Genomic DNA, 57,671 nt, shown 5'->3' with positions numbered 1-57,671 from the left:
TCGGCGACGATCACCGGGCTGAGCGCCAACACCAGCTATGAGGTGCAGGTACGGGCTCTCAACGGGGAGACGCCCAGTGCATGGTCGCCGTCGGGTACGGGCCGCACCAACTCGCCTGCAAACAGTGCGCCGGTGTTCGCGGCTGCTTCGTTGACGCGCAGTGTTGCGGAGAACACCGCCGCGAACACGAATGTGGGGGCGGTGGTTCCCGCGGCGACCGACGCGGACGGTGACACGTTGACGTATTCGATGGAGGGCGGGGACAGCGTCTCGTTCACTTTCGATGCGGCGACGCGGCAGATCAAGACCAGGTCGGGTGTGTCTTATGACTTCGAGAGCAACACGACCATCTTCTCGGTGACGATCAAGGCTTCCGACGGCACCGCCAGCGACACGGTGACGGTCACTATCACCTTGACTGATGTGGCTGAGCAGCCGGCGAGACCGGCGGCGCCGTCGGTGTCGGCTACGTCGGGTTCGACGACGAGTGTGGACGTGGCCTGGGGTGCGCCGGACCGCAACGGAGGCCCCGCGCTGACCGGCTACAGCGTGCAGTATCGGGCTGGTTCGAGCGGTGTGTTCAGGTCGTGGTCGCATTCGGGTACGTCGGTGTCGGCGACGATCACCGGGCTGACCGCGAATACCAGCTATCAAGTGCAGGTACGGGCTCTCAACGGGGAGACGCCCAGTGCATGGTCGCCGTCGGGCACGGGCCGCACCAACACGCCTGCCAACAGTGCGCCGGTGTTCGCGGCTGCTTCGTTGACGCGCAGTGTGGCGGAGAACACCGCCGCTAACACGAATGTGGGGGCGGCGGTTCCCGCGGCGACCGACGCCGACAGCGGCGACACGTTGACGTATTCGATGGAGGGCGCCGACTCCGCCTCGTTCAGCTTCGATGCGGCGACCCGGCGTATCAAGACCAGGTCGGGCGTGGTCTATGACTTTGAGACCAAGACGAGCTATTCGGTGACGATCAAGGCTTCCGACGGCACCGCCAGCGACACGGTGACGGTCACGATCACCTTGACTGATGTGGCCGAGCAGCCCGCGACACCGGCTGCGCCGTCGGTGTCGGCTACGTCGGGTTCGACGACGAGTGTGGACGTGGCCTGGACCGCGCCGGACCGCAACGGGGGCCCCGCGCTGGTCGGCTACGACGTCCAGTATCGGGCTGGTTCCAGCGGTGTGTTCAGGGCCTGGTCGCATTCGGGTACGTCGGTGTCTGCGACGATCACCGGGCTGACCGCCGACACCGGCTATCAGGTGCAGATACGGGCCCTCAACGGGGAGACGCCCAGCGGTTGGTCGCCGTCGGGCACGGGCCGCACCAACTCGCCGACCAACAGTGCGCCGGTGTTCGCGGCTGCTTCGTTGACGCGCAGCCTCGCGGAGAACACCGCCGCGAACACGAATGTGGGCCTAGCGGTTCCCGCGGCGACCGACGCCGACAGCGGCGACACGCTGACTTATTCGATGGAGGGCGCCGACTCCGCCTCGTTCAGCTTCGATGCGGCGACCCGGCGTATCAAGACCAGGTCGGGCGTGGTCTATGACTTTGAGACCAAGACGAGTTATTCGGTGACGATCAAGGCTTCCGACGGCACGGCCAGCGACACGGTGCCGGTCACTATCAACTTGACTGACGTGGCTGAGCAGCCGGCGACACCGGCGGCGCCGGTGGTGTCGGCGACGTCGGGTTCGACGACGAGCGTGGAGGTGGCCTGGGGTGCGCCGGGCCGCGACGGGGGCCCCGCGCTGGTCGGCTACGGCGTGCAGTACCGGGTGGGCTCCGCCGGTGTGTTCAGGTCGTGGTCGCATTCGGGCACGTCGGTGTCGGCGACGATCACGGGGCTGAGCGCCGGCACCGGCTATGAGGTGCAGGTGCGGGCTCTCAACGGGGACACGCCCAGCGGTTGGTCGCCGTCGGGCTCGGGCCGCACCAGCGCGCCCGCCAACAGCGCGCCCGCCAACAGCGCGCCCGCCAACAGCGCGCCCGCCGGCAGGGCGCCTGCCGGGGGCGTGCCGTATTTCCCGCCCGACGTCTATGTCGGCGGCGGCGGGCCCGGCCCGAGCACTGTGGACTATGAGTGGACGGTGAGCCACGACATCGAGGGCCTCGACGGGGGCCATGACGAGCCGACGGGTTCGTGGTCCGACGGGGTCACTTTGTGGATCGTCGACGACGGCTCCGGCGCGGACAACGAGGTGTACGCCTATGGCCTGGCCATGGGCGAGCGGGTCGAGGGGAGCGAGTTCGTGCTCGACGACGCGAACCGCGCCCCTCGCGGCTTGTGGTCCCAGACGGGGATTGCCTGGGTGTCCGACAGCGGCCGGGACCGTGTCTTTGTCTATGACCTCGACAGCGGCGACCGCCTCGCCGAGCGCGAGATCGCGTTGGATCAGGCCAACGGCGATGTGCGCGGCATCTGGTCCGACGGCGGGACCTTGTGGGTGCTCGACCGCGCGCGGGCGCTTTTCGCCTACGACCTGTCGAGCGGGCAGCTGCTCGCGCACCACCTGCTCGACCGCGCCAACAGCGATCCCCGCGACCTGTGGTCCGACGGCGTCACCGTCTGGGTCTCCGACCATGGCGCCGAGCGTCTGTTCGCATACCGGCTGCCCGTCGTGCCCGCGCAGCCGGGCGCGGTCAGCGCCGCGCAGGCCGACAGCGGCGAGCCGCGGCCGCTCGAGCGTGTCCCCCACGAGGAGTTCGGGGAGCTTTCCGGCGCCGGCAACAGCAGTCCTAGCGGGATCTGGTCCGACGGCGACGTCATGTACGTCGTCGACGACAGGGACCGCCGCGTCTACACCTACAACATGCCCGACGCCATCGACGCGCGCCTCGCCGCGCTCTGGCTCAGCGGCGTCGACTTCGGCGGGTTCGACCGCGACCGCACCGGCTATGTCGCCGTCGCCGGGCAGGGCGCGACCGAGACCGTCGTGACCGCCGAAGCGACACAGCGCCGCGCCGATGTCGAGATCAAGCCCGGCGACGCCGACGCCGCCGACGGCCACCAGGTCGCGCTCGGCGGCCTCGCGGCGATCACCGTCACGGTGACCTCCGCCGACGCCAGCCGCACCAAGACCTACCGTGTCGCCTTCTTCGCTGTGCCCGCGGACGCCGACGCGCCCGGGCTGCACCTCGCCGGCGCACACCCGTGGGTGGCATCGGACTGCTCCGGCGACGTGCCGATCATCGTGGCCTCCGACGCCGACGCGCAGTCCGACATCTATTCGGCGGTGACCCTGGCGGGGATCATCGGCACGGACTGTGTGGTGCTCGCCGGCGCCCGCGAAGCGTCCATGCCCCAAAGCCAAGCGACGCGGCTCGCCGCAGCAGCACACGGCGGCTACGTCGTCGGCGGCGAAGCAGCGGTGCCCCCCGCCAAGCTCGCCGACCGCGACATGTCACGAATCTGGGGCGGCAACCGATGGACGACCGCCCAAAAAATCGCCGACCAAGCAACCCGGCCGGCCCCAGGCACTCCCGCGGAGACACCCGCTGCCCAACCCGCGCCCCTGCCCGCGGACGTCGGCGCGCCCGGGCTGCACCTGGCCGGCGCACACCCATGGGTGGCATCGGACTGCTCCGGCGACACGCCCATCGTGGTGGCTTCGGATGCCATGGCACAATCCGACATCTACTCAGCAGTCACCCTCGCACGCATCATCGGCACCGACTGCGTGATACTGGCCGGCGCACGCGAAGCGGCCATGCCCCACAGCCAAGCGACACGGCTGGCCGCAGCAGCACACGGCGGCTACGTCATCGGCGGCCCAACAGCAGTACCCGCCGCCAAAATCGCCGACCGCCACAACATCACCCGCATCGCCGGCCCGAACCGCTGGCAAACCGCCCAAAAAGTCGGACACCAAGCACGCACACTCACCAACAGCACCCAATAAACCGCCGTCACAGCCGCACAGGAACACCCCAGTGCGCTGCGCACCGACGCCACGCCGGCCTGGACCGGGTTTCCCGGCTTGAAGTCTTGTCAGGGAGCGTACGCCAGCATCACGATTCGCTCTGAGGCCGATGCGGCACCGTCGAATCTCGCGGCTTCAGCTCGGACACGGTTCGAGCTGCTGGGCGGCGTGGAACTGTCGTTGTCCCCACGTGAGCCGATGCGCGAAATGTTGCTTTGAGGGCAGCTCAGTCTTCGACATGCAGACCCAACGCCACGGCAAGTTCGGTCACGAAGGCCAAGCCGTTGCCGACGCTGAGGTCTGCGTGAACGATGTCTGTGTTGAACCAGTCGTGGCCTCGTCCGTCGCTGTCGTAGATGATTGCCGTATGCCCAGCTTGTTCGACGATGGCCAGCAGTATCCGCATCGGCTCACGTGCGCGGTCAGCGGCGACTTCAACTTGTCGTGAGTGCCAGATGAATCCGGCGGCCGGTTGCCCGCCGATCGATGCCCGAGTCCGCTGCTGCGCCCATCTGCGTGCGCACCCACAGTGCTGTGGGGGACCGGCAATGAGCTGCTCACGCCCGATCCCGTAGTGGTCGAGTTGGTCGTCGCGTAGGTCTATGACGCGAAGGCCTGTCAGGCATGTGACACGGCGCAGGCATCGACCACGCAGATCTGTGCGCCGAATGGTTGCAGTTGCACCCCCAGACATCGTGCAAGGCGCTCTCCAGCAGCGCACCTACGTGGTTCTGTGCCAGATAGACGTGGGGGATCGGCTGGCCGTCGGTGGCGGGAAGTGGGCTGAATCGGCTGTCGCCGACCCCTGTGCTGTTGAAGACCTCGGCGTGGCGCGACACGTTGAACCACGATGTCCCAGCCGGTCATCCCAGCGTCTTGCAGGACAGAGATCACCGGCTGCCAGTGTGCACGGAACTCAAGTGCCTCATCGAGCAGGACGGCCGGAATGTGAGTCCCGCCGTTCACTGTGCCGGCCAGCACTTCGCCTCGCTTGCCGGACCGCTGGATCTGTTTGTGCACGGTGTTCACAGGCCGCCCATGCGCTGGGCGAGGCGGTGCTCGGTTCGCCGGTCGGTGTTTCGTCGTAGCTGCCCGAAGTTCGACAGCCACGAGTTGGTTCGCTCGACGGTCCAGCGCAGCCCCAGCGGGGCGTGTGCGGGCTCGGTGTGCGAGCCCGGTGTGGGACGGCGTTTGGGCGGGCGCTCGATGTCGGTGATGCCCAGCACGCCGGCGGCCCGGTCGACGCGGGTTCCGATGTAGCCGCGGTCGAGGTGGACGGTGTCGATGTCGTGGTGCAAGCCCCGGCGGGCGACCTCGGCGAGGGTGGGCTCGAACAGCATGATGTCGTTGCGGTTCGCGCCGTGTGCGGTCCACGCGACGGGTACGCCCGCCGCGTCGGTGCCCAGGGACCATTTCCAGCCCAGCTTGCGCCGGTCAACAGGGCTTTTGCCGGTGCCAGAGCCGCCGCAGGGGGCTTTGTGGGTGGACCCGTCGATGCACACATCGCCCAACCGCAGGCCCATGATGCGGTCCCACGCGGCGATCGCCTCGTCCGCGATCTGGTCGAACATTCCTGCTTGGACCCATTCGTCGCGCCGGGCGCGCAGCGTGGTGTCCGACACAGCCCCGTCGAGGATCATCTCCACGGTCTGCCACGAGCAGCCCGTCACCAGCCGGATGATGATCCCCCGCAGGCACAGCCGATCACAGATCCGAGGCCGATGACAGCCCAACGGATGCCGATCAGGCACCCTGGGCACCAACAGGCAGATCACCGCCCAGATGACATCCACCACTGCCTTGCTCAAAGCGCGCATGATGACACAGCACCTCCACCACGTCGTCGGTTGAAATCGCACCCGGCATCACAGCCGGACCAACACGACGACTGGTGGATGGTCACCTATCCGCGCATCCTCTTAGCCGGCGAGGGTGAGGCGGGCGACGAGGTCGGTGCCAAAACCGGTGAGGATGGCCAGGTAGAGCAGCCCGGTAGCAGCCATTACGGCTGCGTATTGGCGTTCTCGCAGCGCGGCCATGGCAACGGCCGCGAGCGCCACCGTCGTGATGGCGCACGCGGCCCAGAACCAGCCCAGCAGTCCGCCATAGCCATCGTCGATGCTGCCGGTGAACACAGCGATCATGCCCGTGGGCAACAACAGCAGCCCCACCTCGACGGGCCAGATCCCGCCGAGATGCCGTACCAATTCCCGCAGCGGTTCCCGGCGCAGTCCGGGCTGCACGAGGTACCAGTGACCCAGCAGCATCGAATCACTTACGGCACCCAAGAACGCGGCACCGACCACAACACGCCCGAGGTGGAGCGCAGGCGCGATGTCGCCGCTCGCACCGAGCCCTGCTGCCACCACACCCACCAAGCCCGCAAGCGGCGCTGCGATATCCCAGCGCGGATCGAAGCCCGCGATCGTGCGGGTCGTCCCGTCGGCGTCGTGTGTGGCTCGGTGGCGTCTGTCGGTGGGAAGTGCGGAGCGCACGAGCGAAGCACCCGCGCAGAGCGCCATGGCAATGCAGGCGAGGTCGCGCACCGCCGTCGGCTGGAACACGAAGCCGGTGACGGCTGCGAGGACCGCTATCGCCCCGTACAGCGAGCGCAGCAACCAGCCGTATCCGAGCCCGACTTCGCGTCGCCGGGTTGTCACCCATAAGTAGGCCAATCCCCCGGTTGCCCATTGGCACAACACCGTGGCCACATCCACGGGCGCACCCTCACCCACTACGGGCCAATCTCAGTCGTACGGACCCAAGAACTTGGATCCGTCGAAGTGAATGAGGTGGTCAGGCGATTCGGCAATCCAGACTTCGGTTTCCCATGCGATGTCTGCGACGTACTGACGAAAGGTTGCGCGATCTGAGAACGCTGTGACGAAGACGAGTTCGAGACGCGGAGATTGCAAGAGCTGGTCCATCTCGGCTCGGCGCTTCGGATCGATGGGTCCGTGAGATGTCACGGCCTCGACAACGACAAGCCACGACTCGTCCACATGCTCGACGATGACATCGGGCATCTTGCCGTGATGGGGAACACTGATACGAGCACGCACGAATGCGTTTTCGTCGTAGACCGCGAACTTCTCATCGGCATCGTCGATGTACCAAACGGCTCCTCCGGGAGTGAATCTTGGACAGAACCCTTGGATGATCTCCTTAATGGGGGGGTTCTGGCCTCCCGGCGACAGATCCACCGAAGTGCCGTCAGGCAAACGCACTGGGATGCGACGCAGTCGGCGCTGGCGCTCAAGCTGGTCGGCGAGCGTCCCTACCCGCTCGAGATAGGTGGCCAGTCGTTCTGACCAAGCGTCGGTGCCGTGCGCCTTGGCCAACGTCCAGGCAATGCCGTTGACCCGGTAGGCCGTCTTGCCGCTGTTGGTGGGGCGGTCGGGATCGTCGGGGTTCTTTGTAGCCAAACCGGCTGCGCAGAACTGGTGAATTGTCTGCCGTCGAACCGTCTCGCGGGTATTGGGCGCATAGTCCTTGCCGTAGTGGACGCGCATGAACTTCATCATCTCGGTGATGCCCCGCAGCGGGGTGTTCGCCGCCGCCCACGGCATGTCGGGCTGCACGTCAAAAAGCGCGAGGAAGGCAAGTGCACAGCGCTCGTTGCTCTGCGCAGGAGGGAATCCGAGTTCCGTGAGAATCCACTGCGCCTCGGAGATGCGCCGGGTGATCTGGTGGTTCACCGGACACCTTCGAGAGCCGGGACGTGGCGTTCCACCAGCAAGTCCGTGGCTGCCTGCTCGAAATTAGCTGAGCGTGCCTCGGCACCCAAGGCCAGGAGGGATTGAACGTCCGGATACCGAAGCGACTCCAAGTCGGCAGCGTTCACTTGAGTGTGCCCGTTGAACTGCCGGAAGAACAGGTCGACAATCGTCGAGTTGAGGTAGGCCGCCAATCCCCATGCGAGATCGCGTTCCATGCCTCGGTTCGAGACGTGCAGCACGTTGACGTGATTCTCCATGGCGACGACATCGCTCGGCAGATCCAAGGATTCCAGCACGGCCGCGACTACCCGTCGGCGTTCCTCTTTCGATGAGAAACGTTTGACCAGCACGTACTCACCCGAAGGCAGGAACATGCCTTTGGTTGTTGGCAACACCGCAATCGCGCACGGCTTGGAGCTGGATTCACCCGGCCAGTTGATCCTGCCTCGCCGCAAGTGTCCGGGGTAGATCAACGGGATCGCGTCGTCGTCGCAGTCTTCACGCAGGTGCTCGCGCGACCGAAAGTCCACCACTCGGCCTGTCGAGGCGGTGACACCCAATCCTGCCAGCGTCTGCGGGAGGCCTCCTAGGTGCTCCGCCAGCACGACGCTCGCGCGGTCCTCGGGTATGCGAATAAAGAGCCGTGGATCCTTCGGATGGACGACGGAGTCGGCGCTGACTTCATGCCGGCGGGGTTCGTCAAGGCCCGAACCCGAACTGACGGCGATCTGCACCGGGGGGCGCTGAGCGGACCGAACGATCCTGAAGATGATGTTCTCTTGAAGCACCGCGCCGTCGCGAAATGCGGTGTCGCGGGATTCGAAGACGTGGATGTCCCGTAGCGCACAGGCATCCAGCAGGGCCTGCCGGAATGGCTTGAAGTACGACCCGTTGCAGAAACTCCGCGGGGTGATCGCGACCAGCTGGCCACCGGGAACGAGCAAGCGGCTAGCGAGCCAGACAAAGGCCGAATACAGGTTGCTCGTGCGAACACCAAGACGCCGAAGCCGCTCATGAGTCGCCGAAGCTGTGCGCAGCTTGCCGTATGGCGGGTTCATGATGACGAGATCGAACGGCAGACGTTCTCGCTGGAACATCTCTGGCGCTGCTTGGGCCGCAGCCCATGTCAAGAAATCCGAATGCTCGACACGACCCTGAACTGAAGGCATTACATCGCAGCAGTCACTGAGGGTCGTTTCGAGACCTTCCACCAGGTGATCATCAACTTCCACGGCCGTCACGTCCAGCGAGCACTGCCAGCCCTCGCTGGCCGCTCGTTCAACTAGCGCAGCCGAGAGTGACCCGACACCGGCACCAGGGTCCAGAACGCGTACGCGTCCCTCCGGCGGTTCGAACATGTCGGCCAGCAGTCTCGCTATCGGAGCGGGCGTGAAGTACTGCCCAAGCTCTGCGCGACTCTCATCGTTCAGCCCCTCGGCCTGCGCGGTGCGGCGCTGCTCGGCACGCGTCAGCGGTCCGGCCGCGAGCAGATCATCGATAACTGCCGCCACACGTCCTCACCAAGCAAGTCGAGTTCGAAACCTGTCGGCAGCATAGGTAAGTCCAGGGTTCGCTACGCGGAACGTTTCGGGGTGTTTGAGACGGGTGCTCTACGCCGGCACGTGATGTCGGCTTGGTCCGAGCTGCACGGCCGACGCGGACTCGCCGGCGTGGTAGCTCGAACGTGTCAGAGGGCTCGATTCCACGTGGGCAATGCCCAACGACTCACCGACGTCGCGCCAACGGTCGAAGGCCTCCGGAGCGACCCAGCGAGCGACTGGAATGTGGTGGCTCGTCGGGCGCAGATACTGGCCGATCGTCACGATCTGCACACCGATCGCGGCAAGGTCGGCCAGCGTGCCGTCCACCTCGTGGTCGTGCTCGCCCATGCCGACGATGATGCCGGACTTGGTGGTGTGACCCGCGGCGGCGCTGCGCGCCAGCACGGCGAGGCTGCGGGCGTACCCAGCCGACGGTCGGACAGCGCGCTGGAGCCGCGGCACCGTCTCGATGTTGTGGTTGAGGATGTCGGGGCCCGCATCGAGGACAACCTGAAGCGATGCAGGGTCGCCGCTGAAGTCTGGTACCAGCACTTCGACCCCAGTCGAAGGCGAACGCAGTTTGATGGCCGTAATGGTCCTTGCGAACGCTGCCGCGCCGCCGTCGGCGAGGTCGTCGCGAGCGACCGCTGTCACCACTGCGTGGGTCAAGCCCATCTGTGCGACCGCGTCGGCGACGCGGCGCGGCTCGTCGATGTCAACCGCGATCGGACGGCGTGTGTCCACCAGGCAGAACCCGCAGGCCCGGGTGCATCGCTCGCCGTTGATCATGAACGTTGCGGTGCCTGCACCCCAGCACTCGAAGATGTTCGGACAGCCCGCCTCCTCGCAGACCGTCACGAGGTCGTGCTCTCGCATCACCTTGCGCAGCCGCAGGTAGCCCGCGTTCGCGTCCATACGAGCTCGCAGCCACGGCGGCTTGCGCTCGGCGAGGCCGATGCCGCCGTATACACCGACTTCGGCCAGCCGCGCCCGGCTGCGAGGGGCTGGCATCGGCACGCTGCCAGGACCCAGACCGCGGCTGAACGCGCTGAGATCGCTCGGCCGATGTCGCCAGGCCACGTCGGCCCGCTCGTATCCGCACTCGCCCCATTTCTTCGCTGCGGCGCCAGTAACAGCGTCGACGACGCGGCGCATCGTGGCGCTGTTCCCCTCAGCGCGCAGCGAGGTGGGTGCGAAATCACGGATGCCGCAGGGAATGATCCGCTCGAACCACTCGAGATCAGGCTCGACGTTGAGGGCAAAGCCGTGCATGGTGCGGCCGCGGCGGAGGCGCACTCCGATCGCCGCGATCTTGCGCGGTGTGCCGTCGAGGTCGACCCACACGCCCGGATAGCCGCGCAACCGACCGCAGCCCGCCAGCCCGATGGCGGCCAGCGCGTCGATGAGCACCTGCTCGAGATCGTTGACGTAGGCAGCCGTCTCGGCCAGACCGCCGCCGCGGCGCCCGCGCAGTGTCAGGATCGGGTAGCCGGTGAGTTGGCCGGGTCCGTGATAGGTGACGTCGCCGCCTCGCTCGATGCGCTCGTAGTCAGCGCCGACCTCGACCGGATCGACCAGCAGGTTGGACTGGTCCGCATTCGGTCCGGCGGTGAAGACGTGATCGTGTTCGAGCAGCAGGAGATGGTCGTGGGTGCCGTGGCTGAAGAGCCGGCGCTGCAGGTCCAGCGCTTCGCGGTAGCGAACCCGCCCGAGCCAGCGGACTCGCAGCATCTATCGCCCTCGTTTCGCAACGCCGGTCGGCGCAGCCGGGGCGCGCCTCACAGCTCGGCACCCCAGTCGTGGTCTTCCAGCATTCGCTTGATGTGACCCAAAAAGCCCGCTGCGTAGCTGCCGTCGAAGGCCCGGTGGTCCCACCCCATCGCGAGGTGCCCGACCGAGTGCACCACGATGCCCTCGTTGCCGAAGCGGTCGCTCACCACGACCGGCCGCCGCGCCACGCCGTCGGTGGACAGCACTGCGACCTGGGGCTGGTTGATGATCGCAGCCGTGGTGTAGGTGCCGAACGAGCCGTTGTTCGAGATTGTGAACGTGCCACCTGAGATGTCGTCAGGTCCGAGTCGGCGCTCGCGGGCACGCTGGGCCAGTTCGTTCATGGAGCGGGCGATGCCGCGCACGCTGAGCGAGTCGGCGTCTCGCAGCACGGGGACGATCAGGCCGTCGTAGTCCAAGTCGACCGCGACGCCGACATTGCGGCGGCGGTGTATCCGCAGCCCGCCGTCGGACACCGATGCATTCAGGCGTGGCCAGTGCCCCAACGCGTCGACCACCGAGGCCACGATGAACGGCAGGTAGGTCAGGCTGTAGCCCTCGGCCGCCCGCCATGGATCACGATGGGCCCGTCGCACCTGCTCGACGTTCTCGTAGTCGACCTCCATGACCGTGAGCGCATGCGGCGAGATCGACACCGACCGCACCATGTGCTCGCCGGTCCGTCTGCGGATGTTGTTGAAGGGCTCGAAACGCGAGTCGCCGTCGGTCCATTCGGCTGCTGACGCAGCGGCAACGGGGGCAGGCACCACTGGCCGCGTCGGCGTCGGTGCGTCCGCGGCAGGCGACGAAACGGGTGCAGATGGGCCGTCCCGCAGACCCGTACGGCCGAGTTCGTCGATGGCATCGAGAACGTCGGCCCGGGTGATGCGCCCGCCGACGCCCGTTCCGACGAGTGTGGCCGCATCCAGATTGTGCTCACGTACCAGTCGTCGCACGACCGGTGACAGCAGTCGTCCGTGGCGGTCGTCCGCGAGGTCGTCGGACGCAAGCTCGGGGGGTGTAACAGCGGGTACAGCGGCTGGCGGCGGCGCTTGTTGTTCGGTTGCCGCCGGTGCGGGTGCGGCCCCGACCGCGTCGGGCACCGGCGCGTCGTGCGACACCTCGACGATCGCGAGCACCGTGCCCACGTCGATCGTTTCGCCCTCGGGCACCAGAATCTCTGTAATCACCCCTGCCATCGGCGAGGGCACCTCGCTGTCCACCTTGTCGGTGGAGACCTCGTACAGCAGCTCGTCGACTGTGATGGCATCGCCCACGCCCTTGAACCAGCGGGTGATCGTGCCCTCGGTGACCGTCTCGCCAAGCTGCGGCAGCACCAAGTCAGCCATCGAACGGCCTCGTTCGCGGGCTGCGGTACGGCCTCATCCGTGCAGCCCCCGCCCGGTCAACGACAGCATCGTCTCGCCGAACAGCTCCGACAGCGTCGGGTGGGGCTGAATCAGCTCTGCCACTTCGCTGACGGTGGCTTCCCAGTTGACCGCCAAGTAGCCCTGACCGAGCTGCTCGGTCACCCATGGCCCCATCATGTGAACGCCCAGGATGCGCCCTGCGGTGCCGTCGGCATTGCGCTCGGCCACGACCTTCACCAAGCCTTCGGTGTCGTTCACGATCATGGCCCGCGAGTTGCCCGTATAACGGTGCTTGGATGTGACCACGTCGAAACCGGCGTCGGTGGCTGCCGCCTCGGACAAACCCGCAAACGCCACCTCGGGATGGCAGTAGATCGCCCACGGCACGTTGCGGTAGTCGACCGGCGCGGGATCCTCGCCCAAGATGTCCTTGACGGCCACGATCGCCTCGGCGAAGCCGACGTGTGCAAGCTGCGGGGTGTTGATCAGATCGCCGACGGCGTACACGCCGGGCATGGACGTGCGGCAGAGCTCGTCAGCGACCACGAATCCGCGGTCGTCCACCGCCACCTCGGTGCCGTCGAGCCCGAGATGGTCCGCAAACGGTCGGCGTCCCACCGAGACCACCACGGCGTCGACCTCAATCTGGGCGTCGGGGGCTTCGTCGGCCGACTTGGCATCCGTGTAGTTCACCGTGGTGCCGCCGCCATCGGTGGGCGTGTGGCCCGTGACGCGACAACCGGTGCGAACGGTGATGCCTCGCTTCGAAAAGGCTCGTCCGAGGGCCTTCGAAATGTCAGCGTCGACGCCGGGGACGATCTGCGGGGCGTACTCGAGCACGGTCACTTCCGCGCCCAGATCGCTCAGCATCGAGGCGAACTCGCAACCGATAGCGCCGCCGCCGATCACCGCAACCCGGCCCGGCACTTCGTCGAGTGCCAACACCTCGTCCGAGGTCATTACCAGCGTCGGGTCGCGATCGAATCCGGGCAACGTGATCGGCACCGAACCCGCCGCCAGCAGGACATGATCTGCCCGCAGCGTGTCGGTGTCGCCCCCATCGGGCCCATTGGCTTCGACGACCACCGTCCTGTCGGGCTCCAGACGGCCTGTTCCTTCGAATACGGCCACCTTGCGTCGTTTGAGCAGGCCCCGCACGCCTGCTTCGAGGCCGTCGACGATCCGCTGCTTGCGGGTCTGCGAGACGCCGAAGTCCAGATCGGGCGGCTCGACGTTGACGCCGAATTCGGCAGCGCTTGCGACCGTGCGCCACACGGCGGCGGTCTCGAGCAGTTCCTTCGCCGGGATGCAACCGCGGTGCAAACAGGTGCCGCCGAGTCGATCCCGCTCGACGAGTGCGGCTCGCAGGCCTGCCGCACCGGCGTACAGCGCCGCCGCATAGCCAGCGGGGCCGCCCCCCACTACCACGAGGTCGAACACCTCGGTCTCAATTGCCGTGTCGGTCATCGCGCGTCGAGAGTAACGCCGCTCGGCCGAATCGTTCGTCCGCCCCGTCGCATCGGTCGACTGCGCGTCGCCGCATTGGTTGCAAGCCTCAGAACGCCACCATCACCTGCACTGCGAACGCGACAAGAATCACGAGTCCCGTGACCAAGGCCGTTGCGATCAACGCCCGGGTGCTCACTCGGCCGAATGTACTCACCCAGTCGACCGGGACCCATGCTGGGACCGCAATAGGATCGGCACGGTGACCGTGCCTGCGCACCGTGCCCGAACGGGTCTTGTTGGCTCCATTGCCGTAGTTGGCCTCCTCGTTGGCGTCCTGAGCGGCTGTGGCGCAAGCGACGACTCGACGGACGCCACACCGAGCGACGAGGCTCCCGCTGCGGCGGCCGCGCCAGCAACAACAGCGGCCGCTGCGGCGAGTGCGGACGCTGGTGACGATTCCGGTGACGGTACAAGCCAGGACGCCGTTGCCGCGCCGACGACGACGGCAGCCAGCGCCGCCCCTGCCGAGACTCGGCCCGAGATCTTGCTGCTCGACACGCAGCAGCTCGACGGGCAGCAGTTCGACGTCGCCGCTGCGGCAGGCAACGACGTGCTGTTGTGGTTCTGGGCGCCGTGGTGACCAGCCTGCCGTCGTGAGGCGCCTGCGGTCGCAGAGCTGAAAGCCGAGCACGGGGACGACTTGCTCATCGTTGGCATCCCTGGAAATGACTCGCTCGATGAACACAACAAGTTTGTGAGCAACCACGGACTCGAGGACATCCCGCAAGTCCCGGATTTGACCGGCGAGCTGTGGTCCCGGCTCGGCGTGACTTCGCAGCCCAGATGGGTGCTGGTGCGTGCCGACGGAAGCGTCGAGCGCGGTGGCGGGGGCATTCCCGGCGACATCGTCGACGACGCCCTCTCACCGGCCCCACAGCAACCAGCCCAATGAGCGAGCGGCAAAGCGTCAGCGTCGAGCGGCTCATCGACGCTCCCGCCGCGCAGATCTTCGCCGTCCTTGCCGATCCCAGCCGCCACTGCGAGATAGACGGTTCGGGGACGCTGGTACGAGTGACCAGCAGCAACACACCGCTGACGCTGGGCAGCACGTTCAGCGTGCGCGTGCGTCTCGGCGTCGCCTACACCGTCAAGAATCGTGTCCTCGAATTCGAGGAGAACCGGTTGATCGCCTGGGCGCACTGGAACGGGCATCGTTGGCGCTACGAGCTTGAGCCTTCCGACGACGACAGCACACTGGTGCGCGAGACCTTTGTCTGGGGAACAGCACGCTGGCCCCGTTTCCTGGAACTCACGGGCTATGACAAGAAGAACGTGCCGTCCATGGAAGCCACGCTGGAGCGGCTGGCTGCCGTTGTCGAGACGACTCCCCCCGCAACACCCGACACGAGCCCCGACACGAGCCCCGACACGAGCCCAAACGAGGCTGCCTGAGCAGTCCGCCCGAACGGCGAGCCGCCCGCGCCCTGTGTGACCGTTGGTCTTCTCAGTCGGGTTCGATCACCCAGACATCGCCGTCGAGCGCAGTCTCGAGCTGGCGATGGACGCTCGCCAAGGTGCGATCGTCGGCGCGACGAACCAGGACGGCCTCGTCGCAGTTGCGTGCCAGCCAGGTGTCGCGACGCCGCATGGCTTTGCCGAACGCCTCGCTGTCGGGCGGCGGTCCGCCGCCGAGCACGAACTGCGCGTCAGCCGCAGCGCGTAGCTCGGCGAAGCGGTGTCGCGACGGGCGGGGCCACCGCTCGTCCATGCCTTCGAACGCCAGCACTGCCACGAACGGCACTCCTGCAGCGAGCGCTGCTTCGGCACCCATCGTCTCTGCGCCCTGTCCCAAGCCGGTGGCGACGACAAGGTCAGGGTGCATTTCGCGCTTGGCAGCCAGCACATCGCTGATCTGTCGCAGCACCTTGCGCGCCGTGGGGTTCTCGGCGTATCCGCCGATCTCAGGCGGGCGGTGGCCCAGCACGGCTACGACGTGACCGGCGACTTCGCGGTCTGGCTTGGTGCCGCGGTCACGTGAGCGCAAGGGCTCAGCGGAATCGCCCGACTCGCCCCCTGCGGTGTCGTCGGATGCCAACTCGAGCACACTGTCTGCGAAGCGGCCCCCGCTGAGGCCCTGACCGGTCGTAGCGGCGTGCACTGCCAGCACGTCGGCCGCTGTGTTGAGACGCTGCCCGGAGTGGCCCTTCACCCATGCGAACTCCACGTCGCCGCGAGCCTGCACCGCTTCGATGAACGGCTCCCACAGGTCCCGGTTGGCCACAGGCTTCTTTGCGGAGTTCAGCCAGTTCCGCCGATGCCAACCCTTCCACCATTCGTCGTTGAAGCACTTCACGACGTAGGTCGAGTCGCTCACCACTCGCAGCGGGCCGTCCAGCGCCTCCACGGCTTGTGCAGCCGCCGTGATCTCCATCCGCTGGTTGGTCGTTCTCGGCTCGTGACCGCAGGCCCACGGTCCGCCGTCGACAACGAACGCCCAGCCCCCAGGCCCGGGATTGCCGAGGCAGGAGCCGTCGGTATAGACGTGGCGAACCTCTGGGTCTGCTGAGGGACGCTCCGGTGGGCTCACTGCTCGGCAGCCTGCTCTGACATCTGGGCGACGACCTCTCCGTGTCGCGGTATCTCGATCGGTGCGGCGCGTGCGCCGAAACCGCGGGCCAAGTGCGACACTAGGCCCCATGCTCTTCGACGGGTTGCACGAGCAGATACCCGACATTGACCCTGACGAGACCGATGAGTGGCTGCAGTCGTTCGCCGCTGTCGTCGACGAACGGGGCAAGAACCGAGCTCGCTTCCTCATCCGGCGTCTGATGACGAAGGCCCGCGAGATGCAGGTGGACTTCCCGGCAACCGTGTCGACGCCGTACATCAACACGATCGCGCCTGAGGACGAGCCGTGGTTCCCAGCGGACGAGGAGATCGAGAAGCGCTTGCGCGCATACATCCGCTGGAACGCCGTCGCCATGGTGACCCACGCCAATTCGTGGGCTGACGGCATCGGCGGCCACCTGTCGACGTTCGCCAGTTCGGCCGCGCTGTACGACGTGGGCTTCAACCATTTCTGGCGCGGCAAGGACGACGGCGAGCCGGGCGACCACATCTACATCCAGGGCCACGCCGCTCCCGGCATCTACGCCCGGGCCTATCTCGAAGGTCGCCTCGACGACACCGACCTCGAGCATTTCCGCCGCGAGATCGGCCGCACCGGACTCTCGTCGTATCCGCATCCGCGTCTGATGCCGGACTTCTGGGAGTTCCCGACCGTGTCGATGGGCCTCGGTCCGATCATGGCGGTCTACCACGCTCGCTTCAATCGCTACCTGCACAACCGCCGGCTCGACGACACGTCGGAGTCCAAGGTGTGGTGCTTCGTCGGCGACGGCGAGACCGACGAGCCCGAGACGCTCGGTGCGCTGCACCTCGCGGCTCGCGAACGACTCGACAACCTGATTTTCGTCGTGAACTGCAATCTGCAACGGCTCGACGGACCGGTGCGCGGCAACGGCAAGATCATCCAGGAGCTCGAGGCCAACTTCCGCGGCTCGGGCTGGAATGTCCTCAAGGTGATCTGGGGCGGACGATGGGATGAGTTGCTCGCTCGCGACAACGACGGCGTGCTGCTCAACAAGATGAACGAGACCGTCGACGGCGAGTACCAGCGCTACTCAGTGGAGAGCGGGGCCTACATCCGCGAGAACTTCTTCGGTCCTGATCCTCGCCTGCGCAAGATGGTCCAGCACCTGTCCGACGAGCACCTTCAGCAGCTGCCGCGCGGCGGGCACGACTACAAGAAGCTGTACGCGGCGTACAAGGCCGCCGTCGAGCATGAGGGCAGCCCCACGGTCATCCTCACCAAGACGGTGAAGGGCTGGACATTGGGGCCTGATCTGGAGGCCCGCAACGCGACGCACCAGATCAAGAAGCTGAGCCGGACCCAGCTCATGACGATCCGAAACCGGCTGCGTCTGCACGACGAGATCGACGCCGAGTTCGACCCCGACGATCCGCCCTACTGCCGCCCCGAGCCGGGCAGCGCCGAGCACGAGTACCTCATCGCCCGGCGCCGAGCGCTGGGGGGCGAGCTGCCGAAGCGCATTCGTGACTGGCGCCGAAAGCCGCTCCCGATGCCGAGTTCTAAGCCCTTCGAGGAGTTCGCGGCCGGGTCGGGCAAGATGACCGTGTCCACCACGATGGCGTTCACTCGGATGCTTCGGGCGATGACACGCGAAGAGGGCTTCGGCGAGCGTGTGGTGCCGATCATTCCCGACGAGGCACGCACCTTCGGCATGGACTCGCTGTTCCGCGAGCTGGGCATCTACGCCAGCCAGGGACAGCTGTACGAGCCGGTCGACCACGACCTGTTGCTGTCATACAGCGAGCACATTGACGGCCAGATCCTCGAGGAGGGAATCACCGAGGCCGGGGCGCTCGCCAGCTTCACCGCAGCAGCCACGTCGTATGCCACCCGTGGGGTGCCGATGGTGCCGTTCTACACCTTCTATTCGATGTTCGGCTTCCAGCGTGTCGGCGACATGATCTGGGCGCTGGCGGACATGCGCGGGCGCGGCTTTTTGATGGGAGCGACCGCGGGCCGCACCACGCTCATGGGCGAGGGTCTGCAGCACCAGGACGGCCACTCGCCGCTGCTGGCGTCGGTCGTGCCGCCGTGCGTGACGTACGACCCGGCGTTCGCTTACGAGCTCGCAACGATCATCCGCGACGGCATCCGGCGCATGTACGGCGAAAACGAGGACGTCTTCTACTACCTGACGATCTACAACGAGAACTATGTGCAGCCGCCCGAACCCCACGATCTGCGGGTCCCCGATCTCCTGGCCGGGCTGTACCGATTCGCCCCCCCGGCACCGGGCCGCGCACACAGCGGGTCGATCATGTTCTCGGGCGCAGCGCAGGGAGCGGCGCGTGGGGCTGCGGAGCTTCTGGCTGCCGAGCACGATGTCGCGGTCGATCTGTGGAGCGCCACGTCGTACAAGTCGCTGCGCGAAGAGGCGCTGTCGTGCGAGCGGTGGAACACGCTGCACCCCGACGAGCCCCAGCAGGTGCCGTTCGTCACACGTCAGCTCGCTGACGGCTTCGGCCCCGTCATCGCGGTCACTGACTACATGCGTGCCGTGCCTGACCAGGTGTCACGGTGGATCGGACGGGACTACACCTCGCTCGGCACCGACGGCTTCGGTCGAAGCGACACTCGCACCCGTCTGCGTGAGCACTTCGAGGTGACCTCCGAGCACATCGTCGTGGCCGTGCTGTGGCGCCTTGCCGAACTCGGCGAGATCGACGCCCGTGTCGCTGCCGAGGCCATCAAGCGGTACGGCCTCGCCGTCGACAGCGCAGATCCTTGGTCGGCATCGGTTCACTGATCACAGCACCGCTCGCGGCCAGCGACCAGACTGACCCGATGCCCAGCGACCTGCCGTGCCCGCAACGGTGGTTTGACGACTACGAGGCCGGCGAACGGTTCACGTTCGGTACTACGACCATCGACGAAGCAGAGATCATCGAATTCGGTCGCAAGTTCGACCCGCAGCCGTTTCACACCGACCCCGAAGCTGCTCGCAACACCTTCTATGGCCGCCTGATCGCCTCGGGATGGCACACGGGCTCGATCATCATGCGCTTGCTGAACGACCACTTCCTGGGCCCGTCCAGCATGGGCTCGCCCGGCTTGGACGAGTTGCGCTGGCTGGCGCCCGTCTACCCGGGCGACCGCCTCACGCTCGTCGCTGAGGTGCTGGAAGCGCGCCCAAGCCGCTCGAAGCCCGACCGCGGCATCCTCAGAATGGCTCACGAACTCGTCAATCAACATGGCGACACAGTCGTCCGCTCGGTCGCCAACATGATGATCGCCCGCCAGCCCGAAGCAGCGAACTAGCCCAACGGCGGGCCCGGGTGCCGCCGCGATTGCTTTGGAGTGGGCTAGGCGTATTGGGCGGCTGCTTGGCGTTCGAGCCAGCCGAGCAGCACGGCGACTGCCCGGGGGTCGTGTCGGATGCGGTGGTCGGCACCGGAGATCAGTCGCAGTTCCGGATCCGGATGGCGCGAGGCGAGGTGACTGGCCTCTTCGTAGGGAACTTGGCGATCATTGATGCCGTGCAGGATCAACAGGGGCCGATCCCCGAGATGCTCCACAGCATCCACCGCGCGGTTCTGCTTGAGCTCCTTGTTCCAAGCGCTCACTGAACGTGGGAATTCTCCGGAGCGAATGACTCCGACATTGCGACAATGGCTGAGGAACGCCTTGGGGTCGCCGGCCCAGTCGTCAAAGTCGGCGCGGGGAGCCATGGCCGCTACGCCCCTCACGCGGGCATCGCGTGCCGCAGCCAGGATCGCCAGCGACCCGCCGGTCGTCGAGCCGACCAGCCACACGCCCCGGCAACCCTGCGACAGCACATGCTCGATCGCGCGGCCGACGTCGTCGATCCAGCCCAGCAGCGAGAAGTCTCCGTCGGAATCGCCGCACCCACGCAAGCTCACCGCCAGCACCGTCCAGCCCTGCGCCTCGGCAATGCGTTCCGCGAACAGCTGGTAGGTGAGGTTGGGCACGCCTGGACGCTGCATCGAGGGGAACCCGTGGCACAGCACCACCGCCGGTCCGCTGCCGACCGATCGCTTGGGCCGCACCAACAGAGCAGCCAGATTCGGGCCGCCTTCGATCGTGGTCTGTGTGACCGTCGTGCTCACAGCGCAGCGCCCTGGCGAAGGTGCGGCAGCGGCCGCACCGCGATCGAGCGCATCCGCAGGTCCTACCGGCAGAGCCGCGACAGGCGATAGCCGCGATTTCGCGCCTCAGACAACTCGTCGGGTCCGAATGCGGCGTAGGACTGCGCGGCCACGATGTCGGCGACGGCTGCGACCAGCTGCGCCTCGGAACTCGGATCTGTCAACTCAGCCTCCATGTCGTACACGACCTGGTTGCGCTTGTCGCCGACGTAACGGAGACCGTGCAGCTCCCTGGGGATATCCATGGATCTCATTCTGCCCTCCGCGGGCCCAGCTGCTCGCATCGGCGCTCAGCTTGCGGTGCGAACCGATCAGGTGCCCGAGTCGCCTGGATCGTTGACTGCCGCCAGTGCGCCAATGCGTCGCAGGTAGTCCAGGTGCGCCTCGACCACCGCTTCGACATCGTCCAAGGAAACCTCGAGACCGCTTTGTCGCACCGTTCGGTACAGATCTGCGGCCGACGAGCTGTGCTCAGTGACCGACGGGGCCTCGCTGTCGGGTCCGTCGAGGGCGCGCTCGTCTTCGGGGTCCGCACCGAATTGCAGCTGATTGAGGTGGCCGCGCAGGAGTGCGGAGAGCTCGTGGCCGCGCAGCGAGGCCGCGACGTCGAACGGCAGGCGCTGCGCCACGAAATCCGCTGCCTCGGCGAGACGCCAGACGGGCTCGCGTCGCTGCCGTGCGAGCCGTTGCGCCTGAGTGCCGACGACGCCCGCGGCAACGATGAAGCCGATCACCAGCGAGATCGCGATGACCGCAACGATCACGTTGCACTCCTCGACAGAAGCGGGTTGTACAGCCCTGCTCTCGGCGAGTGCGAGGGCTTGTGCCGGGTTACAGACCGATGCGCTGAGCCAGAAGCTCTCGGTGGTAGGCGGGATCGCCGAAGATCAGCTCAGAGCTCTTGGCACGCTTGAAGTACAAGTGCGCCGGGTGCTCCCAGGTGAAGCCGATGCCGCCGTGGATCTGGATGTTCTCTGCGGCGCAGTGGAAATACGCCTCCGAGCAATACGCCTTGGACAGTGACGCCACCGAGGGCAGTTCGTCGTTCATCTCCGACGCGCACCACGCCGCGTAGTACGCAGCCGACTTCGCCGACTCAACCTCGAGCAGCATGTCAGCGCACTTGTGCTTGATGGCCTGAAAGGAGCCGATCGGGCGTCCGAACTGCACGCGGTCCTTGGCGTACTGGACGGCCATGTCCAGCACGTACTGCGCTCCGCCGACCTGCTCGTTCGCGAGGGCCACAGCCGCAAGGTCGAGCACCTGGGAGATATAGGCGAATCCGTCGGTGTCGCAGAGGTGCTTCGCCGGCGTGTTGTCGAACGTGATGCGCGCCTGCTTGCGGGTCTGGTCCATGGTCGAGAGGTTCTCGCGGCTCAATCCCGTGGCGTCGCCGTCGACGGTGAACAGGTGGATTCCGCCCTCGCAGCGAGCCGCAACAACGAACAGGTTCGCGGTGCCGCCGTCGGTCACGAACATCTTCTCGCCGCTGATCGTCGCCGAATCGTCGGTGTCAGATGCCTCGACCTCGATGCCGTCTTCGTCCCAGCGGCCGCTGGGCTCAGCGAGCGCCAGCGTGGCGATGGTCTCGCCTGAGGCGATGCCCGGCAGCAGTTCTTCCTTGGCCTTTTCGTTGCCCGAATGCAGGATCGCATTGCCTGCCAGCACGACCGTCGAGAAGTAGGGCGCGCACAGCAGGCTGCGCCCCATCTCCTCGAGCACGATGCCCAATTCGACGTAGCTGGCGCCCTGGCCGCCGTACTCCTCGGGGATGACGAGCGCTTGCAGGCCGAGCTGCTCAGCCATCTGCGACCAAACCGCCGGGTCGAAGCCGTCGTCAGTCTCCATCAGCTCGCGCACCGCGGTCTCGGGGGACTTCTCCTCGAGGAACGAGCGAACGAAGTTGCGGAGCTCTTCCTGCTCCTCGGTGAATGCGAAGTTCACGGACGCGCCTCCGGGGCCGGTGCAACCTGTGCAATGGACAGGCGAAGTTCTATCATCCTGTGGCCCAAGAGGCTCACTCAGCCAACATCGGGCACGACGCACAGTCGCACTCGTGGGGCGCACTCGTAGGGCGGAACCAGTTGTGCGGGTGGGGCGTTAGCTTTCGTGATGGACTCCGGGAACAACGCACGCGGCAAGTCTGACCGCACATTCCGGCGTCAGAAGAACTCGGCCACGGCGCCGAAGGAAGCCAAGGCGGTACGAGAATGAGCGACGGGTCCAGCCAAACCGCAGCGTCAGGCGCGACAAGGAATGCCAGGAGTCCGCGCCGGCTTGTCCGCCAGCCCGGCGCCAGCGTCGGGCTGGCGGCAGGCATGGCAGGCGCGGCCGTTGCGCTGTCCTTCGGCGAACTCATGGACGGCCTGTTCGACTCGATCCCCTCGCTCGTCGTGGCCGTCGGCGAGGCGCTCGTGGACTATTCGCCGGACTGGGCGGTCAAGCTCAGCATCGAGCTCTTCGGCGAGAAGGACAAGGCGGTGCTCGCGATCGGCATCGTCGGCGTCGCGCTGGTGATCGGCGGCCTTCTGGGCACGACTGCGATGTGGCAGCGCAGTCATCGGGCACCGCTTGGGGGGTTCGCTGCGTTCGCGTTGGTCGGAGGCTGGACCGCCGCTCGCAACCCGATGAGCCCGTTCATCGGCTCGTGGATCGTGGCGCTGTGTGCCGCTGCACTCGGCGCCGGCACGCTGCTGTTGCTGCTGCGGCTCGCACCCCACGCCCGAGCTGGCGCAACGTCCGCAACAACCACTGCAGCGAGTCCCGACGAGCCGGACGCCGCCCCGCCCAGCGAGACCGCCGCCCCTGAACCTCTCGACACGAACCGCCGTGCGTTCCTCGTGGGAGTCGGCGGAGCCGGGGTGGCTGCGGTCGGGCTCGTCGCTCTCGGCCGCGGCGTGCGCGGCCCCTCAGCCGCAGAGACCGCTCGTGCCTCCATCGACCTCAGCGGCGCCAGCCCCCCAACGACCGCAGCGCCACCTGGTGCGACCGCGACGCCGAGCGCCACGACCGCCGCTCAGCGCTCGTTGATGTCTCAGGTGGCTGCGCTCGACACTCTGAACGAAGTTGCCGGCATCTCCAGCTACCTCACTCCCAACGACGACTTCTACCGGATCGACACGGCGCTGACCGTGCCACAGGTCGACCCGGCGAACTGGAGCCTCAGCTTCACCGGCATGGTCGACAACCCTTACGAGCTGACGCTCGACGACATCTTGGCGATGGACCTCAGCGAGCACGTGATCACCCTGTCGTGCGTGTCGAACCGCGTCGGCGGGCGCCTGGTGGGCAATGCCACCTGGACCGGCATCCCGCTCGTGACACTGCTCGAGCGCGCCGGAGTGCAACCGGGTGCCGACCAAGTCGTCGGCCGCTCCGTCGACGACTGGACTGCCGGCTTCCCCACCGACCTCCTCTACGACGGTCGCAACGCGATTCTCGCTGTGGGCATGAACGGCGAGCCGTTGCCGACCTCACATGGCTTCCCGGCTCGCTTGGTGGTTGCGGGCCTGTACGGCTACGTGTCCGCCGTCAAGTGGATCGAGGAGATCAACCTCACGACGTGGGACGGCTTCGACGGCTACTGGGTACCCCGTGGCTGGTCCAAGCGCGGCCCCATGAAGACGCAGAGCCGCATCGACGTGCCCGACGGCGGTGATCGCCTTGCGCCCGGTGTGCCCGCAGCGGTAGCTGGCATCGCCTGGGCGCCGACTCGGGGCATCAGCGGCGTGGAGCTGCGAGTGGACGACGGACCGTGGCAGCGATGCGAGATGGGCGAGGCGCTCGGCGACGAGAGCTGGTTGCAGTGGCACCTCGCCTGGACACCGACCCCGGGCGACCACACCCTGCAAGTGCGTGCCATCGACGGCACCGGCATGACCCAGCCGCAAGGCCCCAAAGATCCCCGGCCCGACGGCGCAGAAGGCTGGCACCGCATCAACGTGCGCGTCGACGAGGCCTAGCCGCCTGCGGGGGCATCTGTTCGCTGGCCGTCGCGCTCCTAGGATGCAGCCATGGCTTTGCACTGGTCCGCCACCGGCATCGAGGTCCACAAGGAGGTCGTGCGTCCCGTCGACGGCGACCTGCCCCACGGATTCCCCGACGACTTCGACAACAACGTGTTCACCATCCGTTGCACCGAGACCGGCGAGGCGATGCTGATCGACGCCGCGAACGAGCACGAGCGCCTGCTGGAGGTGTGCCGGGCGTTGGGTGTGACCAAGGTCGTCGAGACGCACGGCCACTGGGACCACATCCAGGCGGTGCCGGCAGTTCGCGACGCCGGCATCGAAGTGGGCATCACCGCCGAAGACGCTTCGATGCTGCCCAGCTACGACTTCATTCTCGCCGACGACTCGGTCATCGAGCTGGGGCGCCTTCGCATCCGCACCATCCACAACCCCGGTCACACTGCGGGCTCGATGAGCTTCCACGTGGAAGGCACGCCGCTGCTGTTCACGGGCGACACCCTGTTCCCGGGCGGTCCCGGCGCCACCGGTTTCGGCGGCGATTTCGACCAGATCATCCGCAGCATCGAAGGCCGGATGTTCTCGAAGTTCTCCGGCGACACGCTCGTGCTGCCCGGCCACGGCGCGGACACGACCATCGGCAACGAGTCGCCGCACCTGCAGGAGTGGATCGACCGAGGCTGGTAGTCGCTGGGTCTAACCCGTCGCCACTCGGCGACTGTGTCTAACCCGTCGCCACTCGGCGACCGAGCGACCTGAACGCTATGTAGAAGGTCACGATGGCGAGCCCCACGATGGCGGCGGCTCCCTTGAGGATCATGAGCCCGTCCCAGCCCTCGAACAGGATCGCCCGCATCGCCTCCATGAGATAGGTGACCGGGTTCCACGCCGCCACCGTGCGAAGCCAGCCTGACATCAGCTCTCGAGGCAGGAATGACGGCGTCAGGAACGCAAACGGGAAGAAGATCAAGAACGACGAGTTCACCGCGGCCGGATTCCCGGTGCGCAGCGCAACCGTGTAGGGGATGCCGCTGTACGCAATGCTCCAGGCAATTGCGAGCAGCAAGAAGACCAAGAACCCCAAGAAGCCGGTCTCGAACCACACTCCGAAGGCGAGGCCCATCGCGACCACGAACAGGGCCAGTCCGAGCGCCATCACGATGTCAGCCACCATCAGCCCGAACAGCAGCGTGGACCGGCGGATCGGCGTTACGAGCATCCGGTCGAGATAGCCGGACTGAATGTCGATCACGAGCACGCTCGCCCGAGAAATGCCCGTGACAGCAAAGATGATCGCGACCGGAAGCTGGAACGCCCGGTAGTCGAGGCCGACATTGCTCCCCGAAGGCGCCTGTCCCTCCACGAACGACTCCAAGGCGCCGGTATTCACGACAAAGAAGAAGACGGGGATGATCAGCGTCGGAATCAGGTACTCGGGTTCGCGCAACACGCTTCGGACAGCCCGCCTGGCTATTGTCGCTATGTCGGTCAGGAAGCCGACACCGTGAGTCAGGCCTCCCCCCGGGGCGACAGCGGCTTCAGTCATCACCCGCCTCCCGCTGCGACGCGCACGCCGTCGGGGTGTGTGCCTGGGGCGACCGAATCGGCCTGGTCTGGCGCAGCCTCTTCGGCTGCGACTGTGCTCTGCGCCGCAGCCTCTTCGGCTGCGGCCATGCGGTAGCCGGTCGCCTGCAGGAACACGTCGTCAAGCGAGGGCGTCCGTACGGTGAGCGCTGTTGGATGCACATCGGCACCGGCCAGCGCCACCGCGACGGCACCGACAAGCCCCGCGCCATCCGAAGTCGCAATGGTGATGCCATGGCGACCCGTAGTCACATCGTCGGCCTGAGGCACGGCTTTCGCTGCCTCCGCCGCGCGAGCGATGTCTTCGGGCTCGAGATCCACCACGATCACGTCGGCGCCCACGGCCCGCTTCAACTCGGTGGGCGTGCCCTGTTGCACGATGCGCCCATCGGCCAGGATCGCCACCCGATCGGCCAGCACATCGGCTTCTTCCAGGTATTGCGTCGTCAGGAAGACCGTTACGCCCAGCTCGTCGTTCAGGCGACGCACCTCGTCCCATACCTGGGTTCGGCTCACCGGGTCGAGGCCCGTCGTGGGCTCGTCCAAGAAGAGCACTTCAGGGGCATGGATCAGCGACGCAGCGAGGTCCAGCCGCCGTTTCATGCCGCCGCTGTAGGTGGAGATACGGGCATCGATGGCGTCGCCGATGTCGGCGAGGTCGATGGCGCGCTCAATGGATGCAGCCCGGTCGGCGGGGCGCAGCCCGTAGAGCCGCGCTTGCAGGTCAAGGATCTCGCGGCCGGTCTGCTTCTCGTCGAGCGCTGCGTCCTGCATGGCGACGCCGATGCGGATCCGCACCTCACCGGGGTTCTTCGCCACGTCGAAACCGGCAACTCTGGCGGTGCCCGCCGTCGGGCGCAGCAGCGTGCACAGCATGCGCACGGTCGTGCTCTTGCCAGCGCCGTTCGGTCCCAAGAAACCGAAGATCTCACCTTGGCGGACCTGCAGATCTACACCGTCGACCGCCCTCACCGAACCGAAGTCGCGGACGAGTCCATGGGCCTCAATCGCCGTTGCTGACCCCTCAGACATCGCCTCGGACACGGGCGGCAGGCTAGCGAGCGTCCTGCCCGAGCGATCTGTCCTGGCGAGAACACAGAGACTGGCCGAAAGCGCCGGCTTTGAGGACTGCAGAAGCGTTGCCAGATCGCACATGACCGCTGCGGGTCATGCGAGGCTGTCACTTGCACGGTGTCCAATGGAAGGGGCCATGCATGATCTTCGACCGCGCCAGCACAACAAGTCGCCCGATTCGTCTCGAAGCTCGTGTCGGAGTGTTCGGACCCGACGGCGAACTTGCGAACGAGCACACTTACCTGTCGGCCGAAGTGGACGAGGAGCTACGTCCATGGATGGCAGGCCAGAGATATGTTGAGATGCGCGACGGCACGATGACCACCGAGGATCGCGCGCTCATGTCCGAGATCGCCGATGAGGTTCTGTCGTGGGTCGCCGCCGGGCACGAGACGGCGACCTTTCCCAACAAAGTCAACCTGCTGATGCAGTGGGACGGCATCATGGACAATTCCGAGTCGGCGGACATCGACCCTGCGTCGCCCCTCAACCTGACGTTCGACATGGAAGGACGCCCGTGCAGTGAGCAAGACGGCTCATGCACTATCTGCGGAGAGCCGTGCTGGAACTGCACCTGCGACCCGCACGTTGTCGCCACCGCCCGGTTGGTCATCGCACCCTTCGGAGGCTGAAGCACCGGCGGGTATTCAGCCGCTCACCCGCTGGCGCAGCATGCCGGTCCGCTTGTCAACCTCGTAGTCAGCATCGCGAAGCAGTTTGGTCACGGCGCTGAGATCGATCACCGACAAGTCCCAGCTGCGTCGAAATCCCTCGCGAACCGCCTCGACGTAGCACTGGCTCGGGCTGAGTCGTTCCGTGGTTGAAACGATGTCCCGCACAACGCCTTCGACTTCCGCCGATGTTGGGACCACGACTGCCGCTGACGAACACCCGCTGCTCAACGTCAACATGAGGTCGACGGTTGATACGTGCTCGAAACCAGAAGCGAGGCCCTTGACGGAACGCTGGCCTTTGTCAAGCGTCGCGATGAGTTCGGGCACGACGACAAGCCCCGCCTGAGCGATCGCCCGCTGCAAGATCCTCCAGACACCTCCGCTACTGTTGCCGAAGAGCATCGTGATATAGCCATTCGGCTTGAGCACGCGGCGACACTCGCTCAGCGCCTCCGTCAGAATCGATTCGTATCGATCTGGCGAGCGAAACGAACCCGTGTCGGTCCTGTCAACGACAGCTTCGAGTCCTGGATCCGTCAGCCGCTGACCCGGCAGCCAGGCCTCGTGGAACAGGTTCATGTCCGAGTAAAAGATGTTTGAGCCGAATGGCGGATCCGTGAACACGTAGTCGACGGATTGATCCTCGAGGGGCAGTGATGTCGCGCTTCCGACGTCGTACCGGACGGCATGCTCCCTCGATACCGCTACCAGTCCACGTTCGCGTCGCTGTGCTCGTATCCACTCGTCGGATCGAGCCACCGCGTCGACCTTGCGGGTGAACAGGTCGAACACGTTCCACTCGTAGAAGACAGGCGCGATGTAGTAGTTCGCGTTGGCCGCATTCAGAGGTCTTTGGCGTGACCACTGGTACCGCTTGCTGGCGCGGGTCAAGATCGCAGTAAACGCAAATCGCAGCTTTCCGCGGATGGTGGCGTCATCTGTTGCTTCGACTGCATCACGCAGGGCCGCAAGCGCGCACAGGTTCCGGCGGCCGAAGAAGGACGCTGTCGACGTGAGGCGGTGACGCCCGAGTGCCGAGGCCTGGTACATCTGACGATTCGATTCGATCGCGACATCGGGCCACGGTGAGCCATTTGCCGGTGCCGCAAGCGGTTCCGACCAAGGTTGTTCCATCTGTGTGCTCGAGCAGGGACACACGATTGAGTCAACAACAGGCTCCTCACGCAACCGCAACGAACGGCTGCTGATCGGCGCTCCGCAGCGGAAGCATCTCATTGCCGCCTTGTTCCAATCGGCGTCCTCAAGAGCCTCGTAGTAGTTGACCTGGGCAGCGCAACCGCCACATTCGACAACGAACGAACAGATCGTCTTCGCTGTTTCAGCAAGTTCTCCGCACGAGGCGCAGGTCACTCGGTAGAGGTCGCCGACGGCCTTACGTGCCCGCTCGACAGCCGCCCGGCCGTCACGCCGAAGCGGCCCAGCGTCGACGAGATTGACATAGTTGCTGCCGATATGCCGTCCGAGCACGGACACATCGAACAAACGGGCGCGGCGACCCGATGCGAGGGCCGCCACGCCGGTCATGCCAGACCCAGCGAAGGGATCAAGCACGGTGTCCCCTGGGGCTGTCATGGCCTCGATGAACGGGATGACCGCCGTCACAGGCACCTTCGTCAGGTACGCGTGTGCCATGTACACAGGGTCGGAACGCTTCACAGCGACAGAAGCGGGTAAAGGGTGCGCCACCTCGCGGGCAGGGCCGAAGGGTCCGACCTGTCCGTTGGAGGCGGCCCTAGCGTGAGCGCGTCGGGGCATGCGTCACATCATGCCGGAGAGAGCAGGCGCAGCGATGGGTTTCAAGGAAGACGGCGACTTCGCCCGATTCGTTGCGATGGGTGCCGTCGGCACCGCAGTCGCAGCCGACGTCCTACGGGAACGCTTTGGCCACCAGCCGATTGAGCTGGAGCGCTACGCGATGGCCAACAAGGTGTGGCAATCCAAGGTGAAGCGACTTCGTCTCCCTGATCTCTTGTGTGTCCGCTGCGGTGTCAGAGTCGAGGCTAAGGCAAAGTCGAAGCTCGGGATAGTGCTGTCGCACTCCGATACCCCCGGTCGTAGATGGGACGACGGCGGGATGCGTGATTCCGACTTGTTTGCCTTCATGCGAGTGGAATCGCCACAAGGGGCGTTTCCGCCCGAAGTAGCAGAACCAGAGTGGTTCTCCACAGCAGCCCTGCGCGCCAGCGTTCAACATGCTCGTCGCTCGAACCCCAAGGCAGCATCTGAGGGTTCCGAAGTGACGATGACTTGGCCGTGCTGGGTGCCGCGCTACGGGGGCACATTCAAGGGGGTCGACGACCAAGACCGGATCGTGGTCGTCGACAACGCGGGAAAGCAGCGGCTCTATTGGCATTGGCGCAAGTGGGCGGGCAAGCGTTTCCGATACCTGCTCCCGGGGGACACGTTCGAACCCGATAGCCGCATTGTCGCCGGCATCGCCGAGCCACCTCTGTCTCTTGTGTGCCCCGGGCTTATCTGGGATGCGGCAGCAGCCTTATACGACGCAGACCCCGTCGAGCGTCTCGCGGCGGTGAGGGCAACTGGCATTCTGCGCCGAGTCGGCGCTGCCGAACGATTGAGCCAGGTTGCACAGGACGAGAGGGAAGATTGGCGCGTCCGGCTCGAAGCAAACGTCGCGCTCGCTCGAAATGACCCGCAACGCTGGGTGCCGCAAGTCGCAGCCACGATCAACGTCACGGATGACCGGGAGCAGCACATGGAGGCTGTACTCGCACTCACGGAAGTGCCGGCACTCGAGGCAGTTCACGCTCTATGCGACATCGCTGGGCGCGACGACCTTCACGAGGATGTGCGAGCAGCGGCAGCTTGGGGCATCGGCCAGGGTGCCTCCGCGAATCCTGAACGGTTGTTGCCAATCATGCTCAACGTCAATCTTCTCGTCGCTGTTCACGCCGTTGGCGCAATCGATACGGTTTCGGACGCGACGCGAGAGACGTTGATGGGTTGGTTGGGCAGTCGCAATCAGCGCCGAGCAGCGACCGCTGCGAATGTGCTCGCCCGGAGTCGATCCGTCGACACCCTTCTCGACGCGTACGAACTGGGCGAACCCGCCCAGCAGTGGGCGATCTATGCACTCGGGAAGATGGAGGCGGCAGTGGTCCGGGTACGTGCAGGGTCGAGGTTGACGGGTTCACTTAGGGCAGTCTTGGAACCGATATGGCTCCGAGAACTCGATTGGCTGAGCGTTGACGACGACCCGCTCGCCGCTCTCGATCTGCAGAAGATCAGGTTCGACCCGATGCAACCGACGCTTCACAGCACGTTCGGCGTCGATCCGCTACCTCGGGCATTTCCGGGTGCTCACGTCGAAACGCCGTCCTAAGGCAAGGCGACATCTGTCCCCAAATCATGTGTCCCATTCACCTTTGAGGACAGTGACGGGAGCACGTCGATGTGGCGGGTGGCGGACTCCCAGGCGTGGGCCAATTCGAGCACCGAGCGGTCGGCGCGATGGCGGCCGACGAGCTGCAGACCGACGGGCAGGCCATCGGTGGTGAAGCCAGCGGGCACCGAGATGGCGGGATGGGTCGTGACGGTGATGTCGCTGCACGAGCGCATCCAGTCGATGTAGGTCTCGAATTCGACACCGTCGATTTCGGTGGGGTACTCGATCTCGACATCGAACGGGGGCACCTGAGTGGTGGGGCACGCCAGGTATGCAAAGCCGCCGCCATCAGGTGACATGAACGCATCGACGCTGGCGAACAGCTGGGTGTGGCGGCGGCATGCATCTGCGTATTCGGCAGTTGACATCGACAGGCCTCGTTCGATGTTCCACACCAAAGTGTCCTTGAGCTGGTCTCGGTGCCGTTCGAGCAGTGGCCCGTAACCGACGGCGAACGTCCAGGCACGACGGGCCTGAAAGATGTGCGGGGCATCCGACAGATCGGGCCAGGCCTCGACAACTTCACAACCCAAGTCGCTGAGCACATCAGGCACGTTCGCCGTCGCGGCTCGCATCGCAGGATCGATCGGCAGCCCGCCAGCATCGGGCGACCACGCCACCCGCACACCGCGCAGATCTTGCTCCAGCGAACCTGCGAAGACCTCCGGCGACTCCTGATTCGACACCGGCGAGCGGTCATCGGGGCCCGCCAGCGCTCGCAGGAAGAACGCCACGTCGGCCACGGTCCGGGCCATCGGGCCTTCGACCGCCAATGGGAACCATGCGTCCTGCGAGGTGGTTGACGGTACCCGTCCTGGGGATGGCCGGAAGCCAACGATGTTGCAGAACGCGGCAGGATTTCGCAGCGAGCCGCCAAGGTCGGAGCCATCGCACAGCGGCAGCATCCGGGTCGCCAGCGAAACCGCTGCTCCCCCGCTGGAACCGCCGCACGTCTTTGCGAGGTCATAGGGGTTGCGTGTGATGCCGAACACCGGATTGAACGTGTGCGAACCAGCGCCGAACTCAGGCGTATTGGTCTTGCCGACCATCACCGCGCCCGCCTGGCGCTGACGTTCCACCACCAGCGCATCGATATCGGGGACGAAGTCGGCGAACAGCGGTGAGCCCATCGTGGTGCGGACACCAGCTGTGAGCGCCAAGTCCTTGTGCGCCACCGGCAACCCATGCAGCAACCCGAGCGACTCTCCACGGGCGTGCGCTTGGTCGGCCGCAGCCGCCCGTTCGGCCGCGAGCTCCGGTGTGAACGTCACAATGGCGTTGACGGCGGGATTGACCTGCGAGATGCGTTCGAGGTGCGCTGCCAGCAACTCACGCGCCGAGATCTCGCCGTTCGACAGCATCGCCGCCATGTGCGTCGCCGTCAGCCCGCAGATGCCTGCTTCGTCCCCAGAGCTCGTGTCCATCGGGTCATTCGATCACAGGCACCGCCTAGGTTGCAGCCCATGAGCCAGTCATTCACTGCCGGGACCAGCGACGAGAACCGGCGTACCGGCCAGACCGTCGAGTTGCTGCAGACTCTGATCCGAAACGAGTGCGTCAACTACGGCACAGCGGAGTCCGGGGGCGAGGCTCGCAACGCTGACACCATTGAGGCGTATCTGAATGGCGCTGGCCTGGATCTTGAGGTGTTCGATGCGGCTCCGGGCCGGCGGTCGCTCGTCACCCGCATCGAAGGCAGCGATCCAAACGCGCCCACCCTGTGCCTGATGGGCCACACCGACGTGGTGCCGGTCAATCCCGACGGCTGGAACCGTGATCCCTTCGGCGGCGAACTCATCGACGGGGAGGTGTGGGGCCGCGGCGCGGTGGACATGCTGAACCTCACGTCGTCGATGGCGGTGGCCTTCCGGCATATGGCCGAGACGGGCTACCGGCCCGCGGGCGACCTCATCTACTTCGCCTGCGCCGACGAGGAGGCCGGCTCGGCCTACGGCGCTCGCTGGATGGCCGAGAACCACTGGGACGCGATCGGTGCCGACTACGTGCTGACCGAGAACGGCGGGTTGCACTCGGGCTCGGCCGAAGCTCCGTTCATCGGCATGAACGTAGGTGAGAAGGGCGTGGCCTGGCGACGCTTGCGGGTTCGGGGCGTACCCGGGCACGGCTCACGACCGTTCCGGCAGGAAAACGCCCTCGTCAGGGCGGCCGCAGTGGTGCACCGGATCTCGCAGTACCGCCCGCCGCCGAGGTTCCACGAGCTGTGGCGCGAGCAGGTCGACACGCTCGGCGCCGACGACGAGACCAAGGCGATCATGCTGGACGAGGCACTCATCGAGGACTGGCTCGACGCCCATCCCAGCGCGTCAGTGGCAGCGCACCTGTACTCGTGCACGCATACCTCGTTCTCGCCGAACGTCATCGGTGCGCCCACCACTATGAAGACCAACGTCATCCCGGACCACGTCGACATCGAGGTGGACGTGCGCACGCTGCCCGGCGAGGGCGCAGCGGAAGTGCAGGCGCACCTGAATGAGGCGCTCGGCGATCTGGCCGGCGATGTCGAGGTCGAGATCATCATGAACGACCCTGCCTCGGTCAGCCGCGTCGAGACGCCGCTGTGGGACGCGCTGCAAGTGGCGGTGGGTCGGCGTTTCCCGACGGCTCGGCTCACCCCGCAGCTCATCATCGGGTTCACCGACTCCCGCGTGTACCGCGACATGGGCGCCATCGCCTATGGCGCCGGACTGTTCAGCCCTGAGCTGGACGGCGGCGACTACGGCGCCCGTTTCCACGGCAACGACGAGCGCATCGATGTCGAGTCGCTGGCGCTGACCACCCAGCTCTGGCTCGACGTCGTCGGCAGCCTTTGGGACTGAGGGCTGCGGGTCTACGACCTGAGCCCCGGTTGGGGCATTTGGGGCCAGCCATACACTGAGCCGCATGACACTGGGCGGCCTAGCGCCGGACGCTGCAGGGGGCGCACCCCTCTTCGAGATCGACAGCTTGGGAGTTCGAGCGGTTGAGGGACCGCAGATCCTCCAGAGCGTGGATCTGACGGTCAACGCGGGTGAGTGTCACGCCATCATGGGCCCCAACGGGTCAGGCAAGTCCACGCTTGCCACCACAATCTTGGGATCGCCCGAATACGAGGTCACCGGCGGCGAGATCCGCTTCCGAGGCGACGACATCTCCGAATGGGATCCCGACGCCCGTTCCAAAGCTGGGCTGTTCCTGGCATTCCAGTATCCCCAACACATCCCCGGCGTCTCGGTGCGCAACTTCCTGCGGCAGGCCGTCTCGGCGCGGCGCGGCGAAGACGTCTCGGCCATCGAGATCTACGTGGCGATGGGCGCGTGGATGTCCCGGCTCGGCATGGACGAGTCGTTCATGGACCGGTACCTCAACGAAGGCTTCTCCGGCGGTGAGCGCAAGCGCAACGAGATCCTGCAGCTGGCCTTGCTCGAACCCGAGGTAGCCGTGCTGGACGAGACCGACTCAGGGCTCGACATCGACGCCCTGCGTGTGGTGGCGACCGGCTTGCAGCAGGTCCGTACCGAGCGGCCCGAGATGGGCGTGGTGCTCATCACTCACTACGAGCGCCTGCTCTCCGAGATCGAACCCGACTACGTACACGTCCTTGTGGACGGTCGCATCGTGGCGTCGGGAGGCCCCGAGCTGGCCACCGAACTCGAACGTGACGGCTACGAAGCCTTCGAGCAGAGGCCGGCCGCGTGAGCGGCGCGACTGTCGCCCAAAGGGGCAGCGCACTCGGCACAGACGTCAAGTCGCAGTTCCCGCTGCTGCGCCGCAGCGTCCACGGTCACCCGATCGTCTACCTGGACTCGGCCGCCTCGTCGCAGAAACCCGATGCGGTGCTCGACGCGATGGACGACTACTACCGCTGCGTCAACGCCAACGTGCACCGCGGCGCGTACCAGATCGCCGCCGAGGCCACCGAGCGCATGGAACGTGCCCGCAGCGACGTCGCCCGGTTCATCGCTGCTCCGAGTGCCCGCGAGATCATCTTCACCAAGAACGCCACCGAAGCAATGAACCTGATCGCTCGCTCATGGGGCGGCACCAACCTGGGCCCCGGCGATGCGGTGGTGCTCACCGAAATGGAGCATCACGCCAACATCGTGCCCTGGCACATCCTCGCCGCCGAACGGGGCTTCGAGATCCGCTGGATTCCGATCACCGCCGACGGTCACCTCGACCTCGCAGACCTCGACCGGCTGCTCGACGGGGCGAAGCTGCTGTCGGTCACGGCGATGAGCAACGTGCTCGGCACGCTCAATCCGGTGCCACGTCTCGCAGCCGCCGCTCATGACGCCGGTGCTCTGTGCGCAGTGGATGCAAGCCAGTACGTGCCGCACCTCCCCACCGATGTCGGCGCTCTGGGCGCAGACTTCTTGGTGTTCACGGGACACAAGATGTGCGGCCCGACCGGCGTGGGCGTGCTGTGGGGGCGTTCAGAGCTTCTCGAGGCCATGCCGCCGTTCCTCGGCGGCGGCGAGATGATCCTCGACGTCACCAAGGAAGGCTTCCGGCCCAACGAGCTGCCGCACAAGTTCGAGGCCGGGACTCCGCCGATCGCGGAGATCGTCGGCCTGGGTGCAGCGGTGCGGTATCTGGAGCACATCGGCATGGAGTCCGTGCGGTCCCACGAGGTGAGCCTCACCGGCTATGCGCTGCGCACCCTCACCGAGCGTCACGGCACCGACATCACCGTGCACGGGCCGTCGGAGCCTGCCGAACGCGGCGGAGTGCTCTCGTTCGTGTATCGGGACGTGCATCCCCACGACATCTCCCAAGTGCTCGACCAGAGCGGTGTCTGCGTGCGAGCGGGCCATCACTGCGCCAAGCCCCTCATGCGATGCCTGGGCGTCAGCGCCACCACGCGGGCGTCGCTGTACGTGTACAACGACACTTCCGATATTGATTCGCTGGCCGACGCGCTCGACGAAGTCGGCGCGCTATTCGGCTACTAAAGGCAACGGGACAACACATTCATGGCCGGCCTCGAAGACCTGTACCGAGAGATCATCCTCGACCACTACCGCAACCCCCGCAATCGCGGCGAGCTGGAGAGCCCGCCCGCGCTCCGCAGCGAGGGCTTCAACCCGCTGTGCGGCGACGAGGTGGTGCTCACCTTCGAGTTGGACGGCGACACGGTGGTCGACCTGCGAGTCGGAGGCCAAGGCTGCTCGATCAGCCAAGCATCTGCCTCGATGATGTCCGCAGCCGTCATCGGCAAGTCGGCGAGCGAGATTCGCGGCCTGACGCGCTCGTTCAAGGCGATGATGTCGATCCACGAAGAATCGATCGGCGGCGACGGCGGCGAGGATCAGGACGATCCATTGGACCCAGGGTCCGCGGTCGGGAATTCGGCCGGCGCCCGCGTCCTGAAGCTCGGCGACCTCGAGGCGCTGCGCGGCGTCGTCAAGTTTCCCGTGCGCATCAAGTGTGCGACGCTGGGCTGGAACGCGCTGGCAAGCGGGCTCGACGAGGCTGCCCAGTCGGCATGACCACGGCGGCGGCGCTGCTTCGGTCCGTCGAACCGCCCGAAGAGGAGCACGTCGTGTCCGAACGCCGACCAGAACTCGTCGAGCGGGCACGCCAGATCGCTCCGAAGCTGGCCGTGCGCGCCGCGGCCGATCCGTGGGCACGACGAGTCTCTGCGGAGGCCATCGCCGAGATTCGGGCCGCCGAGCTACTTACGATCGGCCAGCCGCTCGCGAACGGCGGCCAGGAGCTCGACTGGATCACCTACCTCGAGGTGATGTCAGAACTCGCCAAGGGATGCCCGTCCACCGCCTGGCTGGCATGCGTGGGCAACGGTCACGCGTGGCTCGTCGGCCACTGGCCGGACGCGTGCCAAGAGGAGCTGTACAGCGACGGACCAGATGCCTACGTCGCCGGCGTGCTCACCGACCGTGGCACTGCAGTGCCGACGGACGGCGGCTGGAGGCTCAGCGGCTTCTGGCCCTTCGGCTCAGGCATCGACCGCGCCGATTGGGCGATCCTCGGTGGCCACATCGACGGCCCAGACGGCAGGTCCGAGGATCCGAGCGCGACGGGCATGTTCGTGGTTCGGGCCGACGAGTTGTCGTTTCGTGACGACTGGCATGCCAGCGGGCTGCGGGCCACGGGCAGCAGCAGCGTCATCGTCGACGATGTGTTCGTTCCTGAGCATCGATTCGTCCCAGGCACTGTGCTGGCTTCGGGCAGCACACCCGGCATGGATCGCAATCAGGGATGGGCCCAGCGCAGCGCGCTGATGCCGACGTTGGCGTTTGCCCTGACCCCCGTTGCCGTCGGCGCCGCTCGGGCCGCACTGACGACGTTCACCGATGAGATCCAGCACAAGGTCGTCAGTCACGTGGATGTGCGCCAGACGGACTGGGCGCTGACCCATCGTCAATTCGCTCAGGCCGACTCGCTGGTCGACCAGGGCGAGCTGCTGTTGCGACGCACCGCCGATCAGATCAATTCGATGGCCCAAGACGGTGTCCAGATGGATCTCCCGATGCGGGCCCGTGTGCGCCTTGACTGTGCCTACGGAGTGCGCCGCTGCCTCGAGGCCGTCGAGATGCTGTACCTGGCCACCGGCGGGCAAGGCGTGCGCGACACCAACCGAATCGGCAGAGTGCAGTCCGATCTGCAAGCGATCAACATGCACGCCATCACTGCGCTGGACCCTGCGCTGGAGGCCTACGGCCGCGTCCTCATGGGCCACCCACCCCGCACGCCGCGCATCTAGCGCTGGCTGCACGGCTGTTTGCGCTCAGTTCATTGACCGGGCGCGCCGACAATCGGGCGATGTGCGCCCCACCCCACGTGACAAGCAGTAACACGCTGTTATAGTCGCCACTAGCAACTCTCGCGAGGAGGCGGTACTGCTCGTGAGCGCTCTTACCCGCCGGATCGTTGCGGCGCTGGCGGTTGCCCTTGCCGCTGTCGCCATTCCCGTGGTCGCGACCCCCGCGGCAGCTCAGGACGACGGCGTCACGCTGGTGATCGCCAACGGATGGTCGTTGTCAGACGTCGGCACGGCGGCATCGCTTGTCGCGGCTGGCGAAGGCGACGCAGTGCTGTTTGTAGCGACCGAGACTCTCGGCGAACCGACATCCGCAGTCGTGTCGGACTATTCGCCGTCGCGCATTCTTCTGGTTGGAGGCACCGCCGCATTGACGTCGGACATCGAGAGCGAGCTCAACCAACTCGCGCCTGGTGCATCCACTGAGCGCTTTGCCGGCACCGACCGCATCGATACTGCCGCACTCGCCGCGAAGCGGTCGCTTGGGGATTCGACGGGCGGAACGCTCGTCATCGCGAACGGCTGGTCGCTGTCCGACGTAGGTACGGCTGCGGGGGTGGTAGCGACCGGGGGCGCCGATGCGGTGCTGTACTCCGCGAAGAACAGCTTGGGCGAACCCACGACCTCGGTCGTGACGGATCGCCGACCGGCGCGCATTTTGCTCGTCGGCGGTACGGCCGCCTTAGCGTCAAGCATCGAGGCTGAGTTGGCACTAGCAGCGCCCAATGCCGCCGTCGGCCGCCTCGGTGGCGCCACACGAATCGAGACTGCGGCCCTCTCCGCAGAGCGGGCGTTCATCGATGGCGCGTCCGTAGCGGTGATCGCGAACGGGTGGTCGCTCCACGATGTCGGCGTTGCTGCAGCATTCGCTGCGGCCCGAGATGACACCGCGGTGCTCTACGCCCAACAAGACATGCTGACGTCGGCCACGGCGGACATCCTCGACACTCACGAACCGGCGCAAGCGGTGCTGATCGGCGGGACCGACGAGCTCTCAACGGCGATCGTGACCGAACTCCGACGCGAGGCGCCCGCAGCGACGGTGCAGCGAATCAGCGATTCGACGCGGCTCGGGGTGGCAGCCCAAGCCGCCCGGCAGGTGCTCAGTGGCGGTGTGAGCCTGACCCCAGGAGACGGGGTCGAGGTAACGATGGGCCGCGCCAACTGGAGCACTGGTTACTTTCAAGCCGAGCTCTACCGGCAGCTGCTCACGGAACTTGGCTACAACGTTTCCGATCCTGCCCGCCACGAGAGCGGCTCCCCAGCCGGTCACGCCGCAATCGCCGACGGCACCGTCGACTTCTGGGTCAACACCTGGCTTCCCCAACACTCGGCGGCGTTCGATCAGAAGCTCGCAGACGGTTCGACTGTGAGAGACCACGTCACAGTGCTCGGTGAGCAGATGATCGACGGGGGCCTCCAAGGGTTCCTGATCTCCAAGTCGTTCGCGGACGAGTACAACGTGCACACCTTGGACCAGCTCAATGCCAATCCTGACGCGATTGACGCGTTCGACATCTCGGACCCCCAGCCCGGAAATGGCAAAGCCGACATCTACGGCTGCCCCACTGCTTGGATCTGCGACGACATCATTACGTCGCAGATCGCATTGTCAGATTGGAACAACATTCAGCAAGTGACACGTGACTACGGCGCGATGTTTGCTTCAGCACGGGCTCGAGTTACAGCTGGTCGGCCCACGATCATCTTCACGTGGACACCGTCGCAGTACATCGCGGGGTTCCAGCCCGGCGTGGACGTCTACTGGATGGGCATGGACCGGATACTGGATGACTCGAATCCGGCATCTCTGCCCGGTGGAGAGAAGTTCGATCAAACCGATGCCGATGGGTCGGGCGGCTACGCGCGCATCAGCCAGAGCCACTGTCCCTCGGCGAAGTCCACTTCGAACGGGCTGTGTCCTATCGGTTGGATCGCAGCCGACATCCGGGTCACTGCGAACAATGATTTCCTCGAGGCCAACCCGGCGGCCCGGGCGCTGCTCGCAGCCGTCAAGCTGTCGCCGCTGGACGTCTCGGCAGCGATGGCCGAACAATTCGCGGGAGCGTCCTTGAGCAGACTCGCATCGCAGTGGATTGCCGACAACCGCAGCACGGTCGATATGTGGCTGTTCGCAGCCAGAACAGCATCATGACCTTGTGACGGGACCCACCGACGCGACGCGCCCGCGCTGGATTGGCCGCATCGTCGGTCTATGACCACTACCAGCGGTGGCCGGGGGGGACTCCGGTCATCCACTCTGAGATGCGGCGTGATGTGCCCGGCGTCGTACCGGGCGGCAGCTCGCCGGGGGCGAAGAAGGCCACCTCGGCGATCTCGGGTGAGACCGATTCTTCCACCCGCCATTCGGTGACTACGAACACGACGATGTGATCGCTGCGGTGCCCATGGCGTGAGGAATACACGCCGAGCACGTTCCGGGGGGTTTCGGCGACGACGACTCCGGTCTCCTCTCGCAGTTCCCTCGCCGCCGCCCCGGCGAGTGTCTCGCGCGGCTTGACACCGCCGCCGGGCAGGAACCAGCCGTCCCGGTAGGTATGGCGCACCAGGCAGACCCGACCCTTGGGGTCGACGACGAGGCCGCGCACGCCAAGCGTGACGCGGGCCGGACGCAAGCGCACCCACATCTCGAAGAGCTGGTGAAGCAGACGCCGCGGCCCCGGCCGTGGCTCGATGGTGCCCTCCACCACCGGCGCCGGCACGACGCGCCCTTCGTCAGACGAAGCAGCGTCAGACGAAGCAGCGTCAGACGAAGCAGCATCCCGCTGGCGCCTTCTCAGACGCATCGTGCGGTCGTCATCCCGTGCGTCCCGCCAAGCTGTCCATCGCTCTTGCCAGCGCGGCGTCGAGCTCGGTCACGCCGCCACGATCATGCGTATTCAGCGACACCTCGACGGAGTTGTAGACGTTCGACCAGTTCGGATGGTGGTCCATCTTTTCCGCAACGAGCGCAGCGGACGCCATAAATCCGAACGCCTCGACGAAATTGCCGAATCGGTAGGTGCGCGCCAACGACGCTGCGGAGACATCCCACCCGGTCAACTCGCCCGCGAGCTCGTCCAACTCAGTCTGCGACAGCAGTTCTCGGGCCATCATCCATCCTCCCTCATGCGACCGCACACGGTCGCCAGTCACATCTGACCCGCGCCCATAGCGCCCGTCAAGCAGCATTTCTCCCGATTCGGGATTTGGCGGATTTCAGCTCAGGCCAGGTCCGCGAACGGGTCAGCAAACGGATCGTCCGCGCCGGATCCCCCGGCGGTCAGCCCTGAGAGCCCGCCGATGTCCCCGATCGAGACCGCGACCCCTGCTTCGGGGGCCTCCGGCAGGTACCGCGCGTACCCGTCGGCTTCGAGCGCATCAGCCAGCTCGGGCCCTCCAGAGTCGACGAACTGGCCGTCCACGATCACATGGACCTCGTCGGGGCGCAGATACTGGAGCACTCGGCTGAAGTGAGTGATTGCAAGCACTCCGAGGCCCGCGTTGGTGAGTGCCTCGATGCGGTTGGCGCATGCTCTCAGCGCGTCGATGTCGAGGCCGCTGTCGAGCTCATCCAAGATGGCGATGCGCGGCTCGAGCACTGCGAGCTGCACCGTCTCGTTGCGCTTCTTCTCGCCGCCGGACATGTCGACGTTCAACGGCCGCGCCACAAGCTCGGCTTTCAGTCCCACCGCGGCAGCCTCGGCCGTCAGCCGATCGCTGACATCGTGGCCGTTGCTGGTGCCGTCACCAGCGGCATCGTTGCCTGCGAGCTCCGCCCGATACGCGAAGGCCTCGCCCAAGGCCTGCGCCGCCGACACACCGGGCACCTCGGTGGGGTGCTGCATTGCCAGGAAGAGCCCGGCTTGTGCTCGTTCCCACGGCGCGAGGCTGAGCATGTCGACGCCATTGAGGGTGACCGAGCCCGCGGTGACCTCGTAGCCGGGCCGCCCCATCACAACGTGGGCGAGGGTGCTCTTGCCCGAGCCGTTCGGTCCCATGATCGCGTGCACGCGTCCCGACGACACCTCAAGATTGATGCCTCGCAGGATCTCTTGTCCCCCAGCCGAGGCGTACAAGCCCTCGATGCGCAAGGTGTAGGTGGAGTCATTCATGGCAGCACCACGGCGACATCGTCGCCGTCGAGACGCACTTCGTACACCGGCACCGGCTGAGTCGCCGGAAACACGTTGGGGCGACCCGTCTCGAGGCTGAAGCATGATGAGTGCTGGGGGCACTCCACCGTGCAATCCTCGGGCCACACCCAGCCTTCGGACAGCGAATAGTTTTGGTGGCTGCACCGGTCGCCGATCGCGTAGAACGCGTCGCCGATGCGGGCTAGCGCAATGCGATGCCCGTCCACGTCGAAGCGACGGGCCTCGCCGTCGGGCACGTCGTCGCGGCGGCACAGCACGGCAACACGCCCTGATGCCGGCTCGGCATTCACGCTGCCGCTCCGCTGTCGGATGCCGCTCGGTGCTCGGCTGGGTCGTCGAGCAGCTGGTCGATCCGGTCACGCACTGATGCGGCCACTTCCACAGACGGCAGCACTTCGAGCACCTCGCCGAAGAAACCGCGCACGACAAGTGCCTCGGCGACGTCGGTGGGGACGCCGCGGCTCTCGAGATAGAAGCGCTGATCGGCATTGACGGGACCGATCGACGACGCGTGGCTGCACTGAACGTCGTTGTTCTCGATCTCCAGATTCGGGACCGACTGGGCCCATGCATGAGGCGAGAGCTTCAAGATGCGGTTCGTCTGCTCGGCGACGACATGCGCTGCGTCGGCCTCAATGCGGATCAGACCCGTGTACACCGCCCGCCCATGGTCGTCGACGGCGCCCTTGAACAGCAGATCGGATGTCGTGTGCGGCGCGACGTGCGTCTGGAACGTGCGGAAATCGAGCGTCGAGGTGCCTTGGCCGAAGTACACGGCGTCGATCTCACTGTGACCGCCTCGTCCGGTCATCGTCGTCTCGATGCGCGCCCGAGCATATTCGCCGCCCATCGCGACATGCCCGATGCGAAGATTTCCGTCACGGCCGACATCCGCGCAGTGATTTGCAATCTGCCAGACGGCTGATCCCAGCTCTTGAACGGTCAGGTGCGCCAGATTTGCGCCATCGCCGACGCTCAGCTCGGTGAGCGGGCTGATGAGCGCCGGGCCGTCCCCGCTGGTGTGATGCTCGATGACCGTGGCTTCGCTGGTGCGGCCAGCGTCCACGACGAGCCTCGGGAACCAGGCCAAGGCGTCGGCATCGGTGTGGCAATGCACGATGATCGGTGCCCGCACGACAGCGCGCGGATCGATGCGGATCGCGATCGGGGCACTCGCGAGCGCGAGGTTCCAGTCGCCGAACACATCGGGACCGTCGGCAGCGACGATGCCCATGAGGTCTTCGGCTCCGTCGCCGAGCGTGCACACGCTGATGCCTTCGCACCGAACCGTTGCCTCGACGACAACGCCATTGGTGATGCGGACCACCGCAGCGGCGGCGGCGTCGACGCCCCCCAGCAAGCCCACGGGCCCCGCGGTGCCGCCGGGCGCTCCGAACGAGTAGTGGCTGACGTCGAGGTCGTCGATGGGCGTGTAGCGCCATTCCTCTGCAGTGAACGACGGCTGGCCGGCAGCGACGGCGCGTTCGGCGGCGGCGCGGCGCCGCTTCGCCAACGCGTCGGAGCCGTCGAGCGCGTCGACCAGTTCGATTGTGAACACTGCGGCAAAGGCTACCGGCGCGCCTGCGGCGACCTCAGTTGCGACGCTTGCGCTTGCGGCGCTTCGCGCTGCCGCGGCTACGCGTCTTGCCACGCAGCCTCTTCGGACGTTTTTTCTCAGCGGCAACTTCGGCGACGATGCGCGGAACGGCTTCGTTCACGATGTCCTCAGCGGCGTCGAGGAGATCGCCGATGGAGTCGTCCATACCGATGCTCTCGGGCTCCTTGGCGAAGTTCTGCAGGCCGAGCGAGCCGTACTGCCAGCCGGCATCGAGCCGTCGGGGCGAGTACGACGGACAGTCCTCGGGGCACCGCCACGGAGCCTCGGGGGCGAGGTCGAGGTTGCATTTGCGCACGGTGTCACCGTTCGGGTACGTACGGGTTTCGTAGTGGCGACAGTTCGTACGCATCGGCACGGCCAGCGTCTCCCTCAGCGTTCCGCGATGGCCTCGGCGAGCACTATCGCCCGCCGAGCCTCGTCCACATGCAGGTTCTCAATCATTCTGCCCTCGACGGTGACCACGCCGCGGCCATCGGCCACTGCTTCATCGAACGCGGCGATCACCTTGCGATGGAATTCGAGCTCGTCGAGGCTGGGCGAAAAGATGTCGTTGCAGGGGCCCACTTGGCTGGGATGGATCAGCGTCTTGCCGTCGAAGCCCATCTGCGCACCTTGCAGGCACACTGCGGCGAAGCCGTCAGCGTTCGCGATGTCGTTGTACACGCCGTCGAATGCCACGACACCGGCCTCCCGGGCAGCCACCAGGCAGCTCGCCAGATGCGGCACCAGCGTCGCACGGTCTGCGGTGATCGTGGCCCGCAGCTCTTTGGCCATGTCGTTGGTTCCCATCACGACGGCGCCGGTGCGCTCGAACGCAGCGATCTCGCGGGCGTTCGCGATGCCCGCAGGCGTCTCGATCATGGCCCAGATGCGGGTTGCGTCGGTCGCGCCCGACGCCTCGAGCAGCTCGGCGACGGCGGCGAGGTCTGCCGCGCCCGACACTTTGGGGATCACGACCGCGGATGGCGCAGCGGCGCCCGCCGTCAGCACGTCCTCGCGGCCCCAGGGCGTGTCGAGGCTGTTGCAGCGAATGGTCAATTCGCGGTACCCGTATTCGCCCGATGCCGCTGCGGCGCAGGCGCCGTGCCGTGCAGCTTCCTTGGCGTCGGGCGCAACGGCATCTTCGAGATCGAAGATCAGCGCGTCGGCGTCGATTCCCTTGGCCTTCTCCAACGCCCGGGCGTTGGCGGCCGGCATATACAGAACCGACCGACGAGGTCGATCCGCTGCCTCCGAGGGGTTCGCAGGGCTCATGCGTTGCTGAGGCCGTACGCGTCAGCCAGCTCAGGGTCGCCAGCGGACAGATCGTGGGCCAGCTTCAACACGACGCGGCACTGCTTGACGGTGGCGTCGTCCTGCATCTTGCCGTCGATCATGACGGCGCCCGTGCCGTCGCCCATCTCGGTCACCACCCGCTGCGCCCACGCAACCTCGGCTGGTTCGGGGCTGAACACACGCTTGGCGATGGCGATCTGGCTGGGATGCAGGCTCCACGCCCCCACGCAGCCCAGCAGGTACGCGTTGCGGAATTGGTCCTCGCAGCCCACGGCATCGGCGATGTCGCCGAAGGGCCCGTAGTACGGCAGGATCCCTGCGGTTCCGCAGGCGTCCACCATCCGGGCCAGTGTGTAGTGCCACAGATCCTGCTGGAAGGCGGTGCGCGCGGCGTCGTCGGCGCCCGCTTCTGGATCGGTGCGGACGAGGTAGCCGGGGTGGCCGCCGCCCACGCGCGTCGTCTTCATCCGGCGGTCCGCGGCCAAGTCGGCGGGACCAAGCGACAGCCCCTGCATGCGCGGGCTGGCCAGGCAGATGGTCTCGACGTTGGCCACTCCCCGAGCGGTCTCCAAGATGGCATGCACCAGCAGCGGCCGATCGAGCCCGACGCGAGCCTCAATCTGTGCGAGCAGCCGATCGACGTAGTGAATGTCTTCGGGGCCCTCGACCTTGGGCACCATGATCACATCGAGCTTGTCGCCGATCTCGTGACACAGCGCCCAGATGTCGTCGAGGAACCACGGCGAGTCGAGGCTGTTGACCCGGGTCCACAGCTGCGTGCTGCCGGGCTCCCATGCCTTGCCGATCTCGATGAGCCCATTGCGGGCCGCGCCCTTGTTGTCGGCGGATACCGCGTCCTCGAGGTTGCCCAACAGAACGTCCACGCCGGGCGCGATGTCGAGCACCTTGGCCCGCATTCGCTCGTTGGACGGATCGAAGAAGTGGATCATCCGCGAGGGCCGGAAGGGGATCTCGCGCAAGGGCTGCGGCGCCCCGAGTGCAAGCGGGGCGAAGAAGTCCTTTGGGCTGCGCATCAGCCGATCGATCCCTCCATTTGCAGCTCGATCAGCCGGCTCCACTCCACGGCGTATTCCATCGGGAGTGTGCGCGTGACCGGTTCGATGAAGCCGTTCACGACCATGCCCATGGCCTGCTCGGCCGAAAGACCGCGGCTCATGAGATAGAAGAGCTGCTCGTCGGCGACCTTCGACACGGTTGCCTCGTGGCCGATCTCGGCGTCCCGCGAGCCGATCTCCTGATACGGGTACGTATCGGAGCGGCTGTCCTGGTCGAGCAGCAGCGCGTCGCACTGCACATGGCTGCGGCAACCGGTCATGCCTTCCTCGACCCGCACGAGCCCTCGGTAGGTGGTGCGGCCGCCGTCCTTGGAGATCGACTTCGACACGATCTTCGACGTGGTCTCGGGGGCGGCGTGCACCATCTTCGCTCCGGCGTCCTGGTGCTGGCCGGCGCCTGCGTAGGCCACCGAGAGCACCTCGCCCGAGGCCTTGGGCCCCATCAGATACACGGCCGGGTACTTCATCGTGAGGCGGGAGCCGATGTTGCCGTCGATCCACTCCACGTGGGCCTCGTCGTAGGCGGCCGCGCGCTTGGTGACCAAGTTGAACACGTTGTTCGACCAGTTCTGGATGGTGGTGTAGGTGATGCGCGCGCCTGGTAGCGCCACCAGCTCGACGACGGCCGAGTGCAGCGAGTCGGTGGTGTACACCGGCGCCGAGCAGCCTTCGATGTAGTGCACGGTGGCGCCTTCGTCGGCGATGATCAGCGTGCGCTCGAACTGGCCCATGTTCTCGGCGTTGATGCGGAAGTAGGCCTGCAGCGGCATTTCCACCTCGACGCCAGGCGGCACGTAGATGAACGACCCGCCCGACCACACGGCCGAGTTCAGCGCCGAGAACTTGTTGTCACCCGGCGGAATCAGCTTGCCGAAGTAGCGCTGGACGATCTCGGGGTACTCCTTGACGGCGGAGTCCATGTCGCTGAACAGCACGCCTTGGGCTTCGAGATCTTCTCGGTTGCGGTGGTACACCACCTCGGACTCGTACTGTGCCGTGACGCCAGCGAGGTACTTGCGCTCGGCCTCAGGGATGCCCAGCTTCTCGTAGGTGTCCTTGACCGAGTCGGGAAGCTCTTCCCAGGCGTCGACCTGACCTTCGGTGGGCTTGATGTAGTAGTAGATGTCGTCGAAGTAGATCTGCGACATATCGCCGCCCCAGTTGGGCATGGGCTTGCGCTGGAAGATCTTGTACGAACGCAGGCGGAAGTCCAGCATCCACTGCGGTTCTTTCTTGAGCGCGGACATCTCTCGGATGATGTCTTCGTTCAGCCCTCGCTTGGGCTTGAAGACATAATCTTCCTCGTCGCTCCACCCGAGCTTGTACTTGCCCAGATCGACGGCGACGGCGGCTTCGGCGGTGTCGGTCATGGGTTCAGCCTAACGCCACCCGTGCCTCTGTCCGGGAGCGGGCGGCTGTGCACACGACCCAGAACCATGCGGCCCGCCGCCGATCAGGGCCTCAGCCGCACAGGGCGGGGGCGAGGCGGCGCCAGCCGTCGAATGCAGCGTCAGGATTGGGGGCCAGAACCTGCACGCAGACGTGGTCGGCGCCGGCATCGAAGTGGGCTTCCACACGGGCTTCGACATCCTCTTCGGTGCCCCAGGCCACGATGGCGTCGACCAGCTTGTCCGACGGTCCCCCGTAGGGGCCGCCGTTGATGTCGGCTTGGGTGAAGCCCAGCCGCAGCAGGTTGTTGGCGTAGTTCGGCAAGCCCAAGTAGATGGCCATGTTCTTGCGGGCCAAGGTCCGGGCCGACTCGGCGTTGGTGTCCAGAATCGCCATCTGCTCGGGGTACAGCGCGGCGTCGGGGCCCATGGTTTCCCGGGCGATCGCTGTGTGCTCCGGCGGCACGAAATAGGGGTGGGCGCCGGCGGTGGCAGTGGCCGACAGCTCCAGCATTTTCGGGCCGAGGGCCGCCAGCACGACCTCGGGCAAGTCTTGAGGGCCGTGGGCCATGAAGCGGGCCTTGTTCATGCGCTCGAGGTACTCGCGCATGTAGCTCAGCGGCCGGGAGTAGTCGTGCTTGCGGATGTACTCGACCAGGTGGTGGTGGCTGACGCCGAGGCCCAGCAGGAAACGCCCTGGGAAGGCCTCGTCGATGGTGCGCAGCGTGTTGGCCATCGTCATGGGGTCGCGGGCGTAGATGTTGGCAATGCCGGTGGCGATCTTGATGGTGCTGGTGCCCTCCAGCAGGCGGGCGGCAGCCACGAATGGGTCACGTCCGACAGCTTCGGGGACCCAGAAGGCCCCGTAGCCAAGTTCCTCCGCTTCGGCGACGAATTCCACACCTTGCGCGGACGGCAGCGCGTCAAGCACCCCCGTCCAGATGCCGATACGTCCCAAGTTGATGCTTCCCATGCTCATGAGCCGTGACGCTACCGCCGCCGTCCTGCCTCCGTCCTGTGCGCAGCGCTGTCAGCGTGACGGCCCAACCTGCGGGATACCTTGTGAATGTGAGCCAATCCGCGTGGAGTCGAGCATGACCGCCGCCCTCGCCGACCACACCGATGCCGTCAAGCAGCTCTGCAAGCGCTTCAACGTTCTGCGTCTCGACTTGTTCGGCTCTGCCGCCCGAGGCAGCTTCGACCCAGATCGCAGCGACTTGGATTTCCTGGTCGATTTCCAACCCGTCGCCCTCGACGACTACTCGAACACCTATTTCGGCCTACTTGAGGCTCTCGAAGACCTGTTCGATCGGTCCGTCGACTTGGTTGTGCGCGCCGCCATCAAGAACCCCTACTTCCTGGAAGCCGTCGAGACGACCAGAATCCCGGTCTATGAGGCTTGAATCCAAGAAGTACCTCGACGACATCCGCCAGGCTGCCCGACTGCTGACGGAGTTCATCGGCGACAAGACGCTGGCCGACTACCTCTCGGACGCCATGCTGCGAGCAGCAGTCGAGCGCCAGTTCGAGATCATTGGCGAAGCCATGTCGCGTCTCGCACAGAAGGACGAGGCCGTGGTGGCCGAGATCAGCGGATTCCGGCGCATCATTGCGTTTCGCAACGTGCTGATCCACCAATACACAGACGTGGACGGTCGTCTCGTCTGGGACGTTGCCGAGAAGAGCCTGCCGACACTTGTCCGCGAGGTCGAAGACCTGTTGGGCACGGAGTCGCAGCCTGAACGCAAGCCGGCCTCGGGCGCCCAATGGCCAGCAGCCGATCACTGGGGGCCGGCCGAAGACTGGTCTGAATGGTCAGACGAAACAGAGTGACGGTAGTACGGTCGTCAGGCTGGCATCGACAGGGACAGTCGCAGGACGTGAGTGCCGCGAGACGCCAGCTGCTGTCGACGCTGGACCGCCTGGGCTGAGAGCCGATCAGTCGAGGCAGCGCAACTCGCCCTTGTAGCGGACCCGGCGGTCGAGGTAGTTCTGCACGCCCGGCAGGATGAGCGGGACGGTGTCGACGCCTTCTCGAATCCTTGGCCGGTCGAGGGGCATTGTTCTCATGGCACCTGAAGCCGACCCTGACCGCCACAAACCCAGCACTGAATCGTGCCTTCGTCCCGCAAGCAGCGTCACGCGCACAACCGCGCGCGAACCGACAACCAATTTCTGCACGAAACGCATGGGAGCGACGAGGGGTTGAGGAGCGAGTGCGCCAGCCCGAATGGCCAGGCTCCCCGGGTCGCAGCACTGGACACCCTGCAGATCACAGGCGAAGAGCTCACCCACCGACGGCGGAACACCGCATCGCCCACTAGTCACCTCTGCCCTGGAGACTGGCGCACCGGCTAGCTTGCGTACATGGGTCCGGATGAGCAGTTAGCACTGCTTCCGATGCCGTCCGCTCAGGCGCGTACTGACGGGACGTCGACACCTCTAGGTCAGCCTGCGTCGGAGATCCAGGCGGGCCGTGCCGAGGCGACGCTCGTAGACGCCCGGTCGATCTTGACCCCCGCAAGCGGATTCATGTCTGAGTGGGACTACACACTGAACCCGTACTCAGGATGCGGATTTGGCTGCAATTACTGCTATGCGGCCTTTTTTTCGCGAGACACGTCGCTACGTGACTCTTGGGGTGAATGGGTGAAGGCCAAGCAAAATGCAGTGACGCTCATTCGTCGCGCCTGTCAACGCAGATCGCTGATTGGTAAGTCGATCTACATGAGCAGTGTCACCGATCCCTATCAACCAGTCGAACGCAAGCTCAAACTTACTCGGTCGATTCTCGAGGAATTGATACAACACCAGCCAAGACTGGCCATACAGACTCGAAGTCCGCTGGTGGCCCGCGATGTCGAATTGATTCGTGAGTTTCGGACTGTCCAAGTCAACGTTACAGTGACTACCGATTCAGAAGTCGTTCGTCGCGCGTTTGAGCCTCACTGTCCGACCAACTCGAAACGCCTCGTTGCAGTTGCCGGTCTCACGAAACTCGGTATTGACACCGGTATCACACTAACTCCGTTGCTACCGGTCGATGATGCAGAGCGTTTCGCTGACGACCTAGCAGCTACAGGTGTACGGAGATTCGTAGTGCAACCCTTTCACGCTGGCAAGGGTCGATTCGTCCGCGGCACTGGTGCTGCCGCCAAACAACTCGCCAAAGAGATGAAATGGGATTCTGAACGCTACCAACAGGTTGTCGAAGTCCTCCGACGAGTGCTCCCTAGCCTGGTCGAAGGTCGCGACGGATTCGCGCCACCGGCGTAGACGTAAGCGTGGAAGACGACAAACTAATCGACGCATTGCGGGCGCATGGACCAATTCTTGAAAACGCCTGCCTCAGAGCCTGTGAGCAGATGTGGAATGGTGGCAATTGGAGCGAATTCGAGCTTCGAGAAGGCTATAATGAAATCCGGCGTCTAAGCCAAAGCCGCGATCTAGCCTATGATCGACCAAGTATCGGTCTGCACTACGCCCTGTGGTATCACCTTCAGCGCACGCACTATCTGATTAGGGCACTGACACCTCTGCTTCGTGATCGTCAGAACCGCATGGCTATCTATGACGCGGGCTGTGGGACTGGAGCGACTGCGTGGGCAGCGGCGACCGTAACCGCTGGCCTCGCGGATGCTGGCCACCAAGTACCACAAGTTGATGTGTTCGGCAAAGACACCAGTCCCTTCATGCTGGAGGCAGCCGAATCGCTATGGTCGCGATTGACTGAAAGCATGCCCTCAGACGTCAGAGTTGATAACAACCTGGGCAGCTGGACTGAGCCGCCGAGCGACATTGAAGGATATGACGACATACTCATTGTTTGTTCGTTCCTTCTAAATTCATCCGACAATCGCTATTTGAAGGAGCTCTCAAGACGTTTATCTCAGGTACACCGCGAGATTGGCGCGCGCCAACTCCTACTAGCCCTGATTATTCACGAGTCGGGCGGACTGGGTTGTCTGGGTCCGCGGAAAGGCCCCTCTGACCTGCGACGATGCGTGTCTGTGATGAACGCATCCGCGAGTTCAGGGGGGCATCTCCGAGGTGAAACTTAGCAGTGTCACAAACGCGCGTCTGGCAGGCGGCGGGGATCGTGTGGTGTGGGGTGTGGGGTTGTTCGCTTTGGGCGGGTTCGCGGACCGGGTCGGGCTGACCGAGGCGCTGTCGGCCGCGGTGCCCCCACGCGGCGAGCGGGCCCCGGTTCATGACCGGGGCGCGGTGCTGGTCCATGCGTTGTTGATGCTGGCCGGCGGCGGGGAGGCGTGCACCGACATCGAGCATCTGCGTGCTCAGCGGGAGCTGTTCGGCGACGTGGCGTCGGACTCGACGCTGTACCGCACCCTCACGGGCCTGGGCGAGGGCGGCGCCGCGGCGCTTTTGGGCGCGGCCGCAGCGGTGCGCGAGCTGTTGTGGGCCGACCGTGACCGCAGCGCGCCGCTGGTGGTCGATGTCGACTCGACGCTGGTGGAGGTCCGCTCGGAGAACAAGGCGGGAGCTGCGCCGCATTACAAGGGCGGGTTCGGGTTCCATCCGATGGTGTGCTCCACTGCGGACGGGGAGCCTCTGTGGATCAAGCAGCGGCCCGGCAACGCCGCCGCGAACGACATCGCCGATCACCTCGAGGTGATCGACGCCGCTGTGGCGACGCTGCCCGAGCCCGACGCCGTGGGCCACCGCGAAGGCGACGACGACAGCGTCGTGGAACGCCCGCTGGTGGTGCGCATCGACGCCGCGGGCTGCTCGCCCAGACTCGCCGCGGCACTGCGGGACCGCAACATCGGCTATGCGGTGTCAGCTCGGTCGGCTCCGGGCGTCCAAGCAGCGATCCGCGGCGGCCTGGGCGACCCGGACCGCTGGCACAACGCCCCAAAGCGGCCCGCCCAGCGCAAGCGGCGCGGTGCTCAGGTCACCGACCTCACCGACCTCGCGGACCTGTCGGGCTGGCCCGGCCGCACCCGGCTGGTGGTGCGCCGCGAGCCGCGCCACCCCGGAGCGCAGCGCAGCCTGTTCCCCAGCGAGAACTTCCGATACTGGGGATTCCTGACCGACCAGCCCCGCAGCGCCGTGCAACTGGACAAGCTGATGCGCTCACACGCCGACATCGAGAACGCCGTGTGCCGGCTCAAAGACAGCGGCCTGACGCGCATGCCGTTCACCGACTGGCACGCGAACAGCGCCTGGGCCGCCATGTGCATCATCGGCCTCGCGCCCCTCGGCTGGTTCCAGAACGCCTGCCTCACCGGGGCGCTGCGCCGCGCGGCCCCCAAACGGCTCCGCTGGCAGCTATGGCACCTGCCCGCCCTGATGTGCCACAGCGCACGGCGCGTCCTTTTGCGCCTGCCCGAACAGCACCCCGGCGCCAAAGCGCTCCTCGCCATCGCCCACCCCCGCTGACCCCCCAGCCAACCGGTCCCGCGCGACGCCTGCCCCCGGCGGGACAGCCCCGCCACGCCCCCAGCGCCGCCTGAGCGCCGCCTGAGCGCCACAACCAGGGCCATCGGCTCCCCTGCGACGCTCCCGCCGACGCCCCAACAGCCCCACACCACCAAACCGGGCGCAAAGCACACCGAAAATACGACCAACAGAATTCTCATGAATAATCAGGGCTAGTGTCCCCTAGCAGTAAGCAACACCTGGCGACAACGCTATCTTCCAGCGCACGATGGGAAGCAGTACCACTGCAGCCCCTCGGTGATCTGTGGGACGGTGAAATCAAACGACTCAACTCGCTTCGGGAAGCGCTTCTATCCTCTGTTGGTCAGCACTCTCCGCAGCCACCGAGCTGGTCCGTCAGTGCAAGGCCCAAGTTCTTGCTATTGGAGCGTCACGTCGAGACTCTGACGGATGCTGCAAATCATATTCTCGACAAGAAACAAGAAAAGGCAGCCGAACCCGAAGATCGTCTAACTTACGTGGTTGGAGCAGCCGGCTCAGGAAAGTCAATGGTGCTATGTGAGCGAGTTGTACGCATCTGCGAACGTGCCTTGGCAAGCGAGCCACCCCACATATTGGTAACGACGTTCAACAAGCCAATGCTTAAGCAGCTAATCATGTGGACTAAGCAACGGATCAGCGCCTCGACGCAAAACCTCACCTTGATTGACATTGGCGGCTATTATCAGCTCAGCGTTTCCAACGCGCGTCAAGTCGACTGCAAGATCAGGTTTCTTAATCGAGATAAGCTTCCGACGCGAGTATGGCAGACGCTTCCAAGCAACAGGCCCGTACTGGAAGTCGACGGACTGGAAGCAAGTGCATTTGATGAGTCGGCCAACGAATTGTTTGATGTCGACTTCATCTACAAGGAGCTGGAACTCGTCGTTCTCGGAATGGATGCTTGGGAGCACGAGCGCTATGTTGATCCTGCTATCACGGCTCGTCATGGGAGGCGTCAGCGCCTGACGCGCCGACAACGAGCGGAACTATGGCCAAAACTCGTCGCTCGCGCCAATGTTACGAAGTTCCCACAAGTCTGCCTGTATAGAAGGTTGGCCGCCCAGCGATACTACGAGAGCACGCTGGCGAGTGGAAAACAAGTCAGACTTCGCGATTCGGCTAGCCCAATCACGCACCTATTGGTGGATGAAGGGCAAGACATGACACGATCGGAGTTGCGTCTACTAGCGAGGACGCCGATTAAGGCACAAAGGCTGTTTGTTACGGGAGACACCACACAGGCTATCCACACGGCTGGCATCTCCCCTCGTCCTAGAATTGAAGGAGCTCAGTGGGAAATATTGACGCTCGTCGGCTCCTATCGGCTCCCAGCGCTTGTATGCGAAGCGCTGCAACCTCTTGCAGAGAATATCCTTGCCAGGCAGTCCGAGGCTAGCGGCTCGATTCCGGAAGTTCGACGGTCAGCTGTACCTGGACCGCGGCCAATTGTTGTCGACGCTAGCGACACGAAGGAAATGGTCAACGCCGTGGCTACGATGTCTAGTTTTGAAGCACGCAACGCATCAGAACGATCTTATTGGTCGTTGATATGCGAACCTCCGACCCGTGATCATGTGTTGGCCGTGACGTTGAGGCAACACGGACTTGAGGCCCAGTGCGAGTCGATGCTGAAGATAAAGGGTTTGGAACGGCCCTTAGTCATTCTTCCTACAGACGCAACGCCAGCTTTCGATGAGGCTATCGCGGAATGGGTTTATACCGCCCTCACACGTTCTGTCTGCGTACTTGTGATCGCAGTACGCCCTGACACTACGCCAGAAGTCGCGAATGCACTGAGTCACCTCGATACCCGTCGTCAGAACTTGATGTTCTGGGACCAAGGCGCGCTGTCAGCGTGGGACCAGATGCTTGGGTCTATCTCCAAGTAGTTTCACAGCGTCGCTTCGCTGGATCAGTCGAGGCGGCGGAGTTCGCCCATGTAGCGGACTCGGCGGTCGAGGTAGTTCTGCACGCCCGGCAGGATCAGCGAAGCTGTGTCGGGGTGCTCGCGGATTTTGGCCGGGGTGCCGACTGCGATGGTGCCCGGCGGGACCTTCATCCCTCCTGGCACGACGGCTCCGGCGCCAACTAGTGCTCGCTCGCCGATCTCGGCGTCGTGCAGCACGATGGCACCGGTGCCCACCAGCGCCTCATCGTGCACAACGCCGCCTTCGATGTGCGCGAGGTGCCCGATGGTGCAGCGCTCCCCCACCGTCGTGGACCACTCCTCGGTCACATGAAGGACAGCGTTGTCCTGCACCGAGGTGCCGGCGCCCACGACGATGTCGTTGTCGTCGCCGCGCAGAACCGCACCCGACCAGATCGAGGCCTCGGGGCCGATCGTGACACGACCGATGATGATCGCCTCAGGCATCACGAAGGCGTCAGGGTGGATGTCGGGCACGTAGTCGCCAAGCGCGTAGATAGGCACGGTGCAACGCTAGGTGCAGCGATGGCTGCGCACCACCCGCCCCGAACGTCGGCGCGAGCGCTGTGCCCGGTACGGTGCGCAATCCATGTTGCAGCCTCCCGTGGCACCGAAGCGGCCGCACGTCCGGCGAGTGCACGGCACCGACACCGACGATCCGTGGCACTGGCTCCGAGACCGCGACGACCCGGCGGTTCGGGAGTATCTGGAAGCCGAGAACGCCCACACCGAGGTCGCCACTGAGCGCATGGCCGGGCTGCGCGAGACGCTGTTCGAAGAGATCAAGTCGCGGATCAAAGAGACCCACCAGTCGCTGCCGACGCCAAAGGACGAATGGGAGTACCGGGCTCGCACCGTCGAGGGCCTCCAGTACGGCATCCACGTACGGCGGCCCAGAGGCGGGACTGACGACCAAGAAACCGTGCTGCTCGACGAGAACGAGCTGGCCGGAGGGCACGACTACTTCGCCGTCGGCGACCTGGCAGTCAGCCCAGACCATCGGCTGCTCGCCTACACCACCGATACCGACGGCGACGAGAAGTACACGCTGACGGTTTTCGAGATCGCCAGCGGCCGCGTGCTCGATGCGCCCGGCGTCCCCACCGAGGGCTGCGGGCTGGCAGACCTCAGCTACGGCCTGGTCTGGGCGAATGACAACTCGACCATGTTTGTCGTGCGCACCGACGACGCACAGCGCCCGAATCGGGTGATCCGCCATGTCGTCGGCACCGACCCTGCCGATGATGTCGAGGTCTACCGGGAGGACGACGAACGCTTCTGGGTCGGCGTCGGGGCCTCCCGCAGCGAGCGGTACATCGGGATCGGGTGCGAGTCGAAGACCACCTCCGAGCACCGGCTGCTCGACGCCGACGATCCGACTTCAGCGCTGCTGCTGGTGCAGGCACGCCGCCACGGCATCGAGTACGGCGTCGACCACCAGGGCGAACGCCTGCTCATCGTCACCAATGACGGCGCCGAAGACTTCCGACTCATGGAAGCGCCGCTCCCGACTGGAGACGGGCACGACTCACGTCAGTGGCGAGAGCTCATCGGCGCTCGGCCTGGGATCCGGCTCGACGGCGTGGACTGCTTCGCCGACTTCGCTGTCGTCCATGAGCGCCAAGACGGACTGGTGTCGATGCATGTCCACGACACCCGCTCCCCAGGCGAGGGATCCCCGCTGGGGCCGGGTTTCGAGATCGAGATGCCCGAGCCCGTCTACGAGGCAGGCGGCGGCTCGAATGCCGAATACGAGACCAAGCGGTACCGCTTCGGCTACACGTCGATGGTCACGCCTCCGTCGATCTTCGAACTGGACCTCAACAGCGGTGAGCGAGAACTTCTGGATCAACTCCCGGTGCTCGGCGACGTCGACCTAACGGCATACCAAACCGACCGCATCAGGGCGACGGCTCCCGATGGCACCAAGATCCCCATCAGCGTGGTGTGGAAGCCGAGTGCCATCCGCGGGCCTGCGCCGTGCCTGTTGTACGGCTATGGCGCGTACGAGATGCCGATGCCGGCGTCGTTCTCGACGGCGCGGTTGTCGCTGCTCGACCGGGGGGTTCTCTTCGCGATCGCCCATGTGCGCGGCGGCGGCAAGCTTGGCCGCCCCTGGTACGAAGGCGGCAAGCTGGCCAAGAAGTCGAACACGTTCGATGATTTCGCTGCGTGCGCTGAGCATCTCGCAGCAGCCAATTGGGCCGACCCCGCACGGATCGCTGCCCGTGGAGGCAGCGCCGGTGGATTGCTGATGGGCGCCATGGTGAACCGCCGGCCGGAGTTGTTCTGCGGCGTGGTTGCCGAAGTGCCGTTCGTGGACGTGCTGAACACGATGCTCGACCCTGACATCCCGCTCACGGTCACCGAGTACGACGAGTGGGGAAACCCCGCCGATCCGGCCGCGTTCAAGACGATTCGCTCGTATGCGCCCTATGAGAACGTGGAGGCCGTCGACCATCCGGCGCTGCTCGTGACCGCTGGGCTCAACGACCCGCGGGTCCAGTTCTGGGAGCCCGCCAAATGGGTCGCCAAGCTCCGCGACACGACGACATCGACCAAGCCGATTCTGCTGCGCACCGAGATGGGCGCCGGCCACGGCGGCCCGTCAGGTCGCTACAACGCCTGGCGCGACGAGGCGTTCATTCTGGCGTTCATCTGCGACGTGCTCGGCGTGGCCTAGCCACGCGCAACAAGCACCGCGTGGCCTAGCCACGCGCAACAAGCACCGCGTGGCCTAGC

The 57,671-nt window shown here is 65.7% G+C and carries 52 protein-coding genes (1 of these 52 cut by a window edge); 23 read left to right on the top strand and 29 right to left on the bottom strand.

Annotated features, from left to right (window positions below; translation table 11 throughout):
* A protein-coding gene (locus ACQY5K_RS00940) for a fibronectin type III domain-containing protein (RefSeq protein WP_428119236.1) crosses the window boundary here: on the top strand, positions 1-3,909 show its 3' portion. 1,152 nt of this gene lie to the left of the window's left edge; 3,909 of the gene's 5,061 nt are visible here — the last part of the coding sequence; its start codon lies off the left edge, out of view; it ends in the stop codon at positions 3,907-3,909.
* Between the two features lie 247 nt (positions 3,910-4,156).
* Here ACQY5K_RS00940 and ACQY5K_RS00935 read toward each other — a convergent pair whose 3' ends face one another.
* Positions 4,157-4,336 (bottom strand): hypothetical protein, encoded by a 180-nt coding sequence (locus ACQY5K_RS00935; protein ID WP_428119234.1) that lies wholly within the window; start codon positions 4,334-4,336, stop codon positions 4,157-4,159.
* A 42-nt stretch (positions 4,337-4,378) separates the two neighbouring features.
* Between ACQY5K_RS00935 and ACQY5K_RS00930 the strand changes: the two genes are divergently transcribed.
* Positions 4,379-4,528, top strand: coding sequence for a hypothetical protein (locus tag ACQY5K_RS00930; protein WP_428119232.1), 150 nt, complete (start codon positions 4,379-4,381; stop codon positions 4,526-4,528).
* Positions 4,529-4,955: 427 nt separating this feature from the next.
* Here the strand turns inward: ACQY5K_RS00930 and ACQY5K_RS00925 are convergent, their stop codons facing one another.
* The 7 genes from ACQY5K_RS00925 to lpdA all read right to left on the bottom strand — a co-directional run bounded on the left by ACQY5K_RS00925 (position 4,956) and on the right by lpdA (position 13,797).
* Positions 4,956-5,738 (bottom strand): IS5 family transposase, encoded by a 783-nt coding sequence (locus ACQY5K_RS00925; protein WP_428119230.1) that lies wholly within the window; start codon positions 5,736-5,738, stop codon positions 4,956-4,958.
* Between the two features lie 111 nt (positions 5,739-5,849).
* Positions 5,850-6,647 (bottom strand): hypothetical protein, encoded by a 798-nt coding sequence (locus ACQY5K_RS00920; RefSeq protein ID WP_428119229.1) that lies wholly within the window; start codon positions 6,645-6,647, stop codon positions 5,850-5,852.
* A 30-nt stretch (positions 6,648-6,677) separates the two neighbouring features.
* Complete coding sequence (locus ACQY5K_RS00915) at positions 6,678-7,628, bottom strand: BsuBI/PstI family type II restriction endonuclease (RefSeq protein WP_428119227.1); 951 nt, start codon at positions 7,626-7,628, stop codon at positions 6,678-6,680.
* On the bottom strand, positions 7,625-9,160 hold the full coding sequence (locus ACQY5K_RS00910; protein WP_428119225.1) for an Eco57I restriction-modification methylase domain-containing protein: 1,536 nt from the start codon (positions 9,158-9,160) through the stop codon (positions 7,625-7,627). Before ACQY5K_RS00910 ends, ACQY5K_RS00915 begins: the two co-directional genes overlap by 4 nt.
* 99 nt (positions 9,161-9,259) lie before the next feature.
* Positions 9,260-10,921, bottom strand: a complete 1,662-nt coding sequence (gene lipA / locus ACQY5K_RS00905) for a lipoyl synthase (protein ID WP_428119223.1) — start codon at positions 10,919-10,921, stop codon at positions 9,260-9,262.
* 47 nt (positions 10,922-10,968) lie between these two features.
* Positions 10,969-12,309, bottom strand: coding sequence for a dihydrolipoamide acetyltransferase family protein (locus ACQY5K_RS00900; RefSeq protein ID WP_428119221.1), 1,341 nt, complete (start codon positions 12,307-12,309; stop codon positions 10,969-10,971).
* 33 nt (positions 12,310-12,342) lie between these two features.
* Positions 12,343-13,797 (bottom strand): dihydrolipoyl dehydrogenase, encoded by a 1,455-nt coding sequence (lpdA, locus tag ACQY5K_RS00895; protein ID WP_428119219.1) that lies wholly within the window; start codon positions 13,795-13,797, stop codon positions 12,343-12,345.
* A 241-nt stretch (positions 13,798-14,038) separates the two neighbouring features.
* Here lpdA and ACQY5K_RS00890 point away from each other — a divergent pair, with 241 nt between their 5' ends.
* The 3 genes from ACQY5K_RS00890 (at position 14,039) to ACQY5K_RS00880 (ending at position 15,231) form a co-directional block, all read left to right on the top strand.
* Positions 14,039-14,419: a hypothetical protein gene (locus tag ACQY5K_RS00890; protein ID WP_428119217.1), complete on the top strand. Its 381-nt coding sequence runs from the start codon at positions 14,039-14,041 to the stop codon at positions 14,417-14,419.
* A gap of 114 nt (positions 14,420-14,533) precedes the next feature.
* Entirely contained in the window at positions 14,534-14,731 is a 198-nt protein-coding gene (locus tag ACQY5K_RS00885; protein ID WP_428119215.1) for a hypothetical protein, read from the top strand.
* Complete coding sequence (locus tag ACQY5K_RS00880; RefSeq protein WP_428119213.1) at positions 14,728-15,231, top strand: SRPBCC family protein; 504 nt, start codon at positions 14,728-14,730, stop codon at positions 15,229-15,231. Before ACQY5K_RS00885 ends, ACQY5K_RS00880 begins: the two co-directional genes overlap by 4 nt.
* Positions 15,232-15,283: 52 nt before the next feature.
* On the opposite strand, the gene ACQY5K_RS00875 is transcribed toward ACQY5K_RS00880, so the two are convergent.
* The gene (locus ACQY5K_RS00875) at positions 15,284-16,366 is read right to left on the bottom strand and encodes an RNase H family protein (protein ID WP_428119211.1); all 1,083 of its coding nucleotides are present in this window, start codon (positions 16,364-16,366) and stop codon (positions 15,284-15,286) included.
* A 109-nt stretch (positions 16,367-16,475) separates the two neighbouring features.
* Here ACQY5K_RS00875 and aceE point away from each other — a divergent pair, with 109 nt between their 5' ends.
* Together aceE and ACQY5K_RS00865 are read left to right on the top strand one after the other, a co-directional pair.
* Positions 16,476-19,178, top strand: coding sequence for a pyruvate dehydrogenase (acetyl-transferring), homodimeric type (gene aceE, locus ACQY5K_RS00870; protein ID WP_428119209.1), 2,703 nt, complete (start codon positions 16,476-16,478; stop codon positions 19,176-19,178).
* 38 nt (positions 19,179-19,216) lie between these two features.
* The gene (locus tag ACQY5K_RS00865) at positions 19,217-19,690 is read left to right on the top strand and encodes a MaoC family dehydratase (protein WP_428119207.1); all 474 of its coding nucleotides are present in this window, start codon (positions 19,217-19,219) and stop codon (positions 19,688-19,690) included.
* A 44-nt stretch (positions 19,691-19,734) separates the two neighbouring features.
* Here the strand turns inward: ACQY5K_RS00865 and ACQY5K_RS00860 are convergent, their stop codons facing one another.
* The 4 genes from ACQY5K_RS00860 to ACQY5K_RS00845 form a co-directional block, all read right to left on the bottom strand.
* Entirely contained in the window at positions 19,735-20,499 is a 765-nt protein-coding gene (locus ACQY5K_RS00860; RefSeq protein WP_428119205.1) for an alpha/beta hydrolase family protein, read from the bottom strand.
* A gap of 62 nt (positions 20,500-20,561) precedes the next feature.
* Positions 20,562-20,783 (bottom strand): hypothetical protein, encoded by a 222-nt coding sequence (locus ACQY5K_RS00855; RefSeq protein WP_428119203.1) that lies wholly within the window; start codon positions 20,781-20,783, stop codon positions 20,562-20,564.
* A 66-nt stretch (positions 20,784-20,849) separates the two neighbouring features.
* The gene (locus ACQY5K_RS00850; RefSeq protein WP_428119201.1) at positions 20,850-21,302 is read right to left on the bottom strand and encodes a hypothetical protein; all 453 of its coding nucleotides are present in this window, start codon (positions 21,300-21,302) and stop codon (positions 20,850-20,852) included.
* A 67-nt stretch (positions 21,303-21,369) separates the two neighbouring features.
* Complete coding sequence (locus ACQY5K_RS00845) at positions 21,370-22,482, bottom strand: acyl-CoA dehydrogenase family protein (protein WP_428119199.1); 1,113 nt, start codon at positions 22,480-22,482, stop codon at positions 21,370-21,372.
* Positions 22,483-22,748: 266 nt separating this feature from the next.
* Between ACQY5K_RS00845 and ACQY5K_RS00840 the strand changes: the two genes are divergently transcribed.
* Together ACQY5K_RS00840 and ACQY5K_RS00835 are read left to right on the top strand one after the other, a co-directional pair.
* Positions 22,749-24,500: a molybdopterin-dependent oxidoreductase gene (locus ACQY5K_RS00840; protein ID WP_428119197.1), complete on the top strand. Its 1,752-nt coding sequence runs from the start codon at positions 22,749-22,751 to the stop codon at positions 24,498-24,500.
* Between the two features lie 51 nt (positions 24,501-24,551).
* Positions 24,552-25,193, top strand: coding sequence for an MBL fold metallo-hydrolase (locus ACQY5K_RS00835; RefSeq protein WP_428119195.1), 642 nt, complete (start codon positions 24,552-24,554; stop codon positions 25,191-25,193).
* 37 nt (positions 25,194-25,230) lie between these two features.
* Here ACQY5K_RS00835 and ACQY5K_RS00830 read toward each other — a convergent pair whose 3' ends face one another.
* Positions 25,231-26,052 carry an ABC transporter permease gene (locus ACQY5K_RS00830; protein WP_428119193.1) on the bottom strand — a complete coding sequence of 274 codons (822 nt, stop codon included), beginning with the start codon at positions 26,050-26,052 and terminating at the stop codon, positions 25,231-25,233.
* Complete coding sequence (locus tag ACQY5K_RS00825) at positions 26,052-27,134, bottom strand: ATP-binding cassette domain-containing protein (RefSeq protein ID WP_428119191.1); 1,083 nt, start codon at positions 27,132-27,134, stop codon at positions 26,052-26,054. The genes ACQY5K_RS00830 and ACQY5K_RS00825 overlap by 1 nt, the downstream gene beginning before the upstream one ends.
* A gap of 170 nt (positions 27,135-27,304) precedes the next feature.
* Here ACQY5K_RS00825 and ACQY5K_RS00820 point away from each other — a divergent pair, with 170 nt between their 5' ends.
* Positions 27,305-27,796 (top strand): hypothetical protein, encoded by a 492-nt coding sequence (locus ACQY5K_RS00820; protein ID WP_428119189.1) that lies wholly within the window; start codon positions 27,305-27,307, stop codon positions 27,794-27,796.
* A gap of 15 nt (positions 27,797-27,811) precedes the next feature.
* Here ACQY5K_RS00820 and ACQY5K_RS00815 read toward each other — a convergent pair whose 3' ends face one another.
* Positions 27,812-29,614 (bottom strand): DNA methyltransferase, encoded by a 1,803-nt coding sequence (locus ACQY5K_RS00815; RefSeq protein ID WP_428119187.1) that lies wholly within the window; start codon positions 29,612-29,614, stop codon positions 27,812-27,814.
* 10 nt (positions 29,615-29,624) lie between these two features.
* Here ACQY5K_RS00815 and ACQY5K_RS00810 point away from each other — a divergent pair, with 10 nt between their 5' ends.
* Positions 29,625-31,202 (top strand): HEAT repeat domain-containing protein, encoded by a 1,578-nt coding sequence (locus ACQY5K_RS00810; RefSeq protein ID WP_428119186.1) that lies wholly within the window; start codon positions 29,625-29,627, stop codon positions 31,200-31,202.
* On the opposite strand, the gene ACQY5K_RS00805 is transcribed toward ACQY5K_RS00810, so the two are convergent.
* Positions 31,199-32,689 (bottom strand): amidase, encoded by a 1,491-nt coding sequence (locus ACQY5K_RS00805; RefSeq protein WP_428119184.1) that lies wholly within the window; start codon positions 32,687-32,689, stop codon positions 31,199-31,201. The two genes, ACQY5K_RS00810 and ACQY5K_RS00805, sit on opposite strands and share 4 nt — an antisense overlap.
* A 39-nt stretch (positions 32,690-32,728) precedes the next feature.
* On the opposite strand from ACQY5K_RS00805, the gene ACQY5K_RS00800 reads away from it, so the two are divergent.
* The 6 genes from ACQY5K_RS00800 (at position 32,729) to ACQY5K_RS00775 (ending at position 40,201) form a co-directional block, all read left to right on the top strand.
* Positions 32,729-34,102, top strand: a complete 1,374-nt coding sequence (locus ACQY5K_RS00800; protein WP_428119182.1) for a M20/M25/M40 family metallo-hydrolase — start codon at positions 32,729-32,731, stop codon at positions 34,100-34,102.
* Between the two features lie 64 nt (positions 34,103-34,166).
* Positions 34,167-34,961, top strand: a complete 795-nt coding sequence (sufC, locus tag ACQY5K_RS00795) for a Fe-S cluster assembly ATPase SufC (protein ID WP_428119180.1) — start codon at positions 34,167-34,169, stop codon at positions 34,959-34,961.
* Complete coding sequence (locus ACQY5K_RS00790) at positions 34,958-36,217, top strand: SufS family cysteine desulfurase (RefSeq protein WP_428119178.1); 1,260 nt, start codon at positions 34,958-34,960, stop codon at positions 36,215-36,217. The genes sufC (ACQY5K_RS00795) and ACQY5K_RS00790 overlap by 4 nt, the downstream gene beginning before the upstream one ends.
* Before the next feature lie 21 nt (positions 36,218-36,238).
* Positions 36,239-36,754 carry a Fe-S cluster assembly sulfur transfer protein SufU gene (gene sufU / locus ACQY5K_RS00785; RefSeq protein WP_419922466.1) on the top strand — a complete coding sequence of 172 codons (516 nt, stop codon included), beginning with the start codon at positions 36,239-36,241 and terminating at the stop codon, positions 36,752-36,754.
* A complete protein-coding gene (locus tag ACQY5K_RS00780; protein WP_428119176.1) occupies positions 36,751-37,989 on the top strand; it encodes an acyl-CoA dehydrogenase family protein in 1,239 nt (412 codons plus the stop codon). Before sufU ends, ACQY5K_RS00780 begins: the two co-directional genes overlap by 4 nt.
* A gap of 142 nt (positions 37,990-38,131) precedes the next feature.
* Entirely contained in the window at positions 38,132-40,201 is a 2,070-nt protein-coding gene (locus tag ACQY5K_RS00775) for a glycine betaine ABC transporter substrate-binding protein (RefSeq protein ID WP_428119174.1), read from the top strand.
* Between the two features lie 67 nt (positions 40,202-40,268).
* Here ACQY5K_RS00775 and ACQY5K_RS00770 read toward each other — a convergent pair whose 3' ends face one another.
* The 10 genes from ACQY5K_RS00770 to ACQY5K_RS00725 form a co-directional block, all read right to left on the bottom strand.
* On the bottom strand, positions 40,269-40,769 hold the full coding sequence (locus tag ACQY5K_RS00770) for an NUDIX domain-containing protein (protein WP_428119172.1): 501 nt from the start codon (positions 40,767-40,769) through the stop codon (positions 40,269-40,271).
* Between the two features lie 94 nt (positions 40,770-40,863).
* The gene (locus ACQY5K_RS00765; RefSeq protein WP_419923511.1) at positions 40,864-41,160 is read right to left on the bottom strand and encodes a 4a-hydroxytetrahydrobiopterin dehydratase; all 297 of its coding nucleotides are present in this window, start codon (positions 41,158-41,160) and stop codon (positions 40,864-40,866) included.
* Positions 41,161-41,270: 110 nt separating this feature from the next.
* Positions 41,271-42,161, bottom strand: coding sequence for a Fe-S cluster assembly ATPase SufC (gene sufC / locus ACQY5K_RS00760; RefSeq protein WP_428119170.1), 891 nt, complete (start codon positions 42,159-42,161; stop codon positions 41,271-41,273).
* Positions 42,158-42,493 (bottom strand): non-heme iron oxygenase ferredoxin subunit, encoded by a 336-nt coding sequence (locus ACQY5K_RS00755; protein ID WP_419922462.1) that lies wholly within the window; start codon positions 42,491-42,493, stop codon positions 42,158-42,160. Before ACQY5K_RS00755 ends, sufC (ACQY5K_RS00760) begins: the two co-directional genes overlap by 4 nt.
* On the bottom strand, positions 42,490-43,761 hold the full coding sequence (sufD, locus tag ACQY5K_RS00750; RefSeq protein WP_419922461.1) for a Fe-S cluster assembly protein SufD: 1,272 nt from the start codon (positions 43,759-43,761) through the stop codon (positions 42,490-42,492). The genes ACQY5K_RS00755 and sufD overlap by 4 nt, the downstream gene beginning before the upstream one ends.
* A gap of 34 nt (positions 43,762-43,795) precedes the next feature.
* Positions 43,796-44,176 (bottom strand): hypothetical protein, encoded by a 381-nt coding sequence (locus ACQY5K_RS00745; protein WP_419922460.1) that lies wholly within the window; start codon positions 44,174-44,176, stop codon positions 43,796-43,798.
* 14 nt (positions 44,177-44,190) lie between these two features.
* A complete protein-coding gene (locus tag ACQY5K_RS00740) occupies positions 44,191-45,075 on the bottom strand; it encodes an HpcH/HpaI aldolase/citrate lyase family protein (RefSeq protein WP_419922459.1) in 885 nt (294 codons plus the stop codon).
* Positions 45,072-46,130: an HpcH/HpaI aldolase/citrate lyase family protein gene (locus tag ACQY5K_RS00735; protein WP_419922458.1), complete on the bottom strand. Its 1,059-nt coding sequence runs from the start codon at positions 46,128-46,130 to the stop codon at positions 45,072-45,074. The genes ACQY5K_RS00740 and ACQY5K_RS00735 overlap by 4 nt, the downstream gene beginning before the upstream one ends.
* The gene (gene sufB / locus ACQY5K_RS00730; protein WP_428119166.1) at positions 46,130-47,542 is read right to left on the bottom strand and encodes a Fe-S cluster assembly protein SufB; all 1,413 of its coding nucleotides are present in this window, start codon (positions 47,540-47,542) and stop codon (positions 46,130-46,132) included. Before sufB ends, ACQY5K_RS00735 begins: the two co-directional genes overlap by 1 nt.
* 91 nt (positions 47,543-47,633) lie before the next feature.
* Positions 47,634-48,539: an LLM class F420-dependent oxidoreductase gene (locus ACQY5K_RS00725; protein ID WP_428119164.1), complete on the bottom strand. Its 906-nt coding sequence runs from the start codon at positions 48,537-48,539 to the stop codon at positions 47,634-47,636.
* 115 nt (positions 48,540-48,654) lie between these two features.
* Between ACQY5K_RS00725 and ACQY5K_RS00720 the strand changes: the two genes are divergently transcribed.
* Both ACQY5K_RS00720 and ACQY5K_RS00715 read left to right on the top strand, forming a co-directional pair.
* Positions 48,655-48,963: a nucleotidyltransferase family protein gene (locus tag ACQY5K_RS00720; protein ID WP_428119162.1), complete on the top strand. Its 309-nt coding sequence runs from the start codon at positions 48,655-48,657 to the stop codon at positions 48,961-48,963.
* Positions 48,953-49,393 carry a HepT-like ribonuclease domain-containing protein gene (locus ACQY5K_RS00715; RefSeq protein WP_428119160.1) on the top strand — a complete coding sequence of 147 codons (441 nt, stop codon included), beginning with the start codon at positions 48,953-48,955 and terminating at the stop codon, positions 49,391-49,393. The genes ACQY5K_RS00720 and ACQY5K_RS00715 overlap by 11 nt, the downstream gene beginning before the upstream one ends.
* 105 nt (positions 49,394-49,498) lie before the next feature.
* Here ACQY5K_RS00715 and ACQY5K_RS00710 read toward each other — a convergent pair whose 3' ends face one another.
* Positions 49,499-49,630 carry a hypothetical protein gene (locus tag ACQY5K_RS00710; protein ID WP_428119158.1) on the bottom strand — a complete coding sequence of 44 codons (132 nt, stop codon included), beginning with the start codon at positions 49,628-49,630 and terminating at the stop codon, positions 49,499-49,501.
* A gap of 297 nt (positions 49,631-49,927) precedes the next feature.
* Between ACQY5K_RS00710 and ACQY5K_RS00705 the strand changes: the two genes are divergently transcribed.
* The 3 genes from ACQY5K_RS00705 to ACQY5K_RS00695 all read left to right on the top strand — a co-directional run bounded on the left by ACQY5K_RS00705 (position 49,928) and on the right by ACQY5K_RS00695 (position 54,891).
* Complete coding sequence (locus tag ACQY5K_RS00705; protein ID WP_428119156.1) at positions 49,928-50,836, top strand: SPL family radical SAM protein; 909 nt, start codon at positions 49,928-49,930, stop codon at positions 50,834-50,836.
* A 774-nt stretch (positions 50,837-51,610) separates the two neighbouring features.
* Complete coding sequence (locus tag ACQY5K_RS00700) at positions 51,611-52,960, top strand: IS1380 family transposase (protein WP_428119154.1); 1,350 nt, start codon at positions 51,611-51,613, stop codon at positions 52,958-52,960.
* Between the two features lie 422 nt (positions 52,961-53,382).
* Positions 53,383-54,891, top strand: coding sequence for a UvrD-helicase domain-containing protein (locus tag ACQY5K_RS00695; RefSeq protein ID WP_428119152.1), 1,509 nt, complete (start codon positions 53,383-53,385; stop codon positions 54,889-54,891).
* A gap of 23 nt (positions 54,892-54,914) precedes the next feature.
* Here the strand turns inward: ACQY5K_RS00695 and ACQY5K_RS00690 are convergent, their stop codons facing one another.
* Positions 54,915-55,433: a gamma carbonic anhydrase family protein gene (locus tag ACQY5K_RS00690; protein ID WP_428119150.1), complete on the bottom strand. Its 519-nt coding sequence runs from the start codon at positions 55,431-55,433 to the stop codon at positions 54,915-54,917.
* 85 nt (positions 55,434-55,518) lie between these two features.
* Between ACQY5K_RS00690 and ACQY5K_RS00685 the strand changes: the two genes are divergently transcribed.
* Positions 55,519-57,612 carry a S9 family peptidase gene (locus ACQY5K_RS00685; protein ID WP_428119148.1) on the top strand — a complete coding sequence of 698 codons (2,094 nt, stop codon included), beginning with the start codon at positions 55,519-55,521 and terminating at the stop codon, positions 57,610-57,612.
* Positions 57,613-57,671: the final 59 nt, after the last annotated feature.

This window comes from Candidatus Poriferisodalis sp., from assembly GCF_965262965.1.
In the GTDB taxonomy this organism is placed as follows: Bacteria; Actinomycetota; Acidimicrobiia; order Acidimicrobiales; family Poriferisodalaceae; genus Poriferisodalis.
This window is presented reverse-complemented; position numbering and strand designations above follow the sequence as displayed.

Coding starts and splice junctions, on each gene's coding strand:
- ACQY5K_RS00830 (WP_428119193.1), bottom strand. CDS start 26,052: ATGACTGAAGCCGCTGTCGCCCCGGGGGGAGGCCTGACTCACGGTGTC.
- sufB (WP_428119166.1), bottom strand. CDS start 47,542: ATGACCGACACCGCCGAAGCCGCCGTCGCCGTCGATCTGGGCAAGTAC.
- ACQY5K_RS00900 (WP_428119221.1), bottom strand. CDS start 12,309: ATGGCTGACTTGGTGCTGCCGCAGCTTGGCGAGACGGTCACCGAGGGC.
- ACQY5K_RS00810 (WP_428119186.1), top strand. CDS start 29,625: ATGCCGGAGAGAGCAGGCGCAGCGATGGGTTTCAAGGAAGACGGCGAC.
- lipA (WP_428119223.1), bottom strand. CDS start 10,921: ATGCTGCGAGTCCGCTGGCTCGGGCGGGTTCGCTACCGCGAAGCGCTG.
- ACQY5K_RS00710 (WP_428119158.1), bottom strand. CDS start 49,630: ATGAGAACAATGCCCCTCGACCGGCCAAGGATTCGAGAAGGCGTCGAC.
- sufC (WP_428119170.1), bottom strand. CDS start 42,161: ATGAATGACTCCACCTACACCTTGCGCATCGAGGGCTTGTACGCCTCG.
- ACQY5K_RS00815 (WP_428119187.1), bottom strand. CDS start 29,614: ATGCCCCGACGCGCTCACGCTAGGGCCGCCTCCAACGGACAGGTCGGA.
- ACQY5K_RS00820 (WP_428119189.1), top strand. CDS start 27,305: ATGATCTTCGACCGCGCCAGCACAACAAGTCGCCCGATTCGTCTCGAA.
- aceE (WP_428119209.1), top strand. CDS start 16,476: ATGCTCTTCGACGGGTTGCACGAGCAGATACCCGACATTGACCCTGAC.
- lpdA (WP_428119219.1), bottom strand. CDS start 13,797: ATGACCGACACGGCAATTGAGACCGAGGTGTTCGACCTCGTGGTAGTG.
- ACQY5K_RS00735 (WP_419922458.1), bottom strand. CDS start 46,130: ATGCGCAGCCCAAAGGACTTCTTCGCCCCGCTTGCACTCGGGGCGCCG.
- sufU (WP_419922466.1), top strand. CDS start 36,239: ATGGCCGGCCTCGAAGACCTGTACCGAGAGATCATCCTCGACCACTAC.
- ACQY5K_RS00780 (WP_428119176.1), top strand. CDS start 36,751: ATGACCACGGCGGCGGCGCTGCTTCGGTCCGTCGAACCGCCCGAAGAG.
- ACQY5K_RS00855 (WP_428119203.1), bottom strand. CDS start 20,783: ATGGATATCCCCAGGGAGCTGCACGGTCTCCGTTACGTCGGCGACAAG.
- ACQY5K_RS00715 (WP_428119160.1), top strand. CDS start 48,953: ATGAGGCTTGAATCCAAGAAGTACCTCGACGACATCCGCCAGGCTGCC.
- ACQY5K_RS00765 (WP_419923511.1), bottom strand. CDS start 41,160: ATGGCCCGAGAACTGCTGTCGCAGACTGAGTTGGACGAGCTCGCGGGC.
- sufC (WP_428119180.1), top strand. CDS start 34,167: ATGACACTGGGCGGCCTAGCGCCGGACGCTGCAGGGGGCGCACCCCTC.
- ACQY5K_RS00705 (WP_428119156.1), top strand. CDS start 49,928: ATGGGTCCGGATGAGCAGTTAGCACTGCTTCCGATGCCGTCCGCTCAG.
- ACQY5K_RS00720 (WP_428119162.1), top strand. CDS start 48,655: ATGACCGCCGCCCTCGCCGACCACACCGATGCCGTCAAGCAGCTCTGC.
- ACQY5K_RS00835 (WP_428119195.1), top strand. CDS start 24,552: ATGGCTTTGCACTGGTCCGCCACCGGCATCGAGGTCCACAAGGAGGTC.
- ACQY5K_RS00840 (WP_428119197.1), top strand. CDS start 22,749: ATGAGCGACGGGTCCAGCCAAACCGCAGCGTCAGGCGCGACAAGGAAT.
- ACQY5K_RS00935 (WP_428119234.1), bottom strand. CDS start 4,336: ATGCGGATACTGCTGGCCATCGTCGAACAAGCTGGGCATACGGCAATC.
- ACQY5K_RS00725 (WP_428119164.1), bottom strand. CDS start 48,539: ATGAGCATGGGAAGCATCAACTTGGGACGTATCGGCATCTGGACGGGG.
- ACQY5K_RS00740 (WP_419922459.1), bottom strand. CDS start 45,075: ATGAGCCCTGCGAACCCCTCGGAGGCAGCGGATCGACCTCGTCGGTCG.
- ACQY5K_RS00880 (WP_428119213.1), top strand. CDS start 14,728: ATGAGCGAGCGGCAAAGCGTCAGCGTCGAGCGGCTCATCGACGCTCCC.
- ACQY5K_RS00865 (WP_428119207.1), top strand. CDS start 19,217: ATGCCCAGCGACCTGCCGTGCCCGCAACGGTGGTTTGACGACTACGAG.
- ACQY5K_RS00805 (WP_428119184.1), bottom strand. CDS start 32,689: ATGGACACGAGCTCTGGGGACGAAGCAGGCATCTGCGGGCTGACGGCG.
- ACQY5K_RS00800 (WP_428119182.1), top strand. CDS start 32,729: ATGAGCCAGTCATTCACTGCCGGGACCAGCGACGAGAACCGGCGTACC.
- ACQY5K_RS00685 (WP_428119148.1), top strand. CDS start 55,519: ATGTTGCAGCCTCCCGTGGCACCGAAGCGGCCGCACGTCCGGCGAGTG.